Below are 45,188 nucleotides of genomic sequence, written 5' to 3'. Positions count from 1 at the left end.
GCGTGCCGCTGGCGCTGCCCGCCGCCAGCACCACCCACGCCGCCCGCTCCACGCCGCCACCGGCCAGCTCCACCCGCCAGCCGCCCCCTTCGGGGCGCAGGGCCACGGCCGCCTCCGCCCGCACGGTCAGACCCCGTTCGCGGCCGTCCGCCGCCAGGGCGGCCAGGGCCGATCCGGGATCGAGCTGGCCGTCGCGGCCGGAGTGGAGCCCGGCCAGCGACGGCTGGGGCAGGCCGGGTTCCAGCTGATCCAGCCGCCGCCGGTCCCAGGGCTCCAGGGGCAGGCCCAGGGCCCGCTTGCGGGCCCCCAGTGCCACGAGCCGTTCCTGCTCGTCCCCATCGGCCGCCAGCAGCAGCACCCCGGAGCGGTAGGGGATCCGATGTCCCCGCCGGGCCAGATCGTGGCGCCAGCGGCTCCAGAGTTCCAGGCTGCGCTGACGCAGCTCCCAGGCCCGGCCCCGGTCGCGGTGGAAGCTGTCGGCCATCAACACCCCGAGGGCGGCCAGGCTGCCGCTGCGCTCGGGGCCTTCGCCTGGGCCGGGGTCAGCGCCGGGGGGCTCCCCAGGAGCAAGCCGCTGGGCCGGATCGAGCAGCAGCACCGTATGGCCACGGCCCTGGAGCCACCAGGCGCAGGCCAGACCCACGATGCCGCCTCCGATCACGATGACGGAGGTGCCGGATGCGGACAACGGGGACCCGCCCGGTTCAGGAGGGGTTGCGGGGCCCGCCGCGGTGCGGATCAGGCGTCGTCGCCGCTGGCGACGGGCTGGGGCGCGGGGGTGGTGGGGGACGGGGCCGGAGGCACGGCGTTCGAGACCTTGGCTTCGGCGGCGAAGGTCTCGGCCAGGGCGATGGCCTCGGCGGGGATCACCTCGGCATAGGAGCTGAAGCCGGTGGCCACCTTGATGTAGTCCTTGCGCAGGTTCTCGCCGTCCTGCAGACGGGCGGCCTCATCGAGCTTGGCCAGGGAGGCCTTCAGCTTGGTGGCCCGCTTGGTGGCCTCGGCCCGGTCCGCCGGCAGCAGGCGCTGGTTGATGTAGAGCATCTGGCGGCCCAGATCCTGCATCGGACCGTGGATCAGGTTGCGGGTGAACACCCAGTTGCGCTCGTTGACCAGGTCGGCCAGTTCCGGCAGGCGCTCCTTCGACGCCAGGAACCCTTCGGCCTGGCGGGCGATCAGGGTCATGTCCTCCGGGCTGATCGTCGGCGGCTTGCGGGTCTGGTCACCCGAGCAGGCCACCAGGGAAAAACTCAGCACCAGGGCCACCGCAAGCAGGCTGAGGCGGCGCAGGACACCCATCAGGGAGAGGGGCGCAGGGATCGACGCGACGGCCATGGGACGGTGCAGTGACGTGGCTGGCGCCGTGACTTTACCGGCCCGACTGCGCCACGATGCAGCTTCCGACCGATCCGTTCCGGATTCATTGATGCGTTCCCCCACGGCGATCCTGCAGCTGATCTGCCCCGATCGGCCAGGGCTGGTGAGCGAACTCTCGGGCTGGGTGGCCGCCAACGGCGGCAACATCCTCCATGCCGACCACCACACCGATGCGGGGGCGGGGCTGTTCCTGAGCCGGATCGAATGGGCCCTGGAGGGGTTCGGCCTGCCCCGTGAGGCGATCGTTCCGGCCGTCGCGGCCCTGGCGGGGCGCCTCGGCGGCGAAGGCCAGGTGCATTTCTCCGATGCCCTGCCCCGGGTGGCGATCTTCGCCAGCCGCCAGGACCACTGCCTGGTGGACCTGCTCTGGCGCACCCGCTCCGGGGAGCTGCCGATGCAGGTGCCCCTGGTGATCTCCAACCACCCCGACCTGGAGGCGCTGGCGGTCGATTTCGGTGCCCGCTTCGTCCATCTGCCGGTCACGGTGGCCACCCGCCCGGAGGTGGAGCAGGCCCAGCTGGCCCTGCTGGAGGAGGAGCGGATCGAGCTGGTGGTGCTGGCCAAGTACATGCAGGTGCTGAGCCCCGCCTTCCTGGACCGCTTCTCCCAGGTGATCAACATCCACCACTCCTTCCTGCCGGCCTTTCAGGGGGCCCAGCCGTACCACCGGGCCTGGGAGCGGGGGGTCAAACTGATCGGCGCCACGGCCCACTTCGTCACCGAGGAGCTGGATGGGGGGCCGATCATCGAGCAGGCCACCATGCACGTGGGCCATCGCGACGAGGTGGAGGACCTGATCCGCAAGGGCCGCGACACCGAACGGCTGGCCCTGGCCCGGGCGGTGCGCCTGTTTCTGCGGCGACAGGTGATGGTCTACAGGGGCCGAACCGCCGTGTTTGATTGAGCCGTCTCCCGGGACCCGCCGTCGGTCCTCCGCTGCCGCCACCGCTCCGGTGATCCGTTTTTCCGCCCTCGACGAGCGCCTGATGGCGCCCAAGCCGGCCGCCGCCACGCCCCTGGGCTGGCGCTGCTTCCAGCTGGGGATGGTCCTGCTGGCCAGCAGTGCCTTTCTGGCGGGTCTGGCCCTGCTGCTGGCCCTGATCCTGGGCAGCCGCCACCGCCGCCCGGTGCTGGCCGACCGGGCCAACGTGGTGCTCCTGGCGGCGGCGGTGCTGATGGTGCTGGGCTGCTTCCGGGCCGCCAGCAATGACCTGGCCTGGCTGGGGCTCGGCAACTGGCTGCCCTTCTTCTGGGGGTTCTGGGGCTTCCAGGTGTATCTGGGCACCCCCGCCGCCCGCCGCCGGGTGGCCCTGGCGGTGGTGGCCGGCACGGTGCCGGTGATCCTCACCGGCCTGGGCCAGATCTGGTGGGGCTGGAGCGGACCCTTCCAGTGGCTGGGGGGCCTGATCATCTGGCACATCAAGGCCGGCGGCAATCCGCCGGAGCGGCTGGCCGGGCTGTTCGACTACGCCAACATCGCCGGCGCCTGGCTGGTGCTGGCCTGGCCCCTGACCCTGGCGGCCCTGCTGGAGGGGGGCCTCGGCTGGCGCCGCCGGGGGGTGGTGCTGGTGATCGCCGCCGGCCTGGTGGCGGCGGTGTTCCTCACCGATTCTCGCAATGCCTGGGGGGCCCTGATGCTGGCGGTGCCCGTGGTGGCCGGGCCCGGCAGCTGGCTGTGGCTGCTGCCGGTGCTGCTGGTGGTGCTGGCGGTGATCGGCCTGTCCACCCTGCCCTGGGTGCCGGCGGCCCCGCAGGAACTGGCCCGGCAGGTGGTGCCCGAGGCGATCTGGGGCCGGCTGATCGACCTCGAGCACGGCGGCCAGCGGCCCCTGGCGATCACCCGCCTGGCCCAGTGGCAGGTGGCCCTGGGGCTGATCGCCGAACGGCCCTGGCTGGGCTGGGGGGCGGCCGCCTTCAGCATCATCTATCCGATGCGCACCGGCTTCTGGCACGGCCACCCCCACAACCTGCCGATCGATCTGGCGATGAGCCACGGGGTGCCGGTCGCCGTCCTGGTGGTGGGCCTGGTGCTGTGGCTGCTGCTCCGGGCCGGGCGGCTGGGCATGGCCGGCGGGGCCCTGTTCGACCGGGCCTGGTGGGCCGCGGCCCTGGTGCTGGTGGCCCTGCACGCCACCGACATCCCCCTCTATGACAGCCGGGTCAATGTGGCGGGGTGGGTGCTGCTGGCGGGTCTGCGCTGCTATCGCCGGCCAGCGCCTCCTGCCGATGCCTGAGCAGGGTGGCGGGCGGCAGGGGACCCTCCAGATGGGTCCAGGGCAGCACCCGCTCCTCGTCCCAGGTGGCGTGGACCACCTCCTGCCAAGGGGGCGGCGCCGGCAGGGGGACCGGCAGGTCGGCGGGGGCCGTTGCCTCCCCGGCCCGCACCGCCCGGTAGGCCGTCTTCCAGCCGCCCTGGCTGTCGTGGCGGCCGCGGGCCGCGGCGATCACCGGCGCCAGGCGCCGGTCGCTGCGGGAGAGCAGGGCCTGGATCACGCTCCAGCCGTAGCTCTCGGGGCGCAGCTCGATCCCCTTGGGCTGCAGGCGCCGGGCCAGCCGCTGCAGGCGCTTCTCCGCCTCCGGCCGCACCCCTTCCCACTGGAAGGGGGTGTGGGCCTTGGGCACGAAGGTGCTCACCCCGAGGCTCAGCCGCAGGCCCGGGGTGGCCTTCCTGAGGGCCAGCAGCAGGTCGGCGGTGGCCTCGATGTCGGCCTCCTCCTCGCTGGGCAGGCCCGCCATGCCGTAGAGCTTCAGGCCGCTGAGGCCCCCTTCCTTCGCGTAGCGGGCCGCCGAGAAGATCTCCTCGCCGGCCAGCTTCTTGTTGACCACCCGGCGCATCCGTTCGCTGCCGCTTTCAATCGCGATCGTCAGTGACTTGCTGCCTCGCCGGGCCAGGATCCGCCCCAGCTGGGGGGTCACGGTGGCGGCCCGCACCGAGCTGACGCTGACCCGGGTGCCCTCGAAACGGTCCTGATCGAGCCAGGTGAGCAGGTCGGCGAACTGGGGGTGCTGGGTCACCGAGGCCCCCAGCAGGCCGAGCCGCTGGGTCACCGCCAGCCCCGTCTCCACCGCCGGGATCAGGCCGTCGTCGAGGGAGGCGGTGCGGAACGGCAGGGTCAGGTAGCTGGCCAGGCAGAAGCGGCAGAGCTCCGGGCAGCTGCGGGCCACCTCCACCATGTGGATCGAGGGCCAGGCGGCCTCCGGCGTGATCACCGTGGAATGGCTGAGGGTGTTGCCGCGCCAGGTCTGCTTGGCGATGGTGGCCGGCACCTCGGCGGTGGTGGGCTCCACCCCGAGCAGGGTGCCATCGCTGTCGTAGCGGGGTGCGTAGAGGGATGGCACGTAGACTCCGGGAACCCGGGCCAGCTGCCGCAGGCGTTCGGGCCGGGGCAGGGCGCGGGCGGCCTGGAGCGCGTCGATGAAGGCGGGCAGCAGCAGTTCACCGTCGCCCAGCAGCACCACATCGAAGAAGGGGGCCAGGGGCTCCGGGTTGGCGGTGAGCACCGGGCCACCGCCGAACACGATCGGGTCGTCCTCCCCCCGCTGGTGACTCCAGAGGGGGATGCCCTGCTGCTCCAGCAGGTCGAGCAGCACCGGTCCGTCCAGCTCCCAGCTGAGCGAGAGGCCGAACAGGTCGCAATGGCGGTGCGGTGGGTCCCCCTGGTCGGTGAACAGCCGCCGCACGTCGAGGTCGCTGCGGCGCGCCAGGCTGGCCCACACCACCTGGTAGCCCAGGCTCGTGATCCCCACCGAATAGCTGCTCGGGAAGGCCAGCACGGTGCGCAGGGCATCCGCGCAGGGCCGGGCCGGCTCAAACAGCAGCGTTTCCTGGTTCAGGGGGGCGGTGGGACGGGGAGATCCAGCGTGTCACTTCCGGTGGCGGGCTGGCGCCTCCCTAAACTCATGCGCTATCCGACAGGCCACCATGCCCACCCTGCCCAGTTTCGTCGAGATCATCCTCGGGATCCTGGTGCTGTTCGGCGGCGGGGAACTGTTCGTGGCCGGTTCGGTCGCCCTGTCCCTGCTGCTGGGCATCCCCCAGCTGGTGATCGGCCTGACGGTGGTGTCTTTGGGCACCAGTACGCCGGAGCTGTTCGTGAGCGTGCTGTCCACCATTCAGGGGGATGCGGACCTGGCGGTCAGCAACGTGGTGGGCAGCAACATCTTCAACATCCTGGTGGTGCTGGGCGCCAGCGCGGCGATCGTTCCCCTGCGCGTCAGGAGCCGCCTGGTGCGCAGGGACGTGCCGCTGCTGCTGGGTGTCTCGATGGCCGTGTGGGGCATGGCCTCGGGGGGCCGGCTCACCTGGCAGGCCGGGGTGGCGCTGCTGTTCGCGACGGTGGCCAATCTGGTCTGGGAGATCCGCACCGCCTCGGAGGATTCCGAGGAGGACGACGACAACGAGAACGAGCGGGCCACACCGCTGGTGGCCGCCTTCAAGCTGGCGGCGGGCCTGGCCCTGCTGGTGGTCGGCTCCCAGCTGCTGGTGCGCGGGGCCACCACGGCCGCCGTGGCCCTGGGGGTGAGCCAGACGGTGATCGGCCTGACGATCGTGGCGGCCGGCACCTCGATGCCCGAGCTCGTCACCTCCGTGGTGGCCGCCTACCGGGGCAAGGCCGACCTGGCCATCGGCAACGTGGTAGGCAGCAACCTGCTCAACCAGATCGTGATCCTGGGGCTCTGCGCCGTGGTGGCCGGCGGCAAGGGGCTGGCGGTGGATCCAGTGATGATTAACCGCGATCTGCCGATCATGGTGGCCACCACCCTGGCCTGCCTGCCGATCTTCTGGACCAACGGGGTGATCTCACGCCTTGAGGGCTGGATTCTGCTGGGTCTCTATGTGCTCTATCTGGTGGAGCAGGTCCTGGCCTCCACCGCCGGCGGCGAGATCGTCGACAACACCTACCGGTTCGTGGTGCTGGTGGCGGTGCTGCCCCTGCTGATGGTGTTCCTGGTCTGGCAGGTGCTGCGCTGGAAGCAGCAGCGCAAACTCCTGGCCGTTCAGGGCGGCGAATAGCAGGACGGCAGGCCTGGCTGGTGTGAGTCACGCCGATAGGCCCTTGGGGTCAGCGGCGGTAGCGTTTTGCCATGGTTTCCGCCTTCGCACAGCCGTTCGTGCCGCCCGCTGGCACCTGTTCGGCGAGGTGGCCCGCGAGAGGAAGGGTGCTCTATGTCGCCGGCTGAGGACGCGGCGCTGCTGGAGGCCGAACTCGACCGCTGCGAGCGGGCTGTGGCGGGGCTCGGTTGACCGGCCAAGCAAGCGGGCGCCCGAGGTTCAACCTGTCCTTGGATGGAGTGTTAACCGGTGGCCAGGGTTGGCCAAGGCAGCAGGGTGTTTCTGCGGGTCTGCCTAAGTTGCCGGAGTTACGTGGCGCTGAGAGGTGAAGCCAGGCCATGTCAAGGGTTTGGTGGCGTTGCCCTCAGAGCAACGCGCTTTTATGCTTCCCAAGGCTGAAAGCTTGGGACTTAGATGGTTCCGCCCAAGAAGCGTTAGGCCTCAGAATTCGCCCTCCCGCCTACCCGCACGCCAAACACCTGAGCAACATCGCCTGCTATGAAGCCGCGAGAACTTGTCTTAGCCTGGGTAGAAGCCTTCAACGTCGCTGACGTCGACGCCCTGGCGGACTTCTACGCCGAAGATGCTGTCAACCACCAAGTCGCCGAGTCGCCGGTTGAAGGACGGGAAGCCATACGAGCCATGTTCAAGAGTGGTTTCGAGAATGCAGACATGACATGCATCATTGAGAACATCTTTGAAGACGGCGACTGGGCAATCCTGGAATGGAAGGACCCACTCGGACTACGCGGCTGCGGCTTCTTCCAGGTGAAGGAGGACAAGATTGCGTTTCAGCGCGGCTACTGGGACAAGCTCAGTTTTCTCCGCTCTCAAGGCCTGCCCATCCCAAGCGGCTCGTAGGCGCATGCCACTGCTGAGGCCTAACCCCTCGCTCAAGCTGACCCGCTACGGCAGTCGTCAGGGGCAGCGCAGCGCCCTTGCTCATGTTGCGCCGCGCGGCCACTACTGCCCGCCTCCGCGGGCAGCTCAGCTCAAACGGTAGGCTGGGTAAGCCTGCAAAAAGTCTAAGCGACAGTTCACTCCTAAGTCAAACAGGGGATTGTGGATGAATTATACAAAGCTGCAACAGACAATTAAAGATATCTCAAGCAAAGATCTTGAGCAGAGAAAGGGTTGGTACTCACCTGCCGCAGAAGCCTATAATTCCGCAAGGCCTAAATACCCAAGTGAACTCGTTGACAAGGTCGTCAACGCAGCTCAGCTTACTCAGTCCTCAAGAATTCTTGAAATTGGTAGTGGCCCAGGAACAGCAACGGCCTCATTTACTCAACTCGGCTGTCAAATGGTCTGTATTGAACCCAATCCTGACTTTTGCGAGTTAGCAAAAAAGAATTGCGAATCGTATCCGTCAGTAGAAGTGATCAATACATCCTTTGAGGAATGGGATCTAGAGCATGAAGCATTTGATGCAGTTCTCGCAGCAAGCTCCATGCATTGGATCCCTTCCGAGATTGGCTATACAAAGGCGAGCAGTGCACTGAAAGAGGATGGCTATTTAATCCTCTTGTGGAACAAAGAGCTGCAGCCCTGCAAGTCAATGCAGAAAGCGTTTTCGAGTTTATACCAACTACATGCGCCCTCTCTTGGCCGATACGAAGACAGGGAAACACAGGAAGACATTCTGGCTGGCCTTGGACAAATGATGCTTGACTCAGGCAGATTCCGAAACCTGGTTACAGCAACTGTTGAAACCTCGTTGACCTATACATCTGATCAATACATATCTCTTCTCAGCACGTACTCATCATATCTGAAGCTTGATCACCGCACTAGGAATGCTTTGTTTGCTGGCCTAAGACTGTGCATCTTAACGAATGGGGCCGATGAGATTCCCCTTTCGTATCTATCTACATATCATATCTCACGGAAGATGTAGAATCTTGGCAAATAGCCAAATTAACAGCCTAACATCAAGATTCAGCTGCCGGGGGCGTGAATGCCTTAAGAATACAGAGAGCCAATACCCGCCGCTGATCTAGAGCGTTCGAAGAATGTTTCGTACTTGAAGTGAGCCAGAAAGGAAGCGTTGCGTTGCAGTAGTCAGGCAGCCAAAGGTGGAGCATGGTTAAAGTAGGAGGAACACTTCACCCTTGGAGTGGACAGACTGGCGTAGAGTTCGCTGCGATTGCAGTAGTTTCTTGCCAGCCATTCAGGTATAGTGCGGAACACGCGGAAAACCGTTGACTCGCGGATTCTGGCTTTCTTGTCTAGATGGAATTCATTATTTGATTAATCACTGGAGCCTTCTTGCTTGTTGCGATAGAGGCAGTATTGAATAGAAGCGGAAGAAAGAGATCTAGGCCAACGCGTTTGCAGGCTAACCGGATGCCGACAAAGGTAGAAGTTGATATTGAGGCAAGAGACAAGTTGATATCAATGCTTGGAGGTGATAAAGATAAAGCTGAAAGACTTGTGGCGAGAATGCGATTTGGTAAAGTAGGTAGATATTCAGAAAATCACTATTGGCGAATGGCGATTAGGAAGTTAGAAGTGGAGAACAGAAATCGATGAGTCTTGTTTGATGAACACGTTTCTTGCGTGTGAGGTTTTTGCTGGTCGACTCCTCGCGCAGTTTGTCTAGTTGAGGCTCCCGTTCAGCGTGAGAACACAGGCTGAGGTGGTTTGGTTTTTGCTTGCGAGGAGTGGGTCCTCAAGCGCTGCCTGTGGAGATGAGGCGCCTTCGAGCAAGCCCCTCGATTGGGCTGGACACCGTAAGCTCTCTGCCCCCGCTGCCCAAGGGTTCTTGCTTACCACTCAGGGGCAACGTTAGCTCAAGAGTTCATTCCACCTTTCTCAGCAAATCGGAACTCCCCACCCAGTCCTTCCCTCGGTTATGAATCCCGGGAGCCAGCGAGATAGGGTATGGATTGGCCTCGAGAAAAGGACCGATGCGTGCTCCCCTCGCCCTAGCTACTGCTGGCCTTCTGGCCATCAGCCTCCCAGCTGGAGTCGGACTGGCCCAGAGCGCCATCGAGAGTCAGAGGGTCACGTTTCGAGCCGGAGCTGATTCCACCTTGCTGAAGGGCCAGCTCAAGGGCGACCAGACCATCGATTACAAACTGCGGGCCGGTGCCGGTCAGACCCTGACCGTGGAACTCAAGGGTTCCAACCCACAGAACTACTTCAACGTGATGGCGGCCGAAACCGACACCGCCCTGTTCATCGGCAGCAGCTCCGGCAACCGCTTCCGTGGCCCCGTGCCCAGCGATGGCGATGTCAGGGTGAGGATGTATCAGATGCGGCCGGCGGCGCGCCGCAACGAAACGAGCACCTACAGCCTCAAGGTGGGGATCAGTGGTGCTCCCCTCGCCCCCGTGCCCGCGTCCCGCGATGCCCTGATCCCAGGCACGCCGTACCACGCCTCTGCGGAGGTGCCCTGTGGGTCCGGCAGCAGCGGCAAGGCCGCCAGGTGCAAGGCCTCGGTGATCCGCCGGGCCAACAACAGCGCCACGGTGGTGGTGATGAACCCCGAGGGCCAGAAGCGTCAGTTTCTGTTCGTGAAGGGCAAGGCCGTCGCGTCCGATCAGCCCGAGAAGCTCTCGGTGCAGCGGCGCGGCGATGTGTCGGTGCTGGTGCTTGGGGAGAACGTCGAGCGCTACGAGATTGTCGACGCCCTGGTGGTGGGGGGGTGAGTCGCATGGACGTCAGGTGGAATGCAGCCAGAGGGTGGACTTTCTTATCAAAGGTCATCAGGCTGTCAGTGCCGGTAGGATCCTTTTTCTGACCCTCCCTCGCCTGGAAGGTGATGACGAAGCTTGATTTCGCCTGGGCGTTGACGGGTTATGTCCTGGTGAGCTTTGTCCTGTTCCTGGCCACGTCCTTCACCACGCTTGGCTGGATCCTCTACGTCCTGCTCCTCCTTCCGATCTATGCCGTGATCGTGCTTGCTCGGTGGCTTTCGCTTGGGCGGAACCATGGCGATCGCATCCGCACAAGGATCTGGATCTGGCCGGTTGTTCTGGTGCTGCAGGTTGCGGTCCTTCTGACCTCCCCGGGCAACTGCTATGGATGGAGTCAGGGTGATCGCTGCTATTCCAACCTGCAGATCGTGATGGGACAGGCCCCACGAAGCGGACCCAGCAAGCTTCCGCGCTGGAAGCCCGTGGAGAACAGCTTCCACCTGTTCATTCTGGTCTATGGGGCCTCCCTGGCTTTGGCGGTGTCCCTGACTGGAGCCAGGGAGAGGTGACGGGCCATGAAGCGTTTGATCGGCCGTCCGCCCAGTGTGTGGATCACCCAGGTCCTTTTTCTCCTCACCCTGATCGGCTTTGGGGTTGCCTTCCTGGGCGCTCTCTTCAGCTGCTTTTCGGGTGGACCGTCCCCGCGTTGCCCCGCGTCCGTCACGCCCAGTGACGTCTTGACCAGCCTCCTGGTGATCGTTCTGGCGGGGCTGACCTTCTGGGGGTTGCAGACAGGACGGCGCTACGGCCAATGGCTGGGCGCCATTCTTCTGATCGCCGCGGTGGTCGTCGGTATTTCTGACAGTCCGCTGCCCAGGGCCCTGAACGTGGTGCTGCTCTCCCTGCTCTCTGGCGGCGGCGGTCTGACGGACCCCCTCCAGGCCTGCGGCCATCCGTTTGGCGGGATGACCTACCTCTGTGGCTATTCCAGTTATGCGGCACTGGCCTGGAGGGTCATCGCCGACCTGCTCCCCTCCCTTCTTCTCGGCGTCCTGGCCGTTCGTCTGCTGTGCAGCGATGCGGCCAGAAGCTTCTTCCACCAACGAAGCAACGGGTAGCCTCTCGGATCCCTACACCTCCGCCAGCACCTTCTCCTCCTCCTCCACGCTCACCACCCGGCCGGCATCCTCGAAGCCATCGATCTGGTCGAAGTTGAGGTAGCGGTAGAGCTGGTCAGAGAGGGGATCGATCTTGGCCGCCGCGATCTCCAGGTATTCGGCCGGGCTGGGAATGCGGCCCAGCAGGGCGCACACCGCCGCCAGTTCGGCGCTGCCCAGGTACACCTGGGCGCCGTTGCCGAGGCGGTTGTTGAAGTTGCGGGTGCTGGTGGAGAAGACGGTGGTGTTGTCCTCCACCCGGGCCTGGTTGCCCATGCAGAGGGAGCAGCCGGGCAGCTCCATGCGGGCGCCGGCGGTCTCGAACTTGGCGGTGTAGCCCTCGGCCCGCAGCATCTCGTCGTCCATGCGGGTGGGTGGGCAGACCCACAGCCGTGCAGCGCTGGTGCCGGCCCCGTCCAGCACCGTGGCGGCGGCGCGGTAGTGGCCGATGTTGGTCATGCAGGAGCCGATGAACACCTCATCGATCCGGTCACCGGCCACTTCGCTCAGCAGCTTGACGTTGTCGGGATCGTTCGGGCAGGCCAGGATCGGTTCGGTCAGCTCGTCCAGGTTGATGTCGATCACCGCCGCATACTCGGCATCGGCATCGGCCTCCATCAGCACCGGATCGGCCAGCCAGGCCTCCATCGCCTTGATCCGCCGCGCCAGGGTGCGGGCATCGCTGTAGCCCCGGGCGATCATGTTGCGCATCAGCGCCACATTGCTGCGCAGGTACTCGCTCACCGTCTCGACGCTCAGCTTGATTGTGCTGCCGGCGCAGGAGCGTTCGGCGGTGGCGTCCGTCAGTTCAAACGCCTGCTCCAGCTTCAGGTCGGGGAGCCCCTCGATCTCCATGATCCGGCCGCTGAAGATGTTCTTCTTGCCGGCCTTCTCCACCGTCAGCAGGCCCTGCTGGATGGCCACGTAGGGGATGGCGTTCACCACGTCCCGCAGGGTGACGCCGGGCTGCAGGGAGCCGGAGAAGCGCACCAGCACCGACTCGGGCATGTCGAGCGGCATGGCGCCGATGGCGGCCGCGAAGGCCACCAGGCCGGAGCCGGCCGGGAACGAGATGCCGAGGGGGAAGCGGGTGTGGCTGTCACCGCCGGTGCCCACCGTGTCCGGCAGCAGCAGGCGGTTGAGCCAGCTGTGGATGATGCCGTCGCCGGGCCGCAGGGCGACGCCGCCCCGGGAGCTGATGAAGTCGGGCAGCTCGGCGTGGGTCTTGAGATCCACCGGCTTGGGGTAGGCGGCGGTGTGGCAGAAGCTCTGCATCACCAGATCGGCGGAGAAGCCCAGGCAGGCCAGCTCCTTCATCTCGTCGCGGGTCATCGGCCCGGTGGTGTCCTGGCTGCCGACGCTGGTCATCAGCGGTTCGCAGCTGGTGCCCGGGCGCACCCCCGCCAGGCCGCAGGCCTTGCCCACCATCTTCTGGGCCAGGGTGAAGCCCTTGCCCGTGTCGACCGGGGCCACCGGCCGAATGAAGGCCTCCGACGGGGGCAGGCCCAGCTGCAGCCGCACCTTGTCGGTGAGGGAGCGGCCGATCAGCAGGGGGATGCGGCCACCGGCCCGCACCTCGTCGGCGATGGTGCTGGGCTTGAGCTCGAAGCGGGCCAGCACCTCCCCGGCCCCCGGCTCGCCGGCGGCCCGCTCGATCGTGCCGGCGTGGGGCCGGATCGTGATCACGTCGCCGCTGTTGAGCCCGCTCACGTCGCACTCGATCGGCAGGGCGCCGGAGTCCTCGGCGGTGTTGAAGAAGATCGGCGCGATCTTGCCCCCGATCACTACCCCGCCGCTGCGCTTGTTGGGCACGTGGGGGATGTCGGTGCCGATGTGCCAGAGCACCGAGTTGATCGCCGATTTGCGGGAGCTGCCCGTGCCCACCACATCGCCCACGTAGGCCAGCGGATGGCCCTTGGCCTTCAGCTCGGCGATCAGGCCGAGCCCTTCGGGCATCCGCGTCTCCAGCATCGCCATCGCGTGCAGGGGGATGTCGGGGCGGGTGGTGGCGTGGGTGGCCGGCGACAGGTCGTCGGTGTTGGTTTCCCCGGTCACCTTGAACACCGTGACGGTGATCGCCTCCGGCAGGGGCGGCCGGGCGTGGAACCATTCCGCCGCCGCCCAGCTGTCCACCACCTGGCGGGCCAGGGGGTTGGTCTCGGCCAGGTCCAGCACGTCGTGGAAGGCGTCGTACACCAGCAGGGTGCGGCTCAGCCCCCGGGCGGCCTCCTCGGCGACGGCCGCCTCCGGGCAGGAGAGCAGCTCGATCAGGGCGCCGACGTTGTAGCCGCCGATCATGGTGGCCAGCAGCCGGGTGGCCTCCAGGGGGCTCACCAGGGGGCTGGTGGCCGTTCCCTTGGCGATCCCACTCAGCCAGCCCGCCTTCACATAGGCAGCCTCATCCACCCCCGGCGGAATCCGTTCGCTCAGCAGATGCAGCAGAAACGCTTCCTCACCGGCGGGCGGCTGCTCCAGCAGCTCGGTGAGGGCCTGGGCCTGGGGGGCGGTGAGCGGCAGGGGCGGCACGCCGAGGGCTTCGCGGGCCGCGGCGGCCTCGCGGTAGCTGGGCAGCAGTTCGGCCGGGGTCAGGGGAGCGGGGCTGGGGGAGACGGACATATGGACGGATGACCGGGTCGGACCCCCGGTTGGCATGGGCATGGCTTCCATTGTTCTTCCCCGCGGGTCCGCCCTCTGGTGACGACGGCTGCAGAAGTCGGCGCTGGCATCGGTGCGGCCAGTTCGTAGGCTGGGGGGTCTGACCATTCCCCGCCGTCGGCCGCATGATCCCCACCTCCGATCTCCATGTGGTGGAAACCCGGCCGCTGGTGCCGCCGGCGGTGCTGCACCGGGAGCTGCCCCTCTCCGAGCAGGCGGCCCGCACCGTGCAGCAGGCCCGGGAGCGGATCAAGGCCATCCTGCACGCCGGCGACCAGCGGCTGCTGGTGATCGTCGGCCCCTGCTCGGTTCACGACGTGGCCGCCGCCCGGGAGTACGCCGAGGCGATCGCCCAGGCCCAGCGCCGCCACCGGGACGAGCTGGAGATCGTGATGCGGGTCTACTTCGAGAAGCCCCGCACCACCGTGGGCTGGAAGGGGATGATCAACGATCCCCACCTCGATGGCAGCTACGACATCAACACCGGCCTGCGCCGGGCCCGTTCCCTGCTGCTGCACCTGGCGGAGCTGGGCCTGCCGGCGGCCACCGAGGTGCTCGACCCGGTGGTGCCCCAGTACCTCGCCGACCTGATCAGCTGGACCGCCATCGGCGCCCGCACCACCGAGAGCCAGACCCACCGGGAGATGGCCTCGGGCCTGTCGATGCCGATCGGCTTCAAGAACGGCACCGACGGCAGCGCCGCCACCGCCATCAACGCCATGGAGGCGGCCGCCCGGCCCCACCATTTCCTGGGGATCAACAAGGAGGGCCAGGCCGCCATCGTCTCCACCACCGGCAACCCGGACGGCCACCTGGTGCTGCGGGGGGGCAAGAGCGGCCCGAACTTCCACGCCGAGGCGGTGGAGGCCGCCGCCGCCCTGCTGGCCCGGGACGGCCTGCCGGCCCGGCTGATGGTGGACTGCAGCCATGGCAACTCCAACAAGGACTACCGCCGCCAGGGGGAGGTGCTGCGCAGCGTGGCCGAGCAGGTGCGGGGCGGTTCCGTCCACGTGATGGGGGTGATGCTGGAGAGCCATCTGGTGGAAGGAAATCAGAAGATTTCCGCCGACCTGGCCTCGCTCACCTACGGCCAGAGCATCACCGATGCCTGCATCGATCTGGCCACCACCCTGGATCTGCTCGTTGAGCTGGCGGAAGCCGTGCGCCAGGCCCAGGCCCGCAGTCTGGCCCTCGCCTGAGGGGCTGTGGCCAACTCCAGAACACCGAAATCAGCACTCCGAGGGTGAGAGTGCTGATCCCATCTTCTGCAACAGAGTGTTCCTGGTGAACAGCTGACTGGCGTGCCCTGGGTACGTTTGGCATCAGCAAGATCGTGGTGGTCCGCTGATGACCTATCTCCTGCAGTTCTGCGGGTTGTCCGACCCCTTGCAGCTCTTCTATCTCGAACAGAAATCGGCCGCCGCCCCCGCCGGTGGCACCCCGGCCCCCGGCCCGATCTACGGCGGCTTCCGCCCTTTCCAGCTTGACGACCTGCTGGGCTGGGCCCTGGACACGGCCCGGGGCCGCTGCTGGGACGGTGAGGCCATCCAGCGCCTGGTGATCGATGTCTGGATGGAGCGGGCCGATGTGATCCGCCAGTGGCAGCTGCGGCTGCGGGAGGAACCGGCCGAGCGGGTGCTGGTGGCTGGCATCGGCACCCAGCGCGACTGGGAGCTCCGCTGCGAGCAGCTCCTGCGGGCCTGAGCTGCTGGGGCGCCCCTCAGTCGCCCTCGAGGCCGAACAGCTGCCGCATGCGCTCCAGGATCGAGGTCTGGCGGCGGGCCGCATCCGGCGAGGAGAGTTTCTCCAGTTCGGAGCGCCGCTGGCCCACGATCGCCGCCAGCGCCTCCAGCACCCCGTGATCGTCCTCCACCAGGGGCATGAAGTCGTCCCGCTCCACCTCCAGCAGCACACATTCCCCCCGTGAGCGCACCGTGGCCGTGCGGGGTTCCCCGGTGCAGACGGTCATCTCCCCGAAGATCTGATCCCGGCCCAGCACGGCCACCGAGCGCCCCAGGGGCGAGCCGTCGGCCTTGAACACCTCCACCTCGCCATCCACCACCTGGAACAGGGCCTCCCCCTCTTCCCCTTCGGCCACGATCGTTTCGCCCGAGCCGAAGCGCAGGCAGCGCACCGAGCCGGCCAGCCGATCCACCTGCTCCGGATCCAGCTGGGCGAACAGCCAGCTGCGCCGCAGCAGCTGCGCCGTCAGGGAGGCATCCACACCGGTGGGGTGGGCCGGATCCCGCTGGGGCTGGCGCCGCTTCAGTTCCCGCACCGGATAGGGCAGCTCCCAGCCCTGCCGCTCCAGGGCATACCAGATCTGCTCCAGCAGCTCGCTGCGCAGCCGCAGCCGTTCCCCCTCCGAGGGCCCCCGCTGGGCGGCCTGCAGCTCGTAGCGGATGCGGGAGTCCTCGTAGGCGAGGACCAGCACCTCCGGCGGTGGATCGTTCAGCACCAGGGGGTTCTCGACCATCACCCGCTCCAGCAGCTGGCGGGCCCGGGCCGGCGGGATCTCGTAGCCCAGGGCGATCTCGAAGCGGTTGCCCACCGGCTCGTGCTGGCTGAAGCGCCGCATCGGGTTGTCCGCCACCGTGTTGTTGGGCAGGTTCACGGTCGAGCCGTCCTTGCGGCGCAGGCGGGTGCTCATCAGATGCAGGGATTCCACCGTGCCGCTCTCGTCGCCGACGCTGATCCAGTCCCCCTCCCGGAAGGGGGGATCCACCTGCAGCTCGATGCCGGCGAACAGGTCCTTGAGGGTCTCCTGGGCCGCCAGGCCGATCACGGCGGTGAGCACCGCCGAGGTGGTCACCAGGCCCACCAGGTTGAGGTTGGCCAGGCGCTGCAGCACCAGCACCGTCGCCAGGGCCGAGAGGCCCAGCATCAGCAGGTCCCGCAGGATCTTGGCGGTGGGCCGCCACCAGCCCAGGGCCTCCGGGCATTCCAGGATCAGCCAGCTCACCAGGGCGATCAGGGCGTAGGCGCTGGCCAGCTCGTCGACGGCGCCGAGCCAGGGCACCCCGGCCGGCTGGGTGGTGCCGCCGAGCACGCACCAGAGCAGCACCGCCACCAGCGGCAGCAGCAGGGGCGGCGACGGCAGGTGGAGGCGGCGGCTGACCAGCCGCAGGGCCAGCAGCACCGCCGCCAGGGCCAGGCCGATCAGGATCCGCTCGATCGGTCCCATCAGCTCAGCACCCGCCACAGCCCGGCCACCGCCAGGGGCACGCTGATGTTGTCGATGCCCAGCAGGGCCCACTGCTCCAGCCCCGTGGCCACCAGGGCGATCAGGGCGATCACGGCCGGCGCCGGGCCACCGCCCAGCAGGCCCAGGCTGAGCAGCACCGCCAGGCTGGCGATCCCCATGGCGGCCGTGCCGGCCAGGGAGCGCCGCTCGCCGAACACCGTCCAGCTCGGTGACGGGATCAGCGGGCCCAGCAGACCGGCCAGACCGTCGCCGAAGGCCATCACCAGCACGCCCGCCGCCACCGTGTCGGGGTGGGCGGGCCACCAGAGCCACAGCAGCAGGGTGATCGAGGCGCCGTAGGCGACCGTGCCGTAGCTGTGCCGCTCGACGTCCTCAATGGCCGGCAGCACCCGCACCCGGTGGTTGAGGGCGGCCAGCAGGGTGATGGCGGCGGCGGCGGGCACCGCGATCAGCCGCTCGACGCCGAAGGCCCAGGCGATCAGCACCACCGGCCCGGCTCCGATGTGCATCAGCTTGCGGCTCCATTCCCGCTGGTCGGGCCAGCGGCGGCGCACCAGCAGGGATCCGGCGCTCAGCAGGGCCAGCCAGACGGCCACGGCCAGCACGCCGGTCAGCCGGGCCAGGTCGTCATGCTCCGGTGGAAGGACCAACGCCAGCAGGGATGCTCAGGTCAGGCGGCCTGGTGAAGGTTGCTCATCAGGCGCAGCTTCATGATCGCCTTGGCCTCCAGCTGCCGCACCCGTTCACGGGAGACGTTGATCTGACGGCCGATCTCGGCGAGGGTGAGCGGTTCGGCCCCCTCGAGGCCGAAGCGCAGCCGCAGGATCTTCTGCTCCCGTTCGTTCAGCTGGGAGAGCCAGGCGCCGAGGTGCTCCTTCTGCAGATGGCGGTCCATCGAGTCGAAGTGCTCGTTGCTGGCCGGATCCGCGATCAGTTCGCCCAGGGTGCTGCGGTCCTCCTCCCCGCGGGCGTGGGCGTCGAGGGAGGCGCAGGGGGCGCTCTGGGTCATCAGTTCCTCGAGCTCCTCCGGCTGCATGCCCATGGCATGGGCCAGCTCGAGCCGGTTGGGCTGGCGCCCGAGCCGGTGGGAGAGCTCGCGGGTGATGCGCCGCATCTTGGAGAGCTTCTCGCTGATGTGAATCGGCAGGCGAATCGTGCGGGCGCTGTTATCGATGGCGCGCGTCATTCCCTGGCGGATCCACCAGTAGGCGTAGGTGGAGAACTTGTAGCCCATGGCGGGGTCGAATTTGTCGACGGCCCGCTCCAGGCCGATCGCCCCTTCCTGCACCAGATCGAGCAGTTCGAGGCCCTGGTTCTGATACTTCTTGGCGACGCTCACCACCAGCCGCAGATTGGCGGCCATCATGCGGTCGCGGGCCCGCTGGGCCATGCGCAGCTGGCGCCTCTGGCGGGCCGTGAGTTCCCCCTCAACGAGGGACAGCAAGGTCTTGCCGGCCTGAACGTGATGGGCAAGTTCGATCTCCTCAGCCGGTGTGAGAAGCGGCACACGACCGATGGTGCTGAGATACCAACCAATGGAGTCGGCGCTGATGCGCCCCCCCTGGCGGGCCGTTGTCTTGGCTGTGGCTGTCGGTTTGGAACTGGCTGAACCGCCGCTGGGTCTGGTCCTGTTGGACGAAGACCCATCCGCACTGCTTTTCAGCAGCGAGAGGGCGGAATGCAGAGGTGTCCCCATCACCCCAGGCTCCCGAATGAATTTGGCCGGAATGTAGCACCGCGGGAACGTTGAAACCCGGATCCAGCTGCAGATTGTATGTATTTTGACGGAAAGATGTTGCGTATGTCGTGATGGCTACGCTTTGGCCTCCGAAACAAGGCCACCCCGCCAGCGTTCCATCAGCAGCTTCTGGGTCAGTTTCGGCTCGCCGGAGTGCTGACGCTGTGCAAAGTGTCCATCGCTGTGCATGTGCCAGGCGCCCGTATCGGTCAGGTAAAGCTCAAGCAAGGCCTCGATCTGCTGCTGGAGCCGCGGGTCCTCGATCGGCGCCACCGCCTCCACCCGTCGATCCAGGTTGCGGGGCATCCAGTCGGCGCTGCCGAAGAACATCTCCGGCTGGCCGCCGTTGGAGAACCAGAACAGCCGCGAATGCTCCAGGAAGCGACCGATGACACTCACCACCGTGATGCCCTCGCTGACCCCCTCCACCCCCGGCCGGAGGCAGCACATGCCGCGGATGATCAGTTCGATTCGCACCCCGGCGGCCGAGGCTTCGTAGAGCAGGGCGATGATCGCCGGATCGACCAGGGCATTCATCTTGGCCTTGATGTGGCCGCCGCGACCGGCCTTGGCGTGCTCGATCTCCCGCCGGATCAACCCCTCCATCCCCTTGCGCAGGGTGACGGGCGCCACCAGCAACTTGCGGAAACTCTGCTGCTTCGAGAATCCGGTCAGGTAGTTGAACAGTTCCACCAGATCCTGGCCGAAGTCCTCCCGGGCCGTCAGCAATCCGATGTCGGTGTAGAGCGAGGAGGTCTTGGAGTTGTAGTTGCCGGTGCCGATGTGCACGTAGCTCCGCAGCGCCCCCTTCTCCCGCCGCACCACCAGCAGCACCTTCGTGTGGGTCTTGAGTCCCAGCACCCCGTAGACCACATGCACCCCGGATCGCTCCAGCTGGCGGGCCCACTGAATGTTGTTGTCCTCGTCGAAACGGGCCTTGAGCTCCACCAGCGCCATCACCTGCTTGCCGTTCTCGGCGGCGCGGATCAGGGAGGCCACCACCGGCGAATCCTTCGACGTGCGGTAAAGGGTCATCTTGATGGCCAGCACCGAGGCATCGGCGGCGGCCTGGCTGAGGAATTCCTCCACGGAGGTGGAGAACAGGTCGAAGGGATGGTGCAGCAGCACATCACCGCGCCGCAGCACCGAGAAGATGCTCTCGAACTCCTCCTGCTTGATCGAGCCGTCCTCCAGCTGGCTGCGCTGGGCCCGCACCAGGGCCGGCGCCGTGCGTCCCTTGTGGGGGGCGTCCCGCAGCTGGCTGAGGGGGATCGCCATCAGGCTCATCAGGTCGTCGAGGCCCAGGGGACCGTTGGTGCGGTACACGTCCTCCGGCTCCACGTCGGTGCCCTCCATCAGCAGGTGCACCACCTCCTCGGGCATCTCGTCGGCCACCTCCACCCGCACCACCTCGCCGCCCACCCGGCGCTTGCGCAGGCCCTCCTGCAGGGCCTCCATCAGGTCGTCCGCCTCCAGATCCCGCAGCTCCAGGTCGGCGTCCCGGGTGATCCGGAAGAAGTAGTGCCCCTCGATGGTCATGCCCGGGAACAGCCAGCGCAGGTTGAAGGCCACCAGCTGCTCGAGCGGAACCGCCGTGTAGCCCGGGGTGGGCACGACGCCGCTCAGCTCGGTGGGGATCGGCACGAAGCGCGGCAGGATCTTCTGGGGCACCTTCACCCGGGCGAACTGCTGCCGGCCCGTGTCCGGGTCGCGGATCAGGGCCGCCACGTTGAGGCTCAGGTTGCTCAGGAACGGGAACGGGTGGGCCGGGTCCACTGCCAGGGGGGTGAGCACCGGAAAGATCGCCTTGCGGAAGTAGTCGTCGGCCCAGGTCTTCTGGGCCTCGTTGAGCCGCAGGTAGTCGAGCAGCTGGACCCCGTACTCGGCCAGATGGGTCTTGAGGGAGTGGCGGTAGTGCTGCTGCTGCATCTCCAGCAGGGGCCGCAGCTTCTTCTGGATCGCCTCCAGCTGCTCCTGGGGCGTCAGGCCGTCGTCGCTGCGGCTGGTGACCCCCGCTTCCAGCTGGGACTTCAGGGATGCCACCCGCACCATGAAGAACTCGTCGAGGTTGTTGCTGAAGATGGCGCTGAACTTGGCCTGCTCCAGCAGCGGTGTGTGCTCATCCAGCGCCAGGGCCAGCACCCGGTGGTTGAAGTCGATCCAACTCAGCTCGCGGTTGATGTAGAGATCGGGAGCGACGACCGGCTGCGACGACATACGGCGGGGCTCCGCGGGCATGAGAGACGGCAACGTAGCAATGGCGATCCCGCCCTCAGGGTGTCGCCTCTGCTTGACGGTGGGTGCCCGCCGCCACAAGCCACACCACCACGGCCATCAGGACGATCCCCAGCCAGAACGGACTGCGGCGGCCGATGGTCTCGTAGGCCAGCCCCGCCAGGGGCGGACCGAGGAAGCTGGCCAGGCTCTGCAGTCCCTGCAGGCTGCCCAGGGCGGCGCCCTGGCCACTGTCGGCCAGACGCCGTGACACCAGGCTGCGCAGGCTGGGGGTCACCAGGCCGGTGCCCAGGGCCAGGATCGCCACCGCCGTGAACACCAGGGGAACGGCGTTGCCCCGATCCGCCAGGGGCACCAGCAGGAAGCCCGCCATGACGCAGCCCAGGCCGATCTGGGTGAGCCGCCACTCCCCCAGCCGCTGCACCAGCGGGCCGATCAGGCCCCCCTGCACCACCGTGGCCACCACCCCGACCACCAGGAAGGCGCCGGCCGAGAGGCCCGGGCCCCAGCCGAAGGCCTGCTTGAAGTACAGCACCAGCAGGGCGGTGAAGCCGCTGAAGCCCAGGAAGAACAGGAAGAAGGCGGCGCAGAGGCGGCGCACCCGCGGATCGGCGAACACCCGCTGCAGCTGGCCGAAGGGCTGCAGCTCCCAGACCCTGGGCAGGGGCAGCCGCGCCTGGGGCGGATGGGTTTCCGGCAGCAGGGTCACCACCACCACCAGGTTCAGCGCGGCGAAGCCCACGGCGAGCAGCAGCGGCAGGCTCACGTTGATGCGACCCAGCAGTCCGCCCAGGGCCGGCCCGAGGATGAACCCCAGCCCGAAGGCCACGCCGATCAGGCCGAAGGCCCGGGCCCGCCGTTCCGGCGTCGAGATGTCGGCCAGCACCGCCGCGGCGGTGGCGGCGGTGCCGCCGCTCACCCCGTCGATCAGGCGGGCGGCGAACAGCAGGGCCAGGGGCAGGCCGGCGGCGGCCGCCTCGGGCCAGACCCGGCCCCAGGGCAGGATCACGGTTAGGGCGAACATCCCCAGGCCCAGCACCGAGCCGGCGACGCAGGCGGTGATCACCGGCTTGCGGCCGTAGCGGTCGCTGAGGGCCCCGATCAGGGGGGTGAAGGTGAACTGGGCGATGGCGTAGCTGCCCGCCAGCAGGCCGAGGGTGCGGCCGTCGGTGGTGAAGTCCGCCAGCAGGAACGGCAGCAGCGGGAAGACGATGCTCTCCCCCAGCCGGTCGTTCAGCAGCGTCAGGAAGGCGCAGAGGAGCGTGGAGGGGCGCGACAGTCGCACGGCCGGGAGCCGGGGATCCCTGGCACCCTCCCATGGCGGGGTCACCCGTCCCGTCGACGGCCCAGGACCCGTCGGATCCGATGCTTGGCTCTGGCCACGGCCGTGCGCAGGGCCTGCCGCAGGGCGGCGGAGCGGGATCGGGGGGCCCGGTACTCCCGATGGAAGGAGGTCGGGATCCCCCGCAGGCCCTCGATCCGGCGGCAGGGGACCGGGTAGGGGCTGGACGGGGCGGCCCTGCCCTGCTGGTCGAGGTCCTCCAGCAGCCGGCGCCACAGCCGGTAGCTGGCGTCGGCGTTGTAGCGGGTGCTGACGAGCTCCCTGGCCGCCGTCGAGCAGCGCCGCCAGAGGGCGGGATCGTCGGCCAGCCGCCGCAGGGCCCGGGCGGCCTCGTCGGGATCCTCCGACACCAGCAGGCCGGTGCGCCCGTCCTCGACCAGCTCGGGGATGCCGCTGGGGATGCGCCGCACCACGGGCACCACCCCGGCCGCCATCGCCTCCAGCAGGGCGATGGGCAGCCCCTCGAAGTCGGACATCAGCAGGATGGCCTGGGCGTCCAGGAGCCGGGCCTTCACCTCACCGGGGGGGAGCGATCCGCTGAAGTCGATCGCCTCGGCGAGGCCGGCCTCGGCCACCTGCCGCTCGCAGTCCGGGCGGGCATAACCGTCGCCGATCAGGGTGGCGCGGAGGGCGCCGTGGGAACGGCAGGCTCGGATCAGGGCCTGGATCACCAGCGAGGCCCGTTTCTGGTGCTCCCAGATCCGGCCGCTGAACACCACCCGGAACGGATCGGGGCGGAACTCCGTCACCGCCTCCGGCACCTGGACGCCGTAGGGAATCACCCGCGCCGGCCGATCGATGCCCCGGGCGGTGCAGGCCTCGTGGATGTGGCGCGAGACGCAGACGAGGACACTTCCCTGGCGGGCGCCCCCGAAGCCCCCGACGGTCGCCCAGTAGTCGGGATCGTCCGAATGCAGGGTGAGGGCCCAGGGCAGCCCCCGCCGGCCGGCCTGGGCCGCCGCCGCGTAGTGGGCCGGCTTGCACTGGGGCAGGAACACCGTGGGCCGCCAGTGGTTGAGGAAGGCCAGGGTGTCCCGGGCGTCCGCCGCCAGGCTGGCCCGCCTGGGCGTGGCGAAGACCGCGATCCCCTCACGCCGGAGTGTCTCGAACAGCGGCGGTTCGCCCTCCCCCGCACCGGGTCCTTCGCGGCCCCCCTCGCCGGGTGTCATCACGAAATGGATGGCGACGCTGATGCCATCGGCCGCCAGTCGTCGGGCCAGTCCCAGCACCCAGGTGGTGACGCCGCTGATGTCATCCGCCTGGCTGTAGTGGGCAAAGGCGACGCGCAATGACCACCCTGGGCTGCCGGGGCCAACGATAGTCGCGGCCACCGGGTCGGCCCTGGCCCCGGCGTTTCAGCCGGTGGGCCAGCCCAGGTAGCGGCGGCGCAGTTGCGGGGATTGCAGCAGCCGCGCGTACAGCCCCAGGCGCAGGGGGCCGTGCAGGATGCGGATCAGCAGCTTCTCGGCCAGCGATGGCCGGTAGCGCCAGAGGTATTCGTAGAGAATCCAGTCCCAGCCGCCGCTGGTGGCGACGGCATGCCAGTGCCAGGCCGGCTTCGGCCGGGTGATCCGCAGCACCGAGGCGATGGCGGAGGAGTATTCCGCGAAGCGGAGCCTTTCCCGGCTGCGGCTGACGGTGCTGCGGGTGGTCTGGTCGTGGCAGCGGAAGCCGGAGAGGGCGTCGGCGTCGAAGGCCACGGTGCCACCCATCCGCATCAGGTAGTGGCTCCAGAACAGCCAGTCGCCGGTGCAGCGCCGGCCGGCGGTCAGCGGACCCAGGGCCTGGAGGGTCGCGGGATCGGGCCTGCGGAACACCACACCACTGGCATTGGCGATGACGTTGCCCCGGTCCATGTAGGCGCGACACAGCCGGGCCCCCTCCAGCGTGAAGGAACGCTGCCAGCGCTCGGGGTCGAAGTGATCCGGCCAGAAGCTCTGGTCGGCGATCGGATCGCCTGCGGCATCAATCGTGGTGGTGCGGCAGTAGGCCAGCACGCTGCCGTCCTCGAGGTGGCGCACCATCCGTTCCAGGAACAGCGGCGAGCAGGTGTCATCCGATTCGGCGATCCAGATGTAGCGGCCCGTGGCCATGGCCATGCCGCCCAGCCACTGCGCGCAGGGCTGACCTGAGTTGACCGCATTGCAGACCAGCCGGTGGGGATGGGCCCGCAGCCGCTCCCGGATCACCGCGAGAGAATCGTCGCTGGAGGCATCATCGAGAACGATCAGCTCGAAGTCCTGAAACGTCTGGTCGAGGATCGATCGCAGCCGCTCGCCGAGGAAGGCCCGGTGGTTGAAGTTGGGTACGATGACGCTGACGAGAGGCGACTGGTCGGATCGCTTCATGGGGGCGCCCCACCCGGTGAGTGGCGGCCGGGTCCCCCGTCCCAGCCGATCCCGCCGCTGCCTTCTGCCACCTTGCCTCCAGGGGCGCTGACCGCCAGCTGAATGATCACCGGATTCTGGATCGCCGTCACCGGCCTGGTGCTTGTCCTGTTCCTCGCCGTCCATCTCGGCGGCGTGCTCCTGGCCGTGCTGGATCCGTCGTCGTTTGAAACCTATGCCGCCTCCCTGCACCAGCAGGGCTGGCTCCCCTGGCTGGAGGTGGCGCTGCTGGCGGCCGGCCTGGCCCACCCCCTGCTCTCGCTGCACCGGGCCCACGTCAATCGCCGGGCCCGCGGGCCGGTGGCCGGCCCCCTGCGCAGCCGCCGCCAGGGGGGCTGGGAGCCCGTTGCGGCCTGGGCGGGCCGGGCGATTCCCTGGAGCGGTTCGCTGCTGCTGCTGTTTCTCCTCCTGCATCTCACCCAGCTGCGCTGGCCGCGGCCCGCGGCGGGGGCTGAGCTGGCCGCCCTGATGGAGGTGCTGCGAACGCCCTGGTGCCTGGCCCTGTATGGGGCCGCCGGAATCGCGGCGGGTCTGCACTTGGTCCACGGCACCGAGAGCGCCGTGCGCCGACTGGGGCTGCTGGAGCCCGCCCATGCGGCCGCCCTGCGGCTGGGGGGCCGGGGCCTGGCCCTGCTGCTCGGGGCGGGGTTCACCCTGGTCCCCATCGCCCTGGTGCTGCGGCCCGCGGCCCCGCTGCTGGCCGGCAGATGAGCACGCCAATGCGGCTGGATCCGCGCCTGCCCGACGGCCCCGTCGCCACCGCCTGGCAGCGGTGCCGCGAGAGCCTGCCGCTGATCAGCCCCAACCGCAAGCAGCGGCTGCGGATCCTGGTGGTGGGCAGTGGCCTGGCGGGGGCTTCGGCGGCCGCGAGCCTGGCTGAGCAGGGCTATCGGGTGCAGGTGCTCACCTACCACGACAGCCCCCGCCGGGCCCACTCGGTGGCGGCCCAGGGGGGCATCAACGCCGCCCGCAACTACGCCAACGACGGCGACAGCGTCGAGCGCCTGTTCCGCGACACGGTGAAGGGCGGCGATTTCCGCGCCCGGGAAGCCGGCTGCCACCGGCTGGCCGAGATCAGCGGCGCGATCATCGACCAGTGTGTGGCCCAGGGGGTGCCCTTCGCCCGGGAGTACGGCGGCACCCTCGCCAACCGCAGCTTCGGCGGCGCCCTGGTGAGCCGCACCTTCTATGCCCGCGGCCAGACGGGCCAGCAGCTGCTCTACGGCGCCTACCAGGCGATGCTGCGCCAGGTGGCCGCCGGGCGGGTGGAGCTGCTCTGCCGCCGCGACATGCTCGACCTGATCGTCCATGACGGCAGGGCCAGGGGGGTGGTCTGCCGCCACCAGCGCACCGGCGCCCTCGAGGTGCTCGGTGCCGATGCGGTGCTGCTGGCCACCGGTGGCTATTCGAACGTCTACTACCTCTCCACCAATGCCCTGAAGTCGAACGCCACGGCGATCTGGCAGGCCCACCGGCGCGGCGCTTGGTTCGCCAACCCCTGCTTCACCCAGATCCACCCCACCTGCATCCCCAGCGGCGACGTTCACCAGAGCAAGCTCACCCTGATGAGCGAGAGCCTGCGCAACGACGGCCGGATCTGGCTGCCGCTGCGCCCCGGCGACGACCGGCCGCCGGCGGCGATTCCGGAGGCGGAGCGGGATTACTTCCTTGAGCGCCAGTACCCCAGCTACGGCAATCTGGTGCCGCGGGATCTGGCCTCACGCCGCGCCCGCGAGCTCTGCCTGGAGGGCCGGGGCGTCGGGCCCGGCGGCCGGTCGGTCTACCTCGATCTGGCCGGGGCCATCGACCGGGACGGCACCGAGGCGATCGACGCCCGCTACGGGAATCTGCTGGAGATGTACGAGCGGATCACCGGCGAGGACCCCAGGGTCACGCCGATGCGGATCTATCCCGCCCCCCACTACACGATGGGGGGTCTGTGGGTCGATTACCACCTGATGAGCACGGTGGGCGGCCTGTTCGTGCTCGGCGAAGCCAACTTCTCCGAACACGGCGCCAACCGGCTCGGGGCCAGTGCCCTGATGCAGGCCCTGGCTGACGGGTACTTCATTGCCCCGGCGACGGTGACGGGTTGGCTGGCCGGCGCCGGGGCCGGCGCCCTGGCGGACGACCACCCGGCCTGCCGCGAGGCGGTGGCGGCCGTGGAGGCGCGTATCGGCGCCCTGCGAAGCACCGGGGGAACCCAGCCCGTGGATGTCTTCCACCGCCGGCTGGGCCACCTGATGATCGACGCCTGCGGCATCAGCCGCCGGGCCGATCGCCTCACGGCGGCGCTGGCTGAGCTGGAGGCCCTGCGCCAGGACTTCCTCGGGGATCTGCGCCTCCCGGAGCAGGACGGTGTCCTCGACGGCGAGCTGGAGAAGGCCCTGCGGCTGGAGGACTTCTTCGGGCTGGCGGATCTGATGCTGCGGGATGCCCTGGCGCGGCAGGAATCCTGCGGCGCCCACTTCCGCGAGGACCATCAGACCCCGGACGGGGAAGCCCGGCGGGACGACGAGCGCTTCGCCCACATCGCGGCCTGGGAGCACCGGCCCGGGCAGCCGCCCCTGCGCCACTGCGAGCCCCTCACCTACCGATCCGTTGTGCCGGGACCGCGAAGCTACGGCTGAGCGGCTCGGGCCGGCCGAAGAAGAACCCCTGGCCCTGGTCGCATCCCATGGCAAGCAGCCCCTCGTGCTGCTCGGCGGTTTCGATGCCCTCGGCGATCAGGCCCAGCCCCAGGTCGTGGGAGAGACGGATCATGGCATCGAGCACCACGGCCTTGCGGTGGTCGTTGAGAAAGTCGGCGATGAAACTGCGGTCGACCTTGATCGAGTCGATCGGCAGCCGCGCCAGCCACGACATGCTCGAGTATCCCGTGCCGAAGTCATCGAGATGCACCTTGACGCCGGCCTCCCGCAGGCGGCTCAGCTCGCAGGTGGCCAGTTCGGGGTGTTCGATCAGGATGCTTTCGGTCACCTCGATCACGGTCCAGCTGGGATCCACTCCCACCCGCTCCGCCTGGGTGAGGAAGTAATCGCTGAGGCCGCTTTCCTTCAGCTGCAGGGGACTCACATTGATCGCCATGGTGATCTCCGAACCCCTGGCGCGGAGATCGGCGAGGTGCCGGAGGGCTTCGCTGATCACCCAGCGGCCGATGGGGAGGATCAGGGCCGTGCGCTCGGCAAGCGGGATGAATTCCGAGGGGGTGGCGATCGGAGCCGTGATGTCCCCGAGGCGCAGCAGCGCCTCCATCCCCACCACCGTCCGATCCTCCAGCCCGACGATCGGCTGATAGGCGAGAAACATGGCCTCGTGCTGGATCGCGCCTTCCAGTTGATGGCGCAGATGGATGTTCTTCCTGACTTTCTTGTCGATGGAGGAATGGTAGAAAGCGATGTGCTGGTCGTTGCTCTTGGCTTCGTACATGGCGAGATCCGCCCGCCGGATCAACTCATCGACGGAGATGTCCGGATCATCCGAGATGGTGATGCCGATGCTCATCGACGGGCGGATCGTGTGATCTTCCACCGACCACGCCTGGCCGACGGCGTCGTTGAGGCGCATCGCCAGCTGCAGGGCATCGGCCTCATTGAAGATGCCCATCGTCAGGACAACGAACTCATCACCACCGAGGCGGGAGAGAATGTCGCCGAAGCGCAGCGAGCGCTGCAGCCGGCGGCCGATCTCGATCAGCAGGTCATCGCCGATCTGATGGCCGTGCAGGTCGTTGATCTCCTTGAAATTGTTGAGATCGCAGAAGAGGATGCTGATCCGGCCGCCACTCTGGCGCTGGGTCTTGAGGGCGGCGCGGATGCTGACGTGGAGCCCGCGGCGGTTGGGAAGGCCGGTGACCGGACACTCCATCACCTTGGTGGCCAGGGCGAGGCGTTCCAGTTCCAGGGCCCGGTTCAGGTTCTCGGTCTGCTGGCGCCGCCGCTCGATCCGCTCCACCTCGACCCGCAGCTGCTCGTAGGAGAGCAGGGCGCTGACGTCCCGGAAGCAGAAGATCAGCGGCCGCAGCCGCTCGCTGCGGATCGGCTTCCACTCGATCTCGATGGCCCGCAGCTTGCTGCGGTCCAGCACCCGGGTGAAGTGGCCCCCGAGGTCACCACCGGCAAGCACCAGCTCCGGGTTGAGCAGGGGGGCGCTGTCGCAGTCGCGGGGCAGCTGGTCGTAGATCGACTCGCCCAGGACCGCCGGGGGGGTGCGGTCCACCAGCCGGGCGTAGCTGGCGTTGCACCACAGCACCCGCCCCTCGCAACTGGTGATCACCAGGGCATCGCTGATCGTGCCGAGGGCCGCCTCAAGACGGCCCATCGACCGGCGAAGTTCCACGACAAGTTTTCGGTGGTCGTTCACGGGGCGGTCGTTCTCGGGTCGTTCACACGGGACGCTCAGGGGGCAGCAGGGACCCGATGGGGGGTGGGGGCCGTACCCCTATTTCTGAAAATTGACTGAGTCTTGCATCTTTCGCCCCGCCACCGGGGCCCTGGCCGCACGGATGAAGCGGAACGACAACATCCCCGCCGCCCGAGCAGCAGAATCAGGGTCGACCCCCGGTACCGTCCGGGGCTCGCCGACGGCAGCACCATGACACCGCCGTTCCCATGCCGACCGTTTCCCTCACCCTGAGGATCTGGCGCCAGGCCGGTCCCGACCAGCCCGGTGGCTTCGAGGTCCATGCGCTCGAGGCGGTGTCCACCGACCTCTCCCTGCTGGAAGCCCTCGACCTGCTCAACGAACGGCTGATCGCCGCCGGCGCACGACCGGTGGGCTTCGAGCACGACTGTCGCGAGGGCATCTGCGGGTCCTGCGGCTTTCTCGTCAACGGCCAGGCCCAGGGGCCCCAGCGGGCGACGAGCGTCTGCCAGCTCTACCTGCGCCAGTTCCGCGACGGCGCCGTGCTGACGCTGGAGCCGTTCCGCGCCCGGGCCTTTCCCGTGCTGCAGGACCTGGCGGTGGACCGTTCCGCCTTCGACCGGATCATCGCCAGCGGCGGCTACTGCTCGATCAACACCGGCAGCGCGCCGGAGGCCAATGCCCTGCTGATCGGCCGGGAACAGGCGTCCCAGGCCTTCGACGCCGCCACCTGCATCGGCTGCGGCGCCTGCGTGGCCAGCTGCCGCAACGCCTCCGCCAGCCTCTTCGTGGCGGCCAAGCTGGCGCACCTGGGCCAGCTGCCCCAGGGCCAGCCGGAGCGCAGGGACCGTGCCCGCGCCATGCAGGACCGGATGGTCATTGAGGGCTTCGGCAGCTGCAGCAGCCACCTGGAATGCGAAGCCGCCTGCCCCAAGCAGATCTCCGCCGACTGGATCAGCTGGATGCACCGCGAAGCCTGGCGGCGCCCCTGAGCGCTCACACCCCGGCCGCGCCGCAGTGCCGGGCGATCACTCCCTCCTCATCGGCCGGGATCCGCAGCAGCTCGAACGGCCCCAGCCAGCCCAGCGCTTCCTCCAGCTCCCGCTTCAGGGCCCCATCGTGCTCGCCGATGCCGCCGGTGAGGGCGATCACATCGACCCCGCCGAGGCTGGCGGCCATGGCCCCGATGCCCTGCAGCAGCTGGTGGCGGAACACCGCGATCGCCAGCTCGGCACCGGCGTGGCCTTCGGCGGCGGCCCGGCGCAGGTCCTTCATGCTGGCGCTGAGCCCCGACAGACCCAGCAGCCCGCTCTCCTGCTGCAGCGCATGGTCGAGTTCCTCGGCCGTGACGCCCCGGCGCAGCTGGTGCAGCAGCAGGCCGGGATCGATGGAGCCGCTGCGGGTGGCCATCACCAGTCCCTCCAGGGGCGTGTAACCCATGGTGGTGGCGATGCTGCGGCCCCCCCGGATGGCGCAGAGGGAACAGCCGGCCCCGAGGTGGCAGCTGATCAGCAGCAGGTCTTCACCCCGGCGGGCCACGGTTTCGGCCACATGCTGGTGGTTGAGGCCGTGGAAGCCGAAGCGCCGCAGGCCCTCGGCGCGCCAGCGGGCCGGAATCGCGTAGGTGCGGGCGGCCGCCGGCAGGGTGCCGTGGAAGGCCGTGTCGAAGCAGGCCCACTGGGTGAGCCCGGGCTGCCAGCGGCTCAGCCAGTGCATCACCCGCAGGGCCGGACCGTTGTGCAGCGGCGCCAGCGGCACCAGCTCCTCCAGGACCGCGAGCACCGCGGCGTCGAGCTTGACCGGGGCCGTGAACCGCTCACCGCCGTGGACGACCCGGTGGCCGGCGACGGTCAGCCCGGCGACGCGGCCGGCCAGGGCGCCGGGCAGCCAGGCGTCCAGCACGGCCTCCAGGCGCTCCTCAGGGGCCGCCCCTTCCGCGGCGCCGACGCTCCAGCTGCGCTGGTCCCGCCAGAGGCTGTCCCCGGAGCGGCTGTGCACGGAGACCTTGAGGCTGGAGCTGCCGGCGTTGAGCACCAGCACCACGCCGGTCGCGGCGTCAGCCACCGCCGCCGTCGCCGGCTCCGTCATCCCTGCGCGGCAGCCGGTGGCGCCCAGCGCCAGTCGGTCACCTCCGGGGCATCGGTGCCGTGGGTGTGGGCGTAGGCCCGGTGGGAGAGGATCGCGTCCTGCATCCGTTCCTTCACGTGGGCGGCGCGGGAGCGCAGGAAGGGCACCCGGTTGACCACGTCGATGACCAGGTTGAAACGATCGATCTGGTTGTTCATCGCCAGTTCAAGGGGCGTGTTGATGTTGCCCTTCTCCTTGTATCCGCGCACGTGGATGTTGGCGTGGTTGGTGCGGCGATAGGTGAGCCGGTGGATCAGCCAGGGGTAGCCGTGGAAGTTGAAGATCACCGGACGGTCGGTGGTGAACAGGGTGTCGAAGTCCCGGTCGCTCAGACCATGGGGATGCTCGTTCGGCTCGGTGAGGGCAAACAGCTTGACCACGTTGATCACCCGGATGCGCAGCTTCGGGATCTCCCTGCGCAGGATCTCCACCGCCGCCAGCGTCTCCTTGGTGGGGATGTCGCCGGCGCAGGCCATGACCACGTCCGGTTCATCCAGCTCGGCGCCGCAGTCGTCGTTGCTGGCCCAGCCGACGATGCTCACCCCCTTGGCCACATGGCGCCGGGCCTGTTCCAGGGTGAAGTACTGCAGGTGCTTCTGCTTGTCGGAGACGATGATGTTGCAGACGTTCGTCTCCTGCAGGGCCTCCTCCGCCACCGCCAGCAGGCAGTTGGCGTCGGCCGGGAGGTACACCCGCACCACGTCGCCGCTCTTGTTGCCGGCCAGGTCGATGAAGCCGGGATCCTGGTGGGTGAAGCCGTTGTGGTCCTGGCGCCACACCGTGGAGGAGATCAGGCAGTTCCAGGGGCCGATCGGGGCCCGCCAGGGGGCATGCAGGAGGCAGGACTCCAGCCACTTGGCGTGCTGGTTGAACATCGAGGCGATCACATGGGCGAAGGCCTCGTAGGTGTGGAAGAAGCCGTAGCGCCCGGTGAGCAGGTACCCCTCCATCATCCCCACCAGGGTGTGCTCGCTGAGCATCTCCACCACCCGCCCGCTGCGGGCCAGTTCACTGCCGTTGAGGTCCTCCGGCAGGAATTCCTCCATCCAGACCTTCTTGCTCACTTCGTAGATGGCCTGCAGCCGGTTGGAGGCCGTTTCGTCAGGGCCGAACACCCGCATCGAATCGGGATTGGAGCCGATGATGTCGCGCAGCAGCTCGCCGAGGGGATGGGTGTTCTCCACCTGGGTGGTGCCGGGGGCCGCCACCTCCACGGCGTAGTCCTCCAGGGGGGGGAACTGCAGCTTGCGGCGCAGCAGGCCGCCGTTGGCGTGGGGGTTGGAGCCCATGCGCCGGTGCCCCTGGGGTGACAGCGCCTGCAGCTCCGGCCGCAGGGTGCCGTTCCCGTCGAACAGCTCCCAGGGCCGGTAGCTCTTCAGCCACTGCTCGAGCAGCTGCAGCTCCTCCGGATCGGTGTTCGGGCAGGCCAGGGGCACCTGGTGGGAGCGCCAGAACCCCTCCAGTTTCTTGCCGTGCAGGGAGGCCGGCCCGGTCCAGCCCTTGGGCGAGCGCAGCACGATCATCGGCCAGGCCGGGCGGACGGCCTCGCCGCTGCTGCGGGCCTCGGCGCGGATCTCGAGGATGCGCCCGATCGCCCGGTCCATGGCGGCCGCCATGGCCTGGTGCATCGCCATCGGTTCGTGGCCTTCGACGAAGATCGGCTCCCAGCCGTAGCCGCGCATCAGGCTGGCCAGCTCCTCGCGCGGAATCCGGGCCAGCAGGGTCGGGTTGGCGATCTTATAGCCGTTGAGGTGCAGCACCGGCAGCACCGCACCATCGTCGATGGGATTGAGGAATTTGTTGATGTGCCAGGAGGTGGCCAGGGGGCCGGTCTCCGCTTCGCCATCACCCACGCAGGCCAGGGCGATCAGGTCGGGGTTGTCGAACACCGCTCCGCAGGCGTGCGAGAGCACGTAGCCGAGTTCGCCGCCCTCGTGGATCGAACCGGGGGTTTCCGGGGTGCAGTGGCTGCCGATGTGGCCGGGGAAGGAGAACTGCTTGAAGAAGCGGCGCATCCCTTCGGTGTCCTGGCTCTTGTCCGGATACACCTCGCTGTAGCTGCCGTCGAGGTAGGTGGGGCCCAGCACGCCGGGGGCGCCGTGACCGGGCCCCGACAGGTAGATCATGTCGAGGTCGTGGCGGCGGATCACCCGGTTGGCATGGGCCCAGAGGAAGGCCTGGCCGGGGGAGGAGCCCCAGTGGCCCAGCAACCGGGCCTTGACGTGCTCATGGCGCAGCGGCTGGGCCAGTAACGGGTTGTCGCGCAGATAGATCATCCCGACGGCCAGATAGTTGGCGGCGCGCCACCAGGCATCGATCAGGGACAGCTCCTGCTCCAGTTCCGGCGTCATGGCCTGGGCCTCGAAGGGGGCCATCGTCGAGATGGTCATGGCCGTCGCATGCAGGGGGCTGTGACCTCAACTTTCGCCTGCCTTCGTAAAAAAGCAGGTAAATCAACCGCTCTCCTTTGGAGGGGTCAGGAATCCGACATGGACCGCCCTTAGGGGGTCGGGGCCAGGGGGGCGTTCCAGCACTTCACGGCCGGCAGGCCGCGGTAATCGGAGAGCACCGAGAGGGTGGCGGTGTCGAGCAGGAAATGGGCGCCGTGGCTGGGCGTCAGCCCGATCCAGCGGGCCATGAACACCCGCAGCAGATGGCCATGGGCGACCAGGGCCACCCGGCCGCCCTCCTGCCGCAGCCGGCCGATCACCCGGTCGACCCGCTCCCCCACCTGGGCCGGGCTCTCCCCGTCCGGACAGCCGTCGCGGAACACCATCCAGCCGGGACGCCGCGCCTGGATCTCCGCGGTCGTCAGACCTTCGTAGGCGCCGTAGTCCCACTCGACCAGATCGGGCTCGAGGCAGGCCTGGGCGGCCAGGCCCGCCAGTTCGCAGGTGCGCCGGGCCCGCTGCAGGGGGCTGCACAGCACCAGGGAGAAGGGGCTGGCCGCCAGCAGCGGCGCCAGGCTGCGGGCCGCCTCCTCCCCCCGCGCGGTGAGGGGGATGTCGGTGCTGCCAGTGTGCTGACCCGAGAGGCTCCATGCCGTCTCGCCATGGCGGATCAGGACCACCTCGACCGGGCCGGTGGGGGTGGCGGCTGGGCCGTTCTGAATCGTTGTCACGGAAGGGCTCCCGCGGGTTGACGTCGTGACGCTCACTTAAGCTCGACACCCCGGCCGGAGAGGTGATGAGGGTGGCCGCCGCTGACACCCGAACGCCATCTTGAGCCTCCCCGCCACGCCTCCTTCCCCCTCCGACGGCCCGGCCCGCGCCCAGTGTCCCTACTGCGGTGTGGGCTGCGGCCTGGAGATGAAGCCCCCCGCGGCCAGCGACGCCGGTGCGGCGATCTGGACGGCCCGCGGTGACCGCCACCACCCCTCCTCCCTGGGGCAGGTCTGCGTCAAGGGGGCCACCGTGGGGGAGACCCTGCACCGCAATCGCCTCACCACCCCGCTCTACCGGCCGCGCACCGACCAGCCCTTCGCGCCGATCGGCTGGGACCGGGCCTTCGACCTGATCGAGGCCCAGGTGCGCCGCACCCTGGCCGAGAAGGGCCCCGGAGGGATCGCCATGTACGGCTCGGGGCAGTTCCTCACCGAGGACTACTACGTCGCCAACAAGCTGATCAAGGGGGCGCTGGGCAGCAACAACTTCGATGCCAACTCGCGCCTGTGCATGAGTTCGGCCGTGTCCGGCTACGTGCGCAGCTTCGGCAGCGACGGCCCCCCCTGCTGCTACGACGATCTCGACCAGGCCGGCCTCGTGCTGCTGATCGGCACCAACACGGCCGCGTGCCATCCGGTGCTGTTCCAGCGGCTGCTGAAGCGCAGGCGCAAGCAGCAGCAGGACCTGCAGATCGTGGTGGTGGATCCGCGCGCCACCGCCACCAGCGATGCCGCCGACCTGCACCTGGCGATCCGCCCCGGCACCGACCTGGCCCTGCTGCATGGCCTCGGCCATCTGCTGCTGGAGCGGGGGGCGCTGGACCGGGCCTATGTGGCGGCGTCCACCGAGGGTTTCGAGGCGCTCGCGGAGCTCTGGGCGGGCTGGACGCCCGAGGCGGTGAGCCGGTTCTGCGGCATCGAGGAGCAGCTACTGCACCAGCTGGCCGACCGCTGGGCCGCCAGCAGCGGCGTGATGAGCCTCTGGTCGATGGGGGTGAACCAGAGCGTGGAGGGCACCGCCACCGTGGCGGGGATCATCAACCTGCACCTGGTGAGCGGCCAGATCGGCCGGCCCGGGGCGGGGCCCTTCTCCCTCACCGGCCAGCCCAATGCGATGGGGGGCCGGGAGGCCGGCGGCCTGGCCCGGCTGCTGCCGGGCTACCGCTCCGTCACCGACGCCGGCCACCGCAGCGAGATCGAGCAGCACTGGGGCCTGGCGCCGGGGAGCATCGCGCCGGCCTCGGGCCTCACCGTGTGGGAGCAGATCGAGGCGATGGAGCGGGGGGACCTGGGGCTCTGGTGGGTCGCGGCCACCAATCCGCTGGTGAGCCTGCCCTGGCTCGATCGGGTGCGGGCCGCCGTGGCCCGCTGCCCGCTGGTGGTGCTCAGCGAGGCTTACGCCGGCACCGAAACCGCCGCCATCGCCCACCTGGTGCTGCCGGCGGCGCAGTGGAGCGAAAAGGCCGGGGTGATGACCAATTCCGAGCGCCGCGTCACCTTCTGCCCGGCCTTCCGCACCCCCCCGGGGCAGGCCCGTCCCGACTGGGCGATCTTCGCCGAACTGGGCCGGCGCCTGGGGTTCGAGCAGCAGTTCCGCTACAGCTCCTCGGCCGAGGTGTTCGCCGAGTTCGCGGCCATCACGGCGGGCCGGGTGTGCGATCTGAGCGGCCTCAGCCATGGGCTGCTGCGGGAGCACGGTCCCCAGCAATGGCCCTTCCCCGCCGGCACGGCGCCCGGAGGCGGTGCCCCGCGTCTGCACACCTCCGGCCGTTTCCCCACCCCCTCCGGCCGGGCCCGGCTGATCAGCGAGCAGCCGATGGGCCTGGGCGAACCCACCGATGGCGCCTACCCCCTGGTGCTCACCGTGGGCCGCTATCTGGAGCAGTGGCACACCATGACCCGCACGGGCCAGGTCGAGCGGTTGCTGCGGCCCCACGCCGAGCCTTTGCTGGAGATCCATCCCGCCGACGCGCGAGCCCACGGACTGGTCGATGGCGGCCGGGCGGAGGTGCGCTCCCGAAGGGGCGCCGTGACGGCCCGGGTGTGCGTCACCGACCGCATCCGCCAGGGCACGCTGTTCCTGCCCATGCACTGGGGGGCGGCCCAGGAGCGGGCCTGCGAGGCCAACCGGCTGATGCATGCCCTCGGCTGCCCCATCTCCCAGCAGCCTGAGCTCAAGGCCGCCGCGGTGACCGTGCGTCCCTGCGAGCAGGCCCCGGGGGACTGAGCCCCTGCGGGGGGTGGCTCAGCGGTGGATCACTGGTCGTCGTGGGCGAAGCGGCGGTAGAGGAAGTCCAGGGCGTGGTTGCGGTAGTCGTAGTACTCCGGCATCTCCATCAGCTGGGCCCGCTGGCGGGGTCGGGGGAAGGGCAGCTCGAGGATCTCGCCGATGGTCGCCGCTGGGCCGTTGGTCATCATCACCACGCGGTCGGCCATGAACAGGGCCTCATCGATCGAGTGGGTGATCATCAGGACGGTCACCCGGTGCTCCCTCCAGATCCGCAGCAGCTCCTCCTGCAGCTCCTCCTTGGTGATCGGATCGAGGGCTCCGAAGGGTTCATCGAGGATCAGCACCTTGGGCTGCAGCGCCAGGGCCCGGGCGATCGAGACCCGCTGCTTCATCCCCCCCGACAGGCTGGCGGGACGCTTGTCGGCGGCCTCGCTCAGCCCCACCATCGCCAGATGGCTCTCCACGATCCGGTCGGTGTCGCCGCTGCGCCGCAGATGGGGGAAAACGTTGTTCACCGCAAGGGCCACGTTCTCGGCGGCCGACATCCAGGGCAGCAGCGAGTAGTTCTGGAACACCACCATCCGGTCCGGCCCCGGCTCCCGGATCGGCACCGACTGCAGGCGCACCTCACCGCTGGTGGGCTGGCCGAAGCCGGAGACCAGGTCGAGCAGGGTGGATTTGCCGCAGCCGGAATGGCCGATCACGCAGACGAACTCCCCTTCGGCCACCTCCAGGCTGATGTTGTCGAGCACGGTGTAGGGCCCGTTGGGGGTGGGATACACCTTGCTGACCCCATCGATCACCAGGAACGGTTCAGCGACGCCGGCGGTGCTGGGCTGTGGCAACGTCTGGGTCTGCATGCGATCGGAGCGTGGGGAGGGACAGGAGGGGAAGGGGCGTCAGCGGCGGGCCGGGGCGGGCAGCGGGGGGTCCGGGACCCGCACCGGCGCTGGCGGCAGGGGCGCCGGGGCCACCGTCACCGGACCCTTGACGCGCAGGCGTTCGAGGTAGGCGAGGGGATTGAGCGGGTCGAGAGGATCACCATCGAACGCCGACACCACCGCCACCGGTGACAGGGGGCGCTCGGCGGCCGGCAGCCCCAGGGCGGCCGCCGCGCTCCGGAACAGGGCCCGATCCTGCACGCGCTCGGTCACCTCCTGCCAGTTGCTGGGGAAGCTGGCCAGGCCCCAGCGGCCGAGCTGGCAGAGGATCCAGACCGCCTCCGCCGGGTTGGGCTCGTTGACCTCGGGGCCGTAGAAGCGGTTGAAGGACGGCATGGCGGCGGGCGCGCCGGTGCCGCGGTCGTAGGCATCGACGAGACCAGGCCGGAGCATGGCCCCATCCGTGCCCACGTACTGGCTCTGGGAGAGCAGCTCCACCAGGTCGCCGCGGTGGGCCGGGTCCTCGCAGTAACGGCAGGCCTCCAGCAGGGCCTGCACCAGGGCCCGGTGGGTGCGGGGGTAGGCGGCCGCCCAGGCCTCCTTCACCCCCAGCACCTTCTCACCGTGGCCGTTCCACAGCTCCACATCCGTGGCGATCACCGTGCCGAGGCCCTCCTGGACGGCGCGGGAGTTCCAGGGTTCGCCGACGCAATAGCCATCGATGGTGCCCGCCTTGAGGGCGGCCACCATCTGGGGCGGCGGGATCACCAGCAGTTCCACGTCACGGTCGGGGTGGATCCCCGCCGAGGCCAGCCAGGCCCGCAGCATCAGGTTGTGCATCGAGGCCGGGTGCACCACGGCCAGCACCGGCCTGGACTCGGGGTGGGCGCCGATCCAGGCCTTGAAGTCGGCCAGGGTGTTCACCCCGGCGTCGTGGAAGCGGCGGTGCAGGGTGATGGCATTGCCGTTGCAGCTGAGGGTGAGGGCACTCACCATCGCCAGGGGCGGTTGGCCACCGCAGCCGAGGGTCATGGCGATCGGCATCCCCGCCACCATCAGGGCACCGTCCAGAACGCCCTGGCGCACGTGGGTCTCGAGGGTTTTCCAGTTGCTCTCCCGCCGCAGCTGCACCTGGGTCAGGCCGTGCCGGGCGAAGAACCCCTTCTCCTGGGCCACCACCAGGGGCAGGCAGTCGGTGAGGGGAATGAAGCCCAGCTCCAGGTTCACCTTCTCGAGTCCGTCGGCGGCGATGGCCTCGGCGGGCTTGAGCCGCTGCTGCCGGGCCCGACGCTGGTCTGAGAGGAAGCCGACGATCTCGGCCCGCAGCCCGTAGTAGCGCGGGTGCTCCACCGTGCCCAGCTGGGTGCGGGGCCGGGGCAGGGGCACTTCGAGGATCTGATCGATGTGGGCCTCGGGGCCGTTGGTCATCAGCACCACCCGGTCGGAGAGCAGCAGGGCCTCGTCGACGTCGTGGGTGACCATCAGGGCGGTGACCTTCGCCTCCTGGCAGATCCGCATCAGCTGCTCCTGCAGGTTGCCCCGGGTGAGCGCGTCGAGGGCCCCGAAGGGTTCATCGAGGAGGAGGAGTTTCGGGCGCAGGGCCAGGGCGCGGGCGATGGCAACCCGCTGCTTCATTCCGCCGGAGATCTCCCGGGGGTACTTGTCGGCGGCGGCCTTCAGGCCCACCAGCTGGATGTGGTGCTCGATGAGGGCGTCCCGCTCCCGGCGGTCGCTGGCGGTGATCACGTTGTCCACACCCAGGGCGATGTTCTGGCGCACCGTGAGCCAGGGCAGCAGCGAGTAGTTCTGGAACACCACCATCCGGTCGGGCCCCGGATCGGTGACCTGCCGGCCGCTCATCAGGATGCCGCCCTGGGTGGCGGTGGTGAGGCCGGCCAGCAGGTTGAGCAGGGTGGACTTGCCGCAGCCGGAGTGGCCGATGAGGGAGATGAACTCGCCCTCGGCGATATCCAGGAAGATGTCCCTGAGGGCCACATACTCCCCCCCGCCGGGCAGGGGGAAGGCCTGGGTGACGTGGTCGACGGTGAACAGGGCGGCCATGGTCAGGCGGCTCCCTTGCTGAGCTTGCGCCCGGCGAAGGCCACCAGGCGATCGAGCAGCAGGCCGACAAGACCCACATAGATGATGGCCAGCACGATCTCACTGGAGCTGCCATCTCCCCCTGAGTTGTAGGCATCCCAGATGAAATAGCCGATGCCGCCGTCGGCCTTGAGCATTTCGGCGGCCACGATCGCCAGCCAGGCCAGGCCGACGGCGATGCGCAGGCCCGCAAACACGAAAGGTACGGTGGCCGGGATGACGATGTCCCTGATGTAGGCCCCTTTCCGCAGCTTCAGCACCCGGGCGACGTTGATGTAGTCCTCGGGGATCTCACGGATGCCGATGGCTGTGTTGATGATGATCGGCCAGATGGCCGTGATGAAGATCACGAAGACGGCGGAGACGGTGGAATCCTGGAACACCATCAGGGCGATCGGGAACCAGGCCAGGGGCGGCACGGTGCGCAGCACCTGGATCACGGGATCAAAGCCCTTGCCAAGGAAGCGGCTCATTCCCAGGAGGCCACCGATGGTGATTCCCACCACCGCGGCCAGCCCGTAGCCCATCGCCACCCGCTGCAGCGAGATCAGGATCTGCCAGGCCAGGCCTTTGCTGGTGCCCCCATCATCGAAGAAGGGATGGATGATGTAGGGGTCCCACGTGTCGACGACGACATTGATGGGTCCCGGCAGGCGGGCGACTCCCAGGATCAGCGACAGCAGCTGCCACAGCACCAGAAAGGCGCCGATGCAGATCAGATAGGGAGACACCCGGGACACCCAGATCGGCGTGATCCTTCGGGAACGTTGGTGGGGTGCTGCTGCGCTGAGGGCCATGGGGAATGGGTGGGGAATGGCAACGGGGGCAAGGGAAGCTGGGGCTTCCGCGTCAGGACATGGCCTTGATCTTCAGGGCGTCCAGGTAGGCCTTCGGATTTTCCGGGTCGAAGACGACACCGTCGAAGAAGGTTTCCTTGCCACGGGAATCACTGGCGGGAATCGCCTTCTCCTGGCCGATCGCCTTGGCCGCCTCCTTCCAGAGATCGGCCCGGTTCACCTGGTTCACGAGGGCGTCGACGTCGGTGCTGGCGGGGAGGTAGCCCCAGCGCATGTCCTCGATCACGAACCACTGGTCGTGGCTCTTGAACGGGAAGGAGGCGTTCTCGCTCCAGAAGCGCATCCGGTAGGGGCTGTCGGTCACCATGCGACCGTCGCCGGCATCGAAGGTGCCGGCGAGGCGGGGTTTGATGTCGGCCACCGACGCCTTGAAATACCTGTCCTTCGAGGTGATCTCACAGAGCTCGTCGAGATTGGCGGGGTCCTCGCACCACATCTGCGCTTCCAGCACCGCCATCAGCAGGGCCTTGGTGGCCTTGGGATTCTTGGCGACCCAGTCGGCGCGCATCGAGAAGGACTTCTCCGGGTGGAACTTCCAGAGTTCACCCGTTTCGGCCGCCGTGTAGCCCAGCTTCTTGTTGACCAGCCGCTGGTTCCAGGGCTCGCCGACGCAGAAGGTGTCCATGGTGCCGGTCTGCATGTTGGCCACCATCTGGGGCGGGGGCACCACCACCAGGTCGGCGTCCTTGTTGGGGTCGATGCCGTTGGCGGCCAGCCAGTACCGCATCCACAGGTCGTGGGTGCCGCCGGGGAAGGTGACGGCCGCCTTGAACTTCCGGCCGGTCTTGGCCGTGGCGGCCACGGCGTCGGCGAGGCCGGCCTTGTTGTCGATGGTGAGCTTGTTGGCCAGGAAGTCCTTGGAGACCGACAGACCCTGGCCCTGCAGATTCAGCCGGGCCAGGGTGGCCATCGGCAGCGGCTGCTGGCTCTTGGTGATCTTGCCCGCCGCCAGCAGCAGGGGCATCGGCGTGAGGATGTGGGCGCCATCGATGCCGCCGCCGCCGCCGCCCAGTTCCAGGTTGTCGCGGGTGACGGCCCAGGAGGTCTGCTTCATCACCTTCACCTCCGGCATGCCGTGCTTGGCGAAGAAGCCCTTCTCCTTGGCGATGATCAGCGGGGCGGCATCGGTGAGGGCGATGAAGCCGAGGGACACACCGGTGACCTCGGGCGCATCGGCGCCACCGGCGGCCGGAGCGGCGGCGGGGGTGGCGACCTCCTTCTTGCCGCCACAGGCACTCAGCCAGATGGCGCCTGCCGTGGTGCCGGCAGCGGTGATCAGGAACTTGCGACGGGAAAGGTTGGACATGAAGCCTGAAGGGGAGCCAGGAAGGACCGGAGGGATGCACCGTGAGGTGCATGGGTTCTCAGGACGGGCTCCACAACGAAGCGCACCGTGCTGGCGAAAAGTGGGGTGGCTGGCGCGCAGGCTGACCAGTCAGCTCTCAAAAGACCACGCCGGCGGCCCCCACCAGGGTCGCGTCGGTTACCGATTCGGATCTTCGAGCGGCGGGTCTCCGTTCTCGGGTGCCGCCAGCTGGCGGCGCAGCCGTTCGCCGCTGCGGGCCATCAGCAGCGCCGTGGCCTGCTCAAGGGCGTCCTCGAGGTGCTCGAAGCGTCCGGCGAACCAGAGGTAGGCCGCCACGTTCCAGCGCAGCGCCGGCACCAGGGCCCCTTCGCCCCGGAGGGCCTCCAGGGCCTGGGTCCGCCAGACCTCCAGTCCCTGCCACGGCACCTCCGCGCTGGTGATGCCGTGGTCGCGGGGGTGGAGCAGGATCCGCTCGGTGGCTCCCCGGCGCACCCGGGCGGTGATGCCGGCGCGGGAGGTGGGCAGGTCGGTGGAGCCCTCCAGGCCCTTCACCGTCAGCAGGTCGGTCTCGCCGCAGTCCTGCAGGGCCTGCCAGGCGCGGGTCTCGGTGGGGGGATGGACGAAGCCGCTCACCAGCAGGTGCTCCCCGCGGTGCGGTGTCCAGAGCAGCTCCAGGCTGGCCACCGGGGGGCGTTTGCCGATGGCGTCCCGCACCGGCACCAGTCGCTCGGCCCAGGGGAAATGGTCGGGCTGGTGGGTGAGGGCCAGCCCATGGCGGTCGAGGCGCTGTTGGACCTCTCTCAGCGGCAGGCCGGTCGAAGGGATGCCGATCGCCTCGAACAACTCGGCCAGGGTGACGCCGAACTTCACCGGCATCGGGTCGCCGCCGTGCAGCACCACCGGCACGTCGTCGCTGGCCAGCACCAGGGCCACCAGGGGCAGCAGGGGGGCGGTGCGGCTACGGCCGTCGTAGGGCACCCCGAAGCACAGCGGCTGCCGGCCGGGTGTTTCCAGCACCGGGCCGTGGCGTCGGTAGCTGTCGAGCATGCCGGAGAGCTCGGTGGGGTGGGGGCGACGGATGCGGTGGGCGATCAGGAAGGCCCCCATCTGGGCGCCATCGACCAGTCCCTGGAGCATTAGGTCCATCGCCTCAGCAGCCTCCTGCCGATCCAGGCCGGTGCTGGTGTGTTCGCCGCTTCCCACCTTGCCGATCAGCTCACGGAAGCGCGCCCGCTCGGGGCCGAGCGCCCGCAGGCGCACCTGACGGCGATCCTCCGCACCGTGCAGCGGCTGGGCCGTCCCCGGCGGGGAGGCGTCAGGTCCCGGACCTGCCGGTTCTGGTAACAGTGACGACATGGGTGGACGGTTCCATGCCGGAAACTAAAGCCTTCCTGATCGGTGGGTTCGCGCAGCTTTCTCCGGCGCTCCCCGACACAACGATCCTTCCGGACGACGCAGCTCTCATCGGCGTCCCGGGTTCCCGTCTCGCCTGACCGGCTTGAGACGTGCTCCCCAAGCCCCGCTTCCGCCCACCTGCCTGGCAGGACTCCTCCGCATGGCCGGCCATGCGGACCGCCGCTTTCGCATGAACAGCACCGACACCAGCGTTGTCAACGACACCGCCAGCCCCACCCCCGACCGCTCTTCCAACGACGGTTCCGCCCTGCCGCCGGAGGGCCTCAGCAAGGTCGAACGGGCCAAAGCGGAGCTCTGCGGCCTCGACCTGGCCCCCAGGCTGGCGGAACTGGCCGCGGCGGGCTGGGAGTCCCTCGATGAGGCCACCCTGACGATCCGCCTCAAGTGGCTGGGGATCTTCTTCCGTCCCGTCACCCCCGGCCGCTTCATGGTGCGGCTGCGGCTGCCCAACGGCGTCCTCCTTGCCGACCAGCTGGAGCTGCTGGCCGACGCCGTCGACCGCTGCGGCGAACACGGCAGCGCCGACATCACCACCCGCCAGAACCTGCAGCTGCGCGGCCTGCTGCTGGAGGACATGCCTCCCCTGCTGGAGGGGATGGAGCGGGTCGGCCTCACCAGCCGCCAGTCGGGCCACGACAACCCCCGCAACATCACCGGCAACCCCCTGGCGGGCCTCGACCCGGAGGAGCTGATCGACACCCGGCCGCTGGTGGCGGCGATCCAGGCCCGCCTCCTGGCTGATGACGGCCCCCGCAACCTGCCCCGCAAGTTCAACGTGGCGGTGGGCGGGGCCCCCGACAGCTTCCTGCTCCACAACGACCTCGCCTTCCTGCCGGCGCCCCATCCCCAGGATCCGGCCGCGCCGCTGGGCTTCACGGTGATGGTGGGCGGCTTCTTCTCGGCCCAGCGCAACGAACTGGCCGTGCCTCTCGGCCTGTGGCTGCGGCCCGACCAGCTGCCCGACTTCACCCTGGCCCTGCTGCGGCACTACGACGCCCACGGCAACCGGGTCCAGCGCAACAAAAGCCGGCTGATGTATCTGATCGATGGGCTGGGGCTGGCGGCCTATCGCGATGCCGTGGTGGCGGCCTACCGGGAGCTGGCCGGGGCGTCGGCGCAGGCGCCCCTGCCCCATGACGGCCGCCATCTGGTGGTGCGGCCCCCCCGCGACGGGCTGGGATTCCAGCCCCAGAAGCAGGCGGGCCTCCACTGGGCGGGGCTGCACGTGCCGATGGGGCGGCTCGATGCCGCTTCGATGCTGGAGCTGGCCCGCCTGGCCCGCGCCTACGGCAGCGGTGAGCTGCGCCTCACCGAGGCCCAGAACGTGCTGATCGTGAATGTGCCGGCCGATCGCCTGGCGGCCCTGGGGGCCGAACCCCTGCTGGCACGGTTCCGGCTGGAGCCCGGTGCCCTCCAGGCTGAAGCGGTCAGCTGCACCGGCAGCCGGTACTGCAGCTTTGCCCTGATCCCCACCAAGCGCACCGCCCAGACGGTGATCGACGAACTGGAGCGCCGGCTGGAGCTGCCCGAGGCCGTGCGCAGCCACTGGACCGGTTGCCCCAACGCCTGCGGCCAGCCCTACATGGGCCAGATCGGCCTGATGGGGGCCAAGGCCCGCCAGGACGGCCAGATGGTGGAGGCGGCCAAGATCTTCCTGGGGGGCCGCCTGGACAGCGACCCGCAGCTGGCCGAGCTGCACGGGAAGGCCGTGCCCCTCTCCGAGCTCCCGGACGTGCTGGAGGGGTTGCTGGTGGAGCGCTTCGGTGCCCGGCGGCGGGCGGCGCCGTGAGTGCCCCATGACGGCCGCTTGCGGCCCGTGGGATCCCCGGCAGCTGCCGGCCGGCGGCAGCCCCGAGCGCTGGCCCTGGCTGCAGGGCCTGCGGCGGGCCCGGGACCTCGACCTGGAGCCCTGGCTCCAGGCGGTGGAGGCGGGAGCGCTGCGGCCCGACGCCGACC

At 68.9% G+C, this 45,188-nt stretch carries 34 protein-coding genes and 1 pseudogene; 15 read left to right on the top strand and 20 right to left on the bottom strand.

All coding sequences use genetic code 11. From position 1 onward, the window contains the following. Together KBY81_RS07320 and psbQ are read right to left on the bottom strand one after the other, a co-directional pair. The coding region (locus KBY81_RS07320; RefSeq protein WP_254976095.1) for an FAD-binding oxidoreductase at positions 1-688 on the bottom strand (688 nt) is incomplete at its 3' end. Between the two features lie 158 nt (positions 689-846). Further along, positions 847-1,302: pseudogene (psbQ, locus tag KBY81_RS07315) on the bottom strand (photosystem II protein PsbQ); the annotation flags it as partial. Between the two features lie 124 nt (positions 1,303-1,426). On the opposite strand from psbQ, the gene purU reads away from it, so the two are divergent. Together purU and KBY81_RS07305 are read left to right on the top strand one after the other, a co-directional pair. After that, complete coding sequence (gene purU / locus KBY81_RS07310) at positions 1,427-2,281, top strand: formyltetrahydrofolate deformylase (RefSeq protein WP_254976094.1); 855 nt, start codon at positions 1,427-1,429, stop codon at positions 2,279-2,281. A 49-nt stretch (positions 2,282-2,330) separates the two neighbouring features. Further along, positions 2,331-3,611, top strand: coding sequence for an O-antigen ligase (locus tag KBY81_RS07305; protein ID WP_106219731.1), 1,281 nt, complete (start codon positions 2,331-2,333; stop codon positions 3,609-3,611). Here KBY81_RS07305 and KBY81_RS07300 read toward each other — a convergent pair. Then, complete coding sequence (locus KBY81_RS07300) at positions 3,538-5,151, bottom strand: radical SAM protein (RefSeq protein WP_254976093.1); 1,614 nt, start codon at positions 5,149-5,151, stop codon at positions 3,538-3,540. The two genes, KBY81_RS07305 and KBY81_RS07300, sit on opposite strands and share 74 nt — an antisense overlap. Positions 5,152-5,299: 148 nt before the next feature. On the opposite strand from KBY81_RS07300, the gene KBY81_RS07295 reads away from it, so the two are divergent. From KBY81_RS07295 to KBY81_RS07270, 6 genes are all read left to right on the top strand, one after another. After that, on the top strand, positions 5,300-6,391 hold the full coding sequence (locus tag KBY81_RS07295; protein WP_254976092.1) for a calcium/sodium antiporter: 1,092 nt from the start codon (positions 5,300-5,302) through the stop codon (positions 6,389-6,391). Between the two features lie 537 nt (positions 6,392-6,928). Further along, a complete protein-coding gene (locus KBY81_RS07290; protein WP_254976091.1) occupies positions 6,929-7,291 on the top strand; it encodes a nuclear transport factor 2 family protein in 363 nt (120 codons plus the stop codon). Positions 7,292-7,496: 205 nt separating this feature from the next. Further along, positions 7,497-8,327: a bifunctional 2-polyprenyl-6-hydroxyphenol methylase/3-demethylubiquinol 3-O-methyltransferase UbiG gene (locus tag KBY81_RS07285; protein ID WP_254976090.1), complete on the top strand. Its 831-nt coding sequence runs from the start codon at positions 7,497-7,499 to the stop codon at positions 8,325-8,327. A 1,138-nt stretch (positions 8,328-9,465) separates the two neighbouring features. Continuing rightward, positions 9,466-10,083, top strand: coding sequence for a hypothetical protein (locus KBY81_RS07280; RefSeq protein ID WP_254976089.1), 618 nt, complete (start codon positions 9,466-9,468; stop codon positions 10,081-10,083). Between the two features lie 113 nt (positions 10,084-10,196). Then, positions 10,197-10,640 (top strand): hypothetical protein, encoded by a 444-nt coding sequence (locus KBY81_RS07275; RefSeq protein WP_254976088.1) that lies wholly within the window; start codon positions 10,197-10,199, stop codon positions 10,638-10,640. A 6-nt stretch (positions 10,641-10,646) separates the two neighbouring features. Then, positions 10,647-11,189, top strand: coding sequence for a hypothetical protein (locus KBY81_RS07270; protein WP_254976087.1), 543 nt, complete (start codon positions 10,647-10,649; stop codon positions 11,187-11,189). Between the two features lie 12 nt (positions 11,190-11,201). Here KBY81_RS07270 and acnB read toward each other — a convergent pair whose 3' ends face one another. Continuing rightward, on the bottom strand, positions 11,202-13,844 hold the full coding sequence (gene acnB / locus KBY81_RS07265) for a bifunctional aconitate hydratase 2/2-methylisocitrate dehydratase (protein ID WP_254976086.1): 2,643 nt from the start codon (positions 13,842-13,844) through the stop codon (positions 11,202-11,204). Between the two features lie 164 nt (positions 13,845-14,008). On the opposite strand from acnB, the gene KBY81_RS07260 reads away from it, so the two are divergent. Beyond that, positions 14,009-15,082: a 3-deoxy-7-phosphoheptulonate synthase gene (locus tag KBY81_RS07260; protein ID WP_159817941.1), complete on the top strand. Its 1,074-nt coding sequence runs from the start codon at positions 14,009-14,011 to the stop codon at positions 15,080-15,082. A 148-nt stretch (positions 15,083-15,230) separates the two neighbouring features. Next, positions 15,231-15,587, top strand: a complete 357-nt coding sequence (locus tag KBY81_RS07255) for a hypothetical protein (protein WP_106219721.1) — start codon at positions 15,231-15,233, stop codon at positions 15,585-15,587. A 16-nt stretch (positions 15,588-15,603) separates the two neighbouring features. On the opposite strand, the gene KBY81_RS07250 is transcribed toward KBY81_RS07255, so the two are convergent. The 7 genes from KBY81_RS07250 to KBY81_RS07220 form a co-directional block, all read right to left on the bottom strand. Continuing rightward, complete coding sequence (locus KBY81_RS07250; protein WP_254976085.1) at positions 15,604-17,067, bottom strand: mechanosensitive ion channel family protein; 1,464 nt, start codon at positions 17,065-17,067, stop codon at positions 15,604-15,606. Beyond that, positions 17,067-17,738: a diacylglycerol/polyprenol kinase family protein gene (locus KBY81_RS07245; protein ID WP_254976084.1), complete on the bottom strand. Its 672-nt coding sequence runs from the start codon at positions 17,736-17,738 to the stop codon at positions 17,067-17,069. The genes KBY81_RS07250 and KBY81_RS07245 overlap by 1 nt, the downstream gene beginning before the upstream one ends. A 20-nt stretch (positions 17,739-17,758) precedes the next feature. Continuing rightward, positions 17,759-18,784: a sigma-70 family RNA polymerase sigma factor gene (locus tag KBY81_RS07240; protein ID WP_106219718.1), complete on the bottom strand. Its 1,026-nt coding sequence runs from the start codon at positions 18,782-18,784 to the stop codon at positions 17,759-17,761. Between the two features lie 117 nt (positions 18,785-18,901). Next, entirely contained in the window at positions 18,902-21,043 is a 2,142-nt protein-coding gene (ppk1, locus tag KBY81_RS07235; protein ID WP_254976083.1) for a polyphosphate kinase 1, read from the bottom strand. A gap of 55 nt (positions 21,044-21,098) precedes the next feature. Continuing rightward, positions 21,099-22,346: an MFS transporter gene (locus KBY81_RS07230; RefSeq protein ID WP_106219716.1), complete on the bottom strand. Its 1,248-nt coding sequence runs from the start codon at positions 22,344-22,346 to the stop codon at positions 21,099-21,101. Positions 22,347-22,387: 41 nt separating this feature from the next. Further along, positions 22,388-23,692 (bottom strand): glycosyltransferase family 4 protein, encoded by a 1,305-nt coding sequence (locus KBY81_RS07225; protein ID WP_254976082.1) that lies wholly within the window; start codon positions 23,690-23,692, stop codon positions 22,388-22,390. 66 nt (positions 23,693-23,758) lie between these two features. Beyond that, positions 23,759-24,751, bottom strand: a complete 993-nt coding sequence (locus KBY81_RS07220; RefSeq protein WP_254972026.1) for a glycosyltransferase family 2 protein — start codon at positions 24,749-24,751, stop codon at positions 23,759-23,761. A gap of 102 nt (positions 24,752-24,853) precedes the next feature. On the opposite strand from KBY81_RS07220, the gene KBY81_RS07215 reads away from it, so the two are divergent. Together KBY81_RS07215 and KBY81_RS07210 are read left to right on the top strand one after the other, a co-directional pair. Further along, positions 24,854-25,501 (top strand): succinate dehydrogenase, encoded by a 648-nt coding sequence (locus KBY81_RS07215; protein WP_254976081.1) that lies wholly within the window; start codon positions 24,854-24,856, stop codon positions 25,499-25,501. Beyond that, positions 25,498-27,420 (top strand): fumarate reductase/succinate dehydrogenase flavoprotein subunit, encoded by a 1,923-nt coding sequence (locus tag KBY81_RS07210; RefSeq protein ID WP_254976080.1) that lies wholly within the window; start codon positions 25,498-25,500, stop codon positions 27,418-27,420. Before KBY81_RS07215 ends, KBY81_RS07210 begins: the two co-directional genes overlap by 4 nt. On the opposite strand, the gene KBY81_RS07205 is transcribed toward KBY81_RS07210, so the two are convergent. Continuing rightward, positions 27,377-29,110 (bottom strand): bifunctional diguanylate cyclase/phosphodiesterase, encoded by a 1,734-nt coding sequence (locus KBY81_RS07205; RefSeq protein WP_106219711.1) that lies wholly within the window; start codon positions 29,108-29,110, stop codon positions 27,377-27,379. The two genes, KBY81_RS07210 and KBY81_RS07205, sit on opposite strands and share 44 nt — an antisense overlap. Positions 29,111-29,400: 290 nt before the next feature. On the opposite strand from KBY81_RS07205, the gene KBY81_RS07200 reads away from it, so the two are divergent. Next, positions 29,401-30,144 carry a succinate dehydrogenase/fumarate reductase iron-sulfur subunit gene (locus KBY81_RS07200; protein ID WP_106219710.1) on the top strand — a complete coding sequence of 248 codons (744 nt, stop codon included), beginning with the start codon at positions 29,401-29,403 and terminating at the stop codon, positions 30,142-30,144. 4 nt (positions 30,145-30,148) lie between these two features. On the opposite strand, the gene KBY81_RS07195 is transcribed toward KBY81_RS07200, so the two are convergent. From KBY81_RS07195 to KBY81_RS07185, 3 genes are all read right to left on the bottom strand, one after another. Beyond that, positions 30,149-31,240, bottom strand: coding sequence for an acetate/propionate family kinase (locus KBY81_RS07195; RefSeq protein ID WP_254976079.1), 1,092 nt, complete (start codon positions 31,238-31,240; stop codon positions 30,149-30,151). Next, positions 31,237-33,669, bottom strand: coding sequence for a phosphoketolase (locus KBY81_RS07190; protein WP_181279975.1), 2,433 nt, complete (start codon positions 33,667-33,669; stop codon positions 31,237-31,239). Before KBY81_RS07190 ends, KBY81_RS07195 begins: the two co-directional genes overlap by 4 nt. A 110-nt stretch (positions 33,670-33,779) precedes the next feature. After that, positions 33,780-34,400 (bottom strand): histidine phosphatase family protein, encoded by a 621-nt coding sequence (locus KBY81_RS07185; protein WP_106219708.1) that lies wholly within the window; start codon positions 34,398-34,400, stop codon positions 33,780-33,782. 100 nt (positions 34,401-34,500) lie between these two features. Between KBY81_RS07185 and KBY81_RS07180 the strand changes: the two genes are divergently transcribed. Next, on the top strand, positions 34,501-36,669 hold the full coding sequence (locus KBY81_RS07180; protein ID WP_254976078.1) for a molybdopterin oxidoreductase family protein: 2,169 nt from the start codon (positions 34,501-34,503) through the stop codon (positions 36,667-36,669). Positions 36,670-36,698: 29 nt separating this feature from the next. Here the strand turns inward: KBY81_RS07180 and KBY81_RS07175 are convergent, their stop codons facing one another. The 5 genes from KBY81_RS07175 to KBY81_RS07155 form a co-directional block, all read right to left on the bottom strand. After that, a complete protein-coding gene (locus KBY81_RS07175) occupies positions 36,699-37,532 on the bottom strand; it encodes an ABC transporter ATP-binding protein (protein ID WP_254972034.1) in 834 nt (277 codons plus the stop codon). A 39-nt stretch (positions 37,533-37,571) separates the two neighbouring features. Next, the gene (locus KBY81_RS07170) at positions 37,572-39,614 is read right to left on the bottom strand and encodes a nitrate ABC transporter ATP-binding protein (protein ID WP_254976077.1); all 2,043 of its coding nucleotides are present in this window, start codon (positions 39,612-39,614) and stop codon (positions 37,572-37,574) included. Between the two features lie 2 nt (positions 39,615-39,616). Further along, on the bottom strand, positions 39,617-40,450 hold the full coding sequence (gene ntrB, locus KBY81_RS07165) for a nitrate ABC transporter permease (protein ID WP_106219704.1): 834 nt from the start codon (positions 40,448-40,450) through the stop codon (positions 39,617-39,619). Positions 40,451-40,502: 52 nt separating this feature from the next. Then, on the bottom strand, positions 40,503-41,816 hold the full coding sequence (locus tag KBY81_RS07160; protein WP_254976076.1) for a CmpA/NrtA family ABC transporter substrate-binding protein: 1,314 nt from the start codon (positions 41,814-41,816) through the stop codon (positions 40,503-40,505). A gap of 177 nt (positions 41,817-41,993) precedes the next feature. Next, positions 41,994-43,172, bottom strand: coding sequence for an anthranilate phosphoribosyltransferase (locus KBY81_RS07155; RefSeq protein ID WP_254976075.1), 1,179 nt, complete (start codon positions 43,170-43,172; stop codon positions 41,994-41,996). A gap of 229 nt (positions 43,173-43,401) precedes the next feature. On the opposite strand from KBY81_RS07155, the gene KBY81_RS07150 reads away from it, so the two are divergent. Next, on the top strand, positions 43,402-45,021 hold the full coding sequence (locus KBY81_RS07150; RefSeq protein WP_254976074.1) for a ferredoxin--nitrite reductase: 1,620 nt from the start codon (positions 43,402-43,404) through the stop codon (positions 45,019-45,021). Positions 45,022-45,188 lie beyond the last annotated feature (167 nt).

The organism is Cyanobium sp. Lug-B (assembly GCF_024345635.1).
GTDB lineage: Bacteria > Cyanobacteriota > Cyanobacteriia > PCC-6307 > Cyanobiaceae > Cyanobium > Cyanobium minutissimum.
Note: the sequence above shows the minus strand (reverse complement) of the source record. Positions and strands in the feature narration are given on the sequence as shown.

Coding starts and splice junctions, on each gene's coding strand:
- purU (WP_254976094.1), top strand. CDS start 1,427: ATGCGTTCCCCCACGGCGATCCTGCAGCTGATCTGCCCCGATCGGCCA.
- KBY81_RS07295 (WP_254976092.1), top strand. CDS start 5,300: ATGCCCACCCTGCCCAGTTTCGTCGAGATCATCCTCGGGATCCTGGTG.
- KBY81_RS07290 (WP_254976091.1), top strand. CDS start 6,929: ATGAAGCCGCGAGAACTTGTCTTAGCCTGGGTAGAAGCCTTCAACGTC.
- KBY81_RS07285 (WP_254976090.1), top strand. CDS start 7,497: ATGAATTATACAAAGCTGCAACAGACAATTAAAGATATCTCAAGCAAA.
- KBY81_RS07275 (WP_254976088.1), top strand. CDS start 10,197: ATGACGAAGCTTGATTTCGCCTGGGCGTTGACGGGTTATGTCCTGGTG.
- KBY81_RS07270 (WP_254976087.1), top strand. CDS start 10,647: ATGAAGCGTTTGATCGGCCGTCCGCCCAGTGTGTGGATCACCCAGGTC.
- acnB (WP_254976086.1), bottom strand. CDS start 13,844: ATGTCCGTCTCCCCCAGCCCCGCTCCCCTGACCCCGGCCGAACTGCTG.
- KBY81_RS07260 (WP_159817941.1), top strand. CDS start 14,009: ATGATCCCCACCTCCGATCTCCATGTGGTGGAAACCCGGCCGCTGGTG.
- KBY81_RS07255 (WP_106219721.1), top strand. CDS start 15,231: ATGACCTATCTCCTGCAGTTCTGCGGGTTGTCCGACCCCTTGCAGCTC.
- KBY81_RS07250 (WP_254976085.1), bottom strand. CDS start 17,067: ATGGGACCGATCGAGCGGATCCTGATCGGCCTGGCCCTGGCGGCGGTG.
- KBY81_RS07240 (WP_106219718.1), bottom strand. CDS start 18,784: ATGGGGACACCTCTGCATTCCGCCCTCTCGCTGCTGAAAAGCAGTGCG.
- ppk1 (WP_254976083.1), bottom strand. CDS start 21,043: ATGTCGTCGCAGCCGGTCGTCGCTCCCGATCTCTACATCAACCGCGAG.
- KBY81_RS07220 (WP_254972026.1), bottom strand. CDS start 24,751: ATGAAGCGATCCGACCAGTCGCCTCTCGTCAGCGTCATCGTACCCAAC.
- KBY81_RS07215 (WP_254976081.1), top strand. CDS start 24,854: ATGATCACCGGATTCTGGATCGCCGTCACCGGCCTGGTGCTTGTCCTG.
- KBY81_RS07210 (WP_254976080.1), top strand. CDS start 25,498: ATGAGCACGCCAATGCGGCTGGATCCGCGCCTGCCCGACGGCCCCGTC.
- KBY81_RS07205 (WP_106219711.1), bottom strand. CDS start 29,110: ATGGGCCGTCTTGAGGCGGCCCTCGGCACGATCAGCGATGCCCTGGTG.
- KBY81_RS07200 (WP_106219710.1), top strand. CDS start 29,401: ATGCCGACCGTTTCCCTCACCCTGAGGATCTGGCGCCAGGCCGGTCCC.
- KBY81_RS07195 (WP_254976079.1), bottom strand. CDS start 31,240: ATGACGGAGCCGGCGACGGCGGCGGTGGCTGACGCCGCGACCGGCGTG.
- KBY81_RS07190 (WP_181279975.1), bottom strand. CDS start 33,669: ATGACCATCTCGACGATGGCCCCCTTCGAGGCCCAGGCCATGACGCCG.
- KBY81_RS07175 (WP_254972034.1), bottom strand. CDS start 37,532: ATGCAGACCCAGACGTTGCCACAGCCCAGCACCGCCGGCGTCGCTGAA.
- KBY81_RS07170 (WP_254976077.1), bottom strand. CDS start 39,614: ATGGCCGCCCTGTTCACCGTCGACCACGTCACCCAGGCCTTCCCCCTG.
- ntrB (WP_106219704.1), bottom strand. CDS start 40,450: ATGGCCCTCAGCGCAGCAGCACCCCACCAACGTTCCCGAAGGATCACG.
- KBY81_RS07160 (WP_254976076.1), bottom strand. CDS start 41,816: ATGTCCAACCTTTCCCGTCGCAAGTTCCTGATCACCGCTGCCGGCACC.
- KBY81_RS07155 (WP_254976075.1), bottom strand. CDS start 43,172: ATGTCGTCACTGTTACCAGAACCGGCAGGTCCGGGACCTGACGCCTCC.
- KBY81_RS07150 (WP_254976074.1), top strand. CDS start 43,402: ATGAACAGCACCGACACCAGCGTTGTCAACGACACCGCCAGCCCCACC.